The organism is Segatella copri (assembly GCF_026015295.1).
GTDB lineage: Bacteria > Bacteroidota > Bacteroidia > Bacteroidales > Bacteroidaceae > Prevotella > Prevotella copri_C.
Map to the genome: position 1 here is coordinate 2,016,380 of NZ_JAPDUW010000001.1, position 57,671 is coordinate 2,074,050.

The following is a 57,671-nucleotide window of genomic DNA, read 5'->3' on the forward strand; positions in this document are numbered from 1 at the left end:
CTCAGCCAACAGTATCTCCAAATATATGAAATCTCAAGGAGAATCCATTGCTTCGGCAGCTATCACCAATTACATATCCTTCCTTTGTGAAGCCTATATCCTGCACAAGGTGAACCGCTATGACATCCACGGCAAACGTATCTTTGAAACCAACGATAAGTTTTATTTTGAAGACAACGGCATTAGAAATGCCATTGCCGGGGGAACACGTGAAGGAGACATTGAGAAAGTGATAGAGAATATCATCTATCAGAATCTCATACGCTTGGGCTATCAAGTTTATGTAGGACAACTGCAAGCTGGAGAAATCGACTTTGTATGTACCAAACCAGGCGGCGAACGCATCTACGTGCAAGCTTCCTATATCATAGCCGACGATGCAACCAGAGAACGGGAGTTTGGCAATCTCCGTGCCATCAAGGACAACTACCCGAAGTACGTTATCTCCATGACCCCTCTGCTCACCAAAAATGATGATGACGGCATCACGCACCTGCATCTTCGCAAGTTCCTGACTGAAGGAATATAAATAACAGGAATTCCTCAGATTGGGCACACAGTGTATTCCCAATCTGAGGATTCTTTTATTCCTCCCCATTCAGGCATTCGCCGGTTTCATAACTCTTCGTCATATCCTTTAAGATATCAATCATCTCCTGCCTTATCGCCTCCCAAAAAATGAATATGCTTTCATAAAAGAAAAGCAAGCATCAACGAGCCAACCGATACACGAGCCAACTGTAGCTATCCACCAGGCAACAAGATAACCAGTAGTACAATTGGTAGCCTTGAAAAGGACATCACCGTCAAAGAGATGCCTCACCAGATTAGGCAGGAAGAACAATCCATGCGCCAAACCAGCTTGCCATCCATACAATTCCGTACCATTGATGTTGACAAACAGTATCGCTGCCACCAATACAACTATCGGTCGCCAGGGCAAAAAGATGTAGACCATAACTAGATACCCCAAAATTCTATCCATATCTTCTTTTATATTTTATATGTCTAAACACTAACCAACCATAAAAGCCACACATTACAGCCATGACATAGAACAAGAGGGAAACTAAATTCGACCATTTACCTTCCACACCCACAACATAGAATCTATCTTCTATATGTTTGGGTACCACATCTAGTGCTCCTATAGACAAACCCAAGAAACACAAGGCTAAAACTACAGCCAACACCAATCTTATCTTTGCATTCATACCCCTTAGAACAATTGAAATCGTTTATACTCTTTTCTCCAATCTTCAAACTCTTTATCAGTAGGCTTACCAAAAGCTGGATACATCTTATCATATTCAATCTCCGTATGAGTAGGTTTCTCATTGAGATAATCCTTCAAGGAATCCTTCTGCACCTGAAATCGACTTGATTCTACGAAGATTAAACTTTTACAAATTCTCTTCTCAATTCTTTCCTCCATCCATTCTCTGCCATTGGTGAGAAAAGACATATACCAATATCTCATCTCAGCCCAAGCATTCCTTGTAGGGTGCGCTGTGCCATGAATGAAGTCACGATAAACAGAAAGCGAGAGACCGGTTAGCCAACAAACCTTGACAGAATCCCCCTTAGCCATTAGCGTCATGTCCGACAACATCTGTTGCATTGTCATCTTCTCCGACTTCCGCCAAAGCATTTGCTTTTCCATGTATTCATTTTTTTCAGCTTCTTTCTGCTTCTGCCAATAGCCATGAGGGTTCAAGAAGAACCAATAGCCAAATAACACTACCAGCACGGCACTCAATACCAATGCCAACCTACACACTCTTTTCTTGATGTTCTTTTCCATAATTTCTATATTTTATTTGTTATTACTCACAATACACTTACATAACCATTATATTTTTTAAGCGTTCAACTAAAAAGTCCTCCTTTCAAAAGGTTCTTATGCTACCTTTTTCTGGTAACACGTTAATACATAATTAATCAAATCAGCATTCTTCAATTGTTTTTTACCAGCATCTCCACGTACATATAGTTCACAGCCATTCAAAAGAATAATGCCACCCTCCCATTTAGGGATAGAGATTCGGCAGAACAACTTACCTTCAATCGTTTTGTACCAAATCATTTTGATTTGAGATACAAACGAATAATTGTCTATCGCTTGGCTCAGCTGATTCATGAAGTCAGCCTGAAAATCTGCACGATTTTCAAAAGGTGCCTCATTCAATAGTTCATCTTCAACACCACGTATTGTACCATCATTCCCTACTCCAACATACACATCACCCATCTCATGACTATTGCCAAATGCTACAATCTCTTTAAATATCTGCTGATTTTGGAAACTTCGTTCACTACGAAGAGGATTGGCACTGTGCATAAATGAGCTTTTAAATTCACGATGAAAGTTTTCTTGCTTTCCTAAATCTACCGAATTTACCCCCAGCAATGTTCCAAGGTATGCACTTTGCTCCTTTTCTGAGGACTTACTCTTCACATCCATAGCCTGAAGTATTGCATCTACAGTCAGTTCATTTTTTCTCAATTTGTCCGCAAACATGTTCCACAACTCATCAAGGGATACCGATTGATATAATTGAGCATCTTCGTATAAACTCTCTTTGCTCATCTTCTTCGCCTTAGCAGGAACCGATGGTTTTTGCAAAGGATTTGCTCTATGTTGATAGCTTGTACTTGGATAGATTTTTCCATCCTCCATTTCACGTAGTTTCAGAATCGTTCCAACGACTACATGTCCGTCAGAATCTATACACTCATTAGGCAATACCACAAAACTTGTGATACACCATTCAGGAACAATCCCCTCTTCACCATTATTCATATTTACATAACGCAAATATTTACCTGTTGATAAATTCTTAACCTCAATCACTTTAGCTTCAAAGCTTCTTTTTGTTGTTGCCATAATAGTTTTAATTAAATTGTTTAAATAATCAGATTGCTTCCGAAAGGCTCTTGCTTTAGAAAATTTCTGCTTTTGCAAATAGAATCGTGAAAACCGATTATCTTTCAACAAATATTTGCCCAAAGCTCGTAGCACAATCTGATTGTTTTGAATAATAATCTGATTCATAATCCATCATGATTTTACAAAGTAAACCTCAGGTTTATTTCGATGCTTCAGCCAAGACTTCCAATAGCTTGGCTGAAGCTTTTATGACACCTAATCATCTTCTATTCCATCGGGAAACATCATATTCAAAGCATCTTCAATAGAATTATTTGTCACTTCTTCCCAATTTTCAGGATTGTTCTCATAATCCTCGTACTCTTCTTCCGAGAGATCAAAAATCGTTCTGTCTTCAATCATTGCCTTTAAATTTAAACGTTTATACTAAAGTTTTTCCAGATCAGAGATAGCCTTTGCCTTAAGTTTCTTTGACCAAGGTCCTTTCTCGATTTTCCTTCTAATAGTTTCTTTGGTTTCACCATTCTTATAGAGTTTCTTAATTACTGCCTTAAACAAGGCATCAAAGCCAAACTCTGTCAAAGCTGAAGTTACCGCACCAGCCAACAACAAGAAGGCGATTCCACCAAGCATTCCCCCAGGACCAAGCAACGCCAACGCTGCTGTTATTGCTGCTGCACCACTCAATCCAGTCATAGAGATTGCTACCATTAACATTATACCAGGTACTCCAAGACCTGCAATTTTATTCACTATTCTATCCATTTTCTTATATTTTTATGGATTAATAAACTTTGGAAGCAAATTTGCATAAACGCAGGCAGGCTTCCTTGCTACCTTTTGTTCCTTGCTGGTTGTGGAAAGACCTGGGGGAAACAAAAGAATAGCAGGAAGCCTAATATCTTTAGTATTGACTTACAAAACTAATCATCTTCAGTATCCGCCCTTATCAAATTTCCACATTCGCAAGGTGTGAAGAATCAACTTCATAATTGAAATGAGATTTGTTATGTCACCATAATTAATTCAAATTTAATAGTTCATTACTTGAAGTCATTCCAACTGCCTATAGGCTATCATAGAACCACTTCGTTAACTAACTCTGGTGCAAAAGTATAAAAAACAAATAAGCGTAGCAAATTCACTAGAATATTGCCACGCTCATTTTGTTACAATTTTCAACAACTAATTAATTATCAACTACTTACAACTTATTCTTTATTTATTTTTTTAAATTTTGCTTCAAAATCTGCCACTTTTGGAGTGTTCATACACAATTTTATTAACTTGACTTTACTTTCTAATCCATTAGTCTTTAAATTCTCTTCAATTGTTATATCAGTATTGTTTGCTACAGATTTGAGATTAAACAATCTTTCTATATCCTTTACTCTAGTAGCTCTTCCGTTTAGAATTTTACTATATATTTTATAACAAAATAACCTATAACAACTTCTCGGTCCGAATTCCGCCCTATATTTTATTTCCTTATTGACTTCTATTGAAAGTAAGCCACAGACACAGGCATTAGAGATAGCACTTGCTAATTTCTCAATAGTATCAACCTCCATATCTACTTTTTCTTTTATAAGCAGCTTGACTTGTTTCACAAGTGCCGACTTTTGAACTCCAGACAGATACATTGAATCTTGAGAAGTCTTGCAAAAACCTTTAGAACTCAACGATACAGGTATAAGGGACTTCAAATGATTATTATATTTACGTTGCCCTTTATCTTCAATTTGAACTTGGCGATTAGCTTCTGAAACATTGAGCAATTTTATATAAAGGAATGCATCATTCCCTATTGTCTTTGATTTTATTGTATGAAGTCTGCCAGACTCCTTAAGAATTCCAAGATATCTATTATCGTTTTCCTCACTACTTTTCATTATTATCATAGAAAAACCATTCTTATCCAGTTTACCCTCAAAAAGGTGTTTGAAGAAAGCCTCGGAAACAGGATGTTCCTCATCTATATAAACGACAAAGCCTTTCGCCAGCACATTTTCATCGATAAAAGTTTTACTACGTAATCCATCAAAGGAAAGACCAGTAAACGCTAACAAGTCCTTCTCCTCATATTTTTTTAAGGAATAATGAGAACAATCTTGTGGATAAAGACCGACAAGAGGACGCACCTGTATATTAACCTTAGTCTGTAACAGTACATTAGAATATATTATAATGTCATCTTCATTATAATGCAGGATTCCGTAAGGTACTTTCTCCAAGACGGGCGTTATACCTAACTGCTTTTGTATCTGACTAACCAAATAGTTCAACACATCCGAATCCCAAGCAAAACACTCAACAAAATCCAGCATATTCTTCAAATCATCAGAAAGAACTGAAAATTGAGTAAGTAAAGCCAAATCTTCTTCTGTCTTGAACATATTCCATCTAATAAGCCTTAATACAACTTGCTCTGTCGAAAGCTCCCCTATACGTCCATACTTTTGTTCAAAAGTCTTAGTAAATTGAATAATAGCCGTATCTGTCTTCTGCAATTTCTTTTCATTATACACAAATCTGAACATACTCTTGGTTGGAATGCCTAGATCATCAACCAACTGTAGGTTTCTTCCTGTTGGCATTTTTCCTTCCTGAATTTTCCTTAACAGAAGATTCTTTATATCTTTATGCCATACAATTACGAGCTTAGGTTTCAGGTCATGCAGAACATCCAAAAAAGCCTTAAAATCATCATCCTCTTTTTTAGACAACGCCTCTTCTACCCCATACATACTTGTATGAGTAAGGCTCATCTTTGTAAAATGCTGTATGTAATTATAGAAAGCAAGATGGTTCCAATATTTTTTTTGCTCATCTGGTTCCATACAATCTTGTGTTCCTGTAATATAAAGTAGGAATTCCTTGAAAGACTCATAGCCTAAGAAATCCCCAAAATAACAATTAAAAGCTTCATAAGTAGTATAACGTAAATCGTATGGAGTTGAATCATCTACTTCGCTAACCGCCCATCTACATAATTTATCATATTTCTTACTGTTACTATTCAGAACACAATCTTCATAATACTCACAACCTTTTTGTATACACCAATGATTGATACCAACAACCAAAGTTCCCCCTTCTTTCCACTCCTCGGTTATTCTTGGATTGAAAAGATACTTCGGAGTCTTATGACCTTTACCCATACACTTCTTTAACATATCATTATAGAAGCTAGAAGACTGACTATCTATATACGTTCTATCCATTTATCAAATTCTCCTCTATTAGTTTTATCATTGGATACCATTTCTGTATTGCCTGCATCTTACTCACATCATGAAGTGTAGGGGATTCTAATTTCATAATACGTGCATACTCGTACTTAAAAAGAACCACAAAGACTATCTTTTGATAACCACACAATGATGTATCTCGACGAGAAACAGAACCACGTATGATATAATTCTCGGCATAACAAGTCTTGCATATATTGATGAAAGGGCAATGAATACAACATTCTTCTTTATGCTCATTGTCTTCCTTCATCTCTATATGTTCTAATTCACTTGATTTTTTTTCACCACAAACAGACGGAAAACACATATGGCATGGATAATATTTTCTTGTCTGAAAGTCGAAAGCTCGACAATTACCTATGTTACATAGAGCCGTAAAACTTTCGTCTGCCAAAGTCCACGATATGTCATAACTAAAGAACTCGCAAGGTACTATAGCTGGATTATCCAAATAAAACTGAGCCAAATTCAACATTTGGTGATAAAACTCCTTTTCCAAATGGCATTTTTTCCAATCTGTCATTAAAGAAAAACGAGAATATATTTGATTGAACCCTTGCGAATGTAAGTACTTTACATTTTCAGCAACATCTAACAACGTTGCTGGTGTGATAACCATATTAAGCCTAACATCCTTCCAGGTCTGAACAAAAAAATCCAAATCAATCTTATCAAAAGAATTAGAGCGATTTATATTATGAGATTTTCTGTTACCATCTAAGCTCAGTTTCAAAGTTATCTTATCTCGATTCTCATACAACCATCTCTTTATTTCACCATGAATCAGCGTACCATTAGTTGTCACACTAAAATGATAATATTCGGGAAATTGTTTCTTCCAAAGAGTTTCACATAATTGTTTTATCTTAGGGAACACTAAAAAAGGTTCACCTCCATGAAGCTTTATCTTAGTTCCATGTTCAGTTTTCTCCATCAACATTTTTTCCAAGATAGAGACCGCTTCATCTACATCAAATTCTATATCATTCTTATTCTTCTCAAAACAATACACACAATTAAGGTTACAACTAAAATTAGTTGAAACATATATTCTCCTACTATATTCTAATGCCGTATTCATGATCGAATTTTTTATTTAGCTAACACATAGGTCCATAAAATCATTCAACTTTATGGACCTACTATGTTCAAATACAATTAACCATACCATTGACCACAAGCCTTTATAATATTAGGCTTTGTATCATGTGGATTAACTCTTGTCTGGTTCTTCTCCAGCCACAACGTTACAGCATCTTGCTGAATCTCCATTTCATTTTTCATCTTGCTATCGCAAGTTGAAAACATTTTTTTACTACTTTTGTCAAACATAATATTTTAAACTTCTTGAAACATTTTTTCATTCAAACGTATCATCATATCATAAAAATATTCTTTATTTCCTAGACTACATTCCCTATTGGCATTCTCCATCATTTTTAAATTACATTCTTTAAAGCCATCGAAATACTTGACTCGGCAGTCACCTCCACAAATATACTTAAGTTCACATTCTTTACAAGGCATCAAATTATTGACATTAGCTAGTTCACGGGCTTTTTTTGCCAAAGTTAATATTGATGTAAAATCATCGCTCCGAACATTTCCTATAGATTTCATTTGTTGTAAAATTGGACATAATACGACATTGCCATCAGCAGAAATTGCTAAATTTCCATAATCACAATTGTCTTCCAATCCACCATTCTTATGGAAATTCATAAAAGGCTTATCCATAAAATCTCCATAAATGCCATCATAAATTTCAGTTACAATAGCTTGATATTTTTTTTCAGTTCATTAGTAACAACAATGTTCCTCCCTTCCAAAATATCAAAGGTAAACTTTACTAGAAAATTTATATCTCCATATTTTTGATATAAGTTCTTAGCAAACTCAACATATTTAGGATAATCAACTTCCAAGTTCTTATCAAGATACGGAGTTACAGATATTTCTGTATATACATGATATTTCAAAAAAGACTCTACAGTTTGAAGGGCCCTAGAAAAATTACCTTTTCCTCGGACTTTCGAATTCGTCTCTTCCGAATATCCATCAATACTAATCTGAACACGCGAAAGCATTGGAGCTATTTTGCTTATAGTCTCTTCTGTCCAAAGTGTACCATTTGTTAGTATCTCATTTTTAATTCCTAAATTGTATGAATGCTCTATAATTTGCAACAAATCTTTCCTCAAAGCTATTTCACCACCAGAAAAAACAATAACCTTACCACCAGAATTATAAAACTTCTCTAAAACAGAATAAACCTCATCGGTAGAAAGTTCATTGTTTTTCTTGATACCAGCAAACATATAGCAATGAGGACAACGCATATTACATCCATTTGTTAGATAAAACTGCATTGTTCCTGTTTCATGCTTAAAATGTACTTTTTTATTTTCAAATTTTCTTGCGATAATTTGAGTAACTACAGCTTGAGCATTTTGATGAGAACCAGAAAAATGCTGTAAAGCTTCACCTAGCTGGTTATTATGCAAAAGATTAAGGAATGACAATTGTTCTTCATTTTGTAAAACTATCCAATTCGCAGTTTCTGGTGAAACCACTAATATCTTATTAGCATACCTGATATTTACCATTTTTGAAGGTAAAGCAAATATTTTGTCAAGAGGGATACTTTTTCTAACAACAGTTTTAACTTCTTGCTCCATAAGAATATAAGTTTTAAGATAGACGAGACAAGCTCGCCTATCTTTGTTTTTTTTACAACTACTACATTTTTAAGCAGCAGCACTACCTTTTGAAATTGTTGCCCAATTGAAATAGCATCTAGCAAAACAACCCCATGCAACAATTTTCTGTTCTTTAGCCTGTGAGGCTTCTACATAATATTCAATATCCATAATTATAAAATTTAAAGATTATTTTTGTCATTTACCTTTTCTCAATACTTTAGCGGCTCCTGCTACAGCTATAATTGTACCAGCAACAGTTCCTACGAAATGTACACCCTCTTTGATGGCATTCCAAACTTTTGTTTTTGTTTCCTTTTCCATTTTAAATTCTATTTTAAGTTATTGCCCATATAGAAAAAGAATGGTGCGAACTCCTACATTTCACACTTTCTTGTAAGTTAGGCTCTGGTAAAACCCGTAGAAAAGAAAATATGAAAGAGGAATCCACACCATATACTGGTGTAGACTCGCTCAAACAATAACTTCCGTTCATTCTACGTTCAAATTTACCAGATTTCAACTTACTGAACAGTATTGCCTGCACGTGTCCACAAGATCTTCTTGCTTCTTTGCATGGTATCCACTTCATACAAGTATTAAAACTTGCCCTGTCGCATACCGATTGCAAATATAGAAAAAATTCGGATAACATCCAAACATTTCCGAAGTTTTCTTTGCGGATTCCCCTATTTTTCTTCATATCATTCTTTTTTTAGTTCATAAAACAATATATTTCGGGGCAAAAGTATCAAAAATTATTGAATAAAACAAGTCCATAATGGTCCACAAAGTAAAAAAGTTCATTTATGAGATATTACATATCCACGTATCTAAGATAAAAAATCCATAAAATGAGTCCACTTGAAAAAGTCCCGAATCATATTTTTTGTCTTTGTAACTTATTGACAATCAATGGCACGTTTTCGTAAAAATGACTTTTTCAAGTGGACACAAATATAGAAACGAAAATTACAACAAGCATTGAATATCATTGAAATAACACCATCTATAAGTTATAAAAACTAAAATAGATAAGTTTTATCACTTATAAGTGAAACTTTTCGTATATTTGCAGAAAATTTCATTTATAAGTGATAAAATCATCAATTACATTTCCTTCCTTTGTGAAGCCTATATCCTACACAAGGTGAACCGCTATGACATCCACGGCAAACGTATCTTTGAAACCAACGATAAGTTTTATTTTGAAGACAACGGCATTAGAAATGCCATTGCCAGGGGAACACGTGAAGGAGACATTGAGAAAGTGATAGAGAATATCATCTATCAGAACCTCATACGCTCGGGCTATCAAGTTTATGTAGGACTGACGGCATCACGCACCTGCATCTTCGCAAGCTCCTGACAGAAGGAATATAAAAACGAACCTCTTCTTTTTCCATTTGCTTGGCAACTTCCTTTACGTCGTCCGTTGCATTCCAATTCAATTGCGTACACCGTGTATTCGCATTTTGAACCACCAAAAATCCTTAATGACCGAAAATGACCGTGACCTTAATGACCGGAATTCTCGGTAGAACGAAAAAGACCGCTCTCCTCGTATTGAAGTGAGCGGTCGATTTATTTATGGATGAGTCTGCTTATTATAATAAGGTAGACTCCATGTTCTTTATCCCATGCAGCTCGTTACTCCGAGCGTAGTAGCGATAGCGGTCAGTATGCTGATGGCTATATGCAGAATTGTTTTCCAAGTGTTCGCTTTCATTTTTTTGAATGTTGAATGTTGAGTGTTGAATGTTGAATTTTTGGGGCGGATAGGCTGGACTAGGGGCTAGCACCCTAGCCAGTCTATCTTTGGACTATTCAAGGCCGTCGCCAGTATCGTCCTTGCCGGTAGTGCCGCCGCCTGATTCAGAGCCTTGGCCATCGCTGCCGGTCTGACCGGTGTTTGAACCGCCTGGGGTAGAACCGCCTGGCGTATTATCCGGAGTAGTTGGCGCGTTGAGGTCAACGTTGGTCTTACCCTCCTTAATCGCCTTGATAACGGCTGCCTGAGCACTGCGGCTGGCTACGAGGTTAAACTCGGCGTCATCGCGAAGGTTCTTGAACTCCTGACCAGGCTCCCACTGAACCTTCACGCCGGTGATGTTCTGCGAGGTGAACTTGTCGGCATCCTCGGCACCCTTTGAGGTGAGAAGGAGAGAGAAATCACCAAGATCGCCCAGACGGATTTTCTTGCCCTCGAGCAACATCTCACGCATGCAGTCTACGGCGATGTAGAGGATGGCGCTGATGTCAGCTCTCGAATAAACGCTACCATGTGAAGTGATGTGCTTGGCAAACTTCTCGATGGTCATGATGTCAGTGTACTGTGAGATGGCGAAAGCATTCTGCTTCTCAGTCTTCACGAGTTCCAGGTCCTTTGGGTCAGGGGTAGTACCCTCCTTCTTTGCCTGGTTGATGCGTGACTTAGCCTGGTTGATCTCCAGAAGATTTGCGTTCACGCTACGCATTACGATGCTGTAATTAATCATACTATGTTATGCTTTAAAGAGTTTATTTAATCACAATTTCCCAGATGCTTTTTCTTGTCCTTTTCAGAGTCTTCATTGATGACCGGCGCCTGTCATCTTTTGTTCCCTGTCTCGGTCTTCATAGATGACCGCGTTTAGGTACAAAATAGCTTTCTTTCGATTGCTGGTGCAAAGGTACGAAAAAGCGCTGTAGGAAGCAATACTTTTCCGGCCACTTGAATTCAGTTTTCCGGAATCTTGTGAAATGGAGTCTTTCGAGAGTAGGTGAAGAGTGTCATGGCAACGGGCTGCATCCGGTCATTAGTGACCGGTCATTATCGGTCATTAAGAAAAACACTTCCGGTCATTTAGCCTCTATAATATATATTAAATATTTTAATATTATATTATAGCTCTTTTTCGCCCCCGAAAAACCTTAATGACCGATAATGACCGGGCATTAATGACCGGATTTTAAGGTAGAATGAAAAGAGTTGTAGTATGATGGGATATTGTGTAAAAGCTTGATATATCAGTTGTTAGATTCTGCTTGCTGTATCATTTGTTATACTCTTAAAGGTTACTAAAACTAGTATCGTAATCCTATCTATTCTGAAACATACCATATAAAATGTGTCGTGCTTTTTTACTAAATTCTTGAATGTATATATATATATCGCCACTCTTTTTGAGTTGTTATCACTTTACTTTTCTCTCATTTTCTCTTGAAAAATAGCTTTAAAAGAACTCTTAGTCTTATTTTTTTCGCTTTTTCTTCTTTTTTCCGTTAAATAACGTGATAAAATTAGGAGAGTTTCAAAAGATTTATTATCTTTGCCTGAAAGAATATAAAATATTAACGTAGCAATAGTGCAAAAGCTAGATACTACAAAAGATTTGTGATATGATTGAATGCCATAACAAGCTGATACACAGCATTTTAGGGGGGGGTAATTTTGCTCAGGCAAAGTTAACTCAATCTCTTCATGTACTTACTAGCAGGCGAATATTATCTTATTTTTATATGATAATGGTCGCTTTTTTTATGCTTTCTTTCACCGCCTGTTCTAGCGACGAAGAAACGGAAAAAGAGAAGGCTTTTGATTACGAAACCACATTTTTAGTCCATAATTGGCAGATTTCAGCAGTTTATCAGCGCATTGGAAGCCTCTTTATCGACGTAAACGAGGTTCCATTGTTCTGCCGTTTCACCTCAGACGCTATTTATTTCTCCGAAGTGAAGGAAGTGAACCTATTCGATTCAAACGGTAAAATTACCCAAACAACCACCGAAAACGTTGCTTGCGGTCAGTACACCTATTTAATAAAGGAGAACAAAATACAGATAGATAATCAGATATTCACCATTACGGACACTAACGGAACCCTCGTTCTGCAGAATGAGGACTGGAAACTAGTGCTCGTAGAAAAATAAACATATATATTATGGGAACATACAATAAAGAACGAGAAGAACTTCATAAAACGATTTGGAGTATTGCCGAGGAATTGAGAGGTGCTGTTGATGGATGGGAATTCAAGGCTTATGTCTTGGGTGCCATATTCTATCGTTACATCTCAGAAAACCTTACCGACTACATTAATAATTTGCAGGCTGCTGCCGGAATCAAGGATTTTGATTATGCTAAAATGGAAGATGAAGAAGCAAAGGAGGCTCGCGAAATGATGGTGCAGGAAAAGGGCTTCTTTATTCTGCCAAGTCAATTGTTTCAGAGAGTAGCTGCTTCACCTGAAAAGAATGTCAACCTCAATGAAACGCTAGCCCAAGTGTTCCGTTCTATTGAGGCAAGTGCTGCCGGTACAGATAGCGAGGAACAGGTAAAGGGACTTTTCTCTGATTTCATCATCGACAGCTCCCGTATCGGCAACTCTGTAGAAATGCGTAACAAGTGTATTTCCAAGGTGTTGACCAAGGTGCGGGATATGCAGCTCAGCAAGACGTTTACAGACAACAGTATTGATACAGTAGGCGACACCTACGAATACCTGATGCAGATGTATGCATCGAAGGCTGGTAAAAGTGGTGGTGAATACTTTACGCCACAGGAGGTGAGTGAAGTACTTGCCCGCATAGCCTGCTGCAACAATCCTAATATTCAGAAGGTTTATGACCCAGCCTGCGGTTCGGGGTCCTTGCTGATGAAGTTTGTGAAATATGTTGGTGAAAAAGCATCGGAAATAGAGTTTTATGGTCAGGAAATTAACCCTACAACCTATAATCTCTGCCGCATCAATATGTTCCTGCATAATGTGAACTATGCCAAGTTTGATATTCAGTTGGGTAACACGCTTACAACTCCTCATCATCTTGGAATGAAGTTTGATGCTATCGTGAGCAATCCGCCATACTCCAAGAGTTGGGAGGGAAAGAATAACACGATTCTGATTAATGATGTACGATACAGTCCTGCTGGTGTACTGGCTCCTATACAGAGGTCAGACCTTGCCTTTACGATGCACATGCTTTACCATCTTAGTGAGACTGGTACTTGTGCCATTGTTGAGTTCCCTGGAGTACTCTATCGTGGTGGAGCAGAGAAGAAAATCCGCGAATATCTGATTAAGAACAATTTTGTGGATACGGTGATTCAGCTTCCTGCCAATCTCTTCTTTGGCGTAGGAATTGCCACTTGCATCATTGTTATCAAGAAGAACAAGAAAGATAATAATATCTTGTTTGTGGATGCTTCGGAAGAATGTGAGAAGAAGGGCGACAAGAACAAGCTGGAGGATAAGAACCAAAACAAAATAGTAAATGCTTATCAGGAGCGCAAGGAAAAACAATATTTTACCAAGCTCGTTAGCAATGATGAAGTTCTGGCCAATGGTGCCAACCTCTCCGTTTCTTCTTATGTAGAGAAAGAAGATAAAAGGGAGGTGATTGATATTGTGGCGTTGAATGAAGAGATTGAAGCTTTGAGTAAGGATATTGCAAGTAAGTCGTTAAAATTGAGTGAAATAATCAAGGAATTATGAACAAGATTGCTGAATTAATAAGTAGATTATGTCCAGATGGAGTTGAGTTTAAAACGCTTGATTCTTTGGTAAGCTATGTTCAGCCTGGTCCATATATTGTTAGTTCAACAGAGTATGATACTCATTATAGCACTCCTGTTCTGACTGCTGGGCAAAGTTTTATTCTTGGATATACAAATGAGGAAGAAGGAATATACAATGCCTCGTCCCAAAAACCGGTTATCATTTTTGATGATTTTACAACAAGTTTTCATTGGGTAGATTTTGACTTTAAGGTAAAAAGCTCTGCATTGAAAATATTGAAAATAAAAGATAAACAAGAGGCAGATTTTAGGTATATTTATATGGCAATGAAAACCATTCATTTTATACCGACAAATCATATGCGGCATTGGATTTCATTATATAGCAAATTTGAGATTCCACTTCCTCCGCTTAACATTCAAAAGGAGATAGTCTCTATTCTTGATTCCTTCACTTCGCTCATCGACAAGATGAAACAGGAAGTAGAGATGAGAAAGAAACAGATGGTGTATTATATAGATAAGTTTTACGGCGGAGATTTTGATGGCATGATGAGGTTAGCAGACATTCCTGGGAATTCTGTTGCACAATTTTCTGACCTAGGCCCTATAATTCGGGGCAAACGATTTGTTCGTGACGATATTCGCACAGTGGGGCAACCGTGCATTCATTATGGAGATATGTATACATATTATGGAACCATGGCTGTAACTGCTAAGACATTTCTCGAAAGAGATTTTCCTAAAAAGATGCGATATGCGCATAAGGGGGATGTTGTTATAGTTGGTGCTGGTGAAAATGATTATGATATAGGTGTTGGGCTCGTTTGGATGGGAGAAGAACCTGCTGCAGTCCATGATGCATGTTATATACTTAAACATCATCAAATACCTATGTATATTTCATATTATCTGCGTTCGAACATTTATCATCAACAGTTGAAAAAGTATGTTTCAAGCGGTAAGATTTCATCTTTCTCTGCTGAAGGATTGGGGAAAGTTTATATCCCTATTCAACCAGAGGACAAGCAGCGCCAAATCGCTTCCATCCTCGACACATTCGAGACCTACATCTCGAAGCTGGAGAAGATGATAGAGCTACGCCAGAAGCAGTATGAATACTACAGAGAAAAGTTGCTGACATTTGAATAAATTCTTTTATTAATAACGTTATGGCAGAAAGTTATAAAATCATAGCAGAGCAAGATTATTGTACCGTGGTGTCAAAATACGAGTCATCAAGGAAGAATGGTAATGCTTACCAAAGTGAGCAGGATCTGGAACGCTGGCTTATCGAACAACTGCAAAGACAAGGTTACGAATATCCTTCCATCCACAACGAGAAAGAATTGCTGGAGAACCTGCGCATACAGCTGGGCAAGGCAAACGATACAGAATACTCTGACAAAGAGTGGCAAAGCTTACTGGATATTTTAACCAGCGAAACGCTCACTATGGAAGATAAGGCAGGCATGATTCAAAAGGAAAATACCGCAGTAGAAATAGAACGTGACAACGGTATTAATACCAATGTTCATCTTATCCATAAAGATAACGTGTTCAAGAATAATCTGCAGGTTATCAACCAGTACGTGCCCGCTGGCGGAACCCACGCCAACCGCTATGATGTAACCATCCTGGTTAACGGTCTGCCACTCGTTCATATTGAGCTGAAACGCCGAGGTGTAAGCATCAGGGAAGCCTTCAACCAGATAAACCGCTATGCTCGCGAAAGCTTCTGGGCAGGCAAGGGAATGTTTGATTACATCCAGCTGTTTATCATCAGCAATGGCACGGAAACTAAATATTACAGCAATACCACCCGCTATGCTCGTGAGCTGGAAGCTGACAAGCTGAAGGGGAAGAAAAAGAAAATTCAGAGCAACTCGTTTGAGTTTACCAGCTACTGGAGTGATAGGGAAAACAACCTTATCTGCGACCTTGAGGACTTTGCCAAGACCTTCCTCGTAAAACGCACGCTGCTCGAAATTCTTACCAAATATTGTGTGTTCAATGTTGATAAGGAACTGCTGGTGATGCGTCCTTACCAGATAGCTGCTACCGAGAGTATTACCCAGCGTATCAAGATTGCCTTGAATCATCATTGGGAAGGTTCAAGAAAGGCAGGAGGCTACATCTGGCACACTACCGGTTCGGGCAAAACCCTGACCTCGTTCAAGACGGCTCAGCTTGCAAGCGATATAGATGGAGTATATAAGGTAGTATTCATCGTTGACCGACAGGATTTGGACTATCAGACGATGAAGGAATACGATCGATTCTGCCCTAACTGTGCCAATGGTAATGTGAACAGTAAAATATTGCTCGGTCAGCTCAATGTCGGTGGCGATGATTCGAACATCATCATCACCACGATACAGAAGATGTCGAGCCTCTTGAGGAAAAAGCTGATAGAGCAGGAGGTTCTTGACCAGGTTTTCGTCTTCATCTTTGACGAATGCCACCGCTCGCAGTTTGGCGCCATGCAGAAACAGATTAAGCAGAGTTTCAAGAAGTACATCATGTTTGGCTTTACCGGCACCCCGATATTTGGAGTTAATGCCAGTGGTAAAAAGGGAGAAATGATGACCACTGCAGATGTGTTTGGCGGAGAGTTGGACGAAAAGGGCAATCATACTAAGCCGCTCCACACTTATACCATCATCAATGCCATCAACGATAAGAATGTGCTGAAATTCAATGTAGAATACCACACGCAGACGGCTATGGTAGATGGAAAGAAGGTGGAGAACACAAACTATCTCGACTCCAAGCGCATCGCTTTGAATGTGAAATATCTTCTTGATCATTTCGATATGAAAACCAAGCGCTCCGTTCAGTGGACAGCCACGGTTCTGACTAATGTAGAGGAAGTTATAAAGAACTACAAGAAAAAAAAGGAAGATCAGGTAGAAGAAAAGAAAGCGAAGGTAACCACCACGGGATTCAACTCTATACTTGCCTGCGACAGTGTGCCAATGGCTATAGAATACTATAAGGAGCTGGAACGGCAGATGGCTGAGCCCGGTGCCCCCCAGCTAAGGATTGCAACCATCTTTACTTCGGCAGCCAACGAGGCAGAGAACGACAGTAACGGAAATATAGAAGAAGACCCGGAAGGCATTAAGGGACTGGACTCTACGAGTAGGGAGTTTCTTGATTCCTGCATTACCAAGTACAACCATATCTTTGGAACCTCATACAATACGAGTGCTGAATTGTTTCAAAATTACTACAAGGATCTTTCCATGCGCACCAAGAACAAGGAGATAGATCTGCTCATTGTGGTAGGAATGTTCCTGACGGGGTTTGACGCAAAATGTCTCAATACGCTCTGGGTGGACAAGAACTTGCGAATGCATGGATTGCTACAGGCTTTCAGCCGAACCAACCGTATTCTGAATGCCTATAAGAATTGTGGCAACATCGTTTGTTTCCGCAATCTCATAGAAGCCACCAACAGGAGCTTCGGGCTTTTCGGCGATGCTAATGCCAACAGTATTATTCTGATGCGAACATTTGAGGAATATTACAATGGCTACGAGGAATATGGGAAACATCAGGCAGGATATAAGGAACTGGCAGAGAATCTTCTACAGGAATATCCGCTCTGCAAGTTGAATCCTTCCATCCAGCTGGCTCAAAAGATAGGCTTCATCAAGTTGTATGGGCAATTCGTCAAGAAGACTAATATACTGATAAGTTTTGATCAGTTTAATCCGGAAACCCTGGAAGAGCGCAATGCAATCCGCATCATCTGTGAAGGTGACAGGCAGGACTACCAATCTTGGTACCTCAGCTTCTGTGATGATTTGAAAGGCGGAACTACAGGTGGAGGTGGTGGTCATACAGGTGGAGACGGAGCTGGTGGAACGGATGATTTGGAATTTGAGATAGAACTGATTCGCCAGTTTGATATTGATATTCCTTACATCCTGGCTCTTGTGAAAAAATATCATGATAGCAACTGTGAAGATGCAGATCTTATCAAGGATATTATCCGTTGCATAACATCAAGTCCGAAGTTGAGGGATAAGAAAGACCTCATAGAGGGTTACCTTCATGTCATAAAAGAAGGTAAGGATGTTGATGTTTACGAAGAATGGCAGAATTACATCCGTCAGCAGATGGAAAGGGAACTGAAAGCCATTATCTGCGAAGAGAATCTGAAGGAAAAGGCAACCCGTGAATTTATCACCAAGTCGCTGCAGGATGGTTACGTAGAGGAGAGCGGAATGGCAATTACAACAGTACTGCCCCCTATGCCAATCTTCGGTGCCGGCAATAAACGTGAACAGAAAAAGAAAACTGTCATCGAAAAATTCAAACGATTCGTAGAACGATTCATGGATTTATAAACTTTTATAATATAAGGAAAGAAAAGATACTGAAACAGGAGCCTATCCCTATAGGTAGGTGCACGGAAAGCGTTGTCAGCAAGTATGAAATCTTATCGCTCAGAAACGACCAAACTTCAACAGAAGATAAGCTAACTTCAAGGATGACAACAAGCGGCGCTCATGTGTGTAGAAGTAAAAATCTACGACGTGGGCAAGACTTGTATGTATATCTGAAGTTAGGGCTTTGGTCGGCCTCTGAGCGATGATTGCGTATGGGTTTTTGCCCACGCTTTTTTATACGAATAATATGGCAGCAGACAAAACAAGATACTTAAAGGATTTGGAAATGCTCATGCAGGAATATAAAACCTGCTATGGGGATTGTGCTGGCGATAGAACTATTCATAAACTATCGTTACTTATTGCTATGTTTGAAAGTAGCGAAATGTTTGGAAAGATAGGGCAGAACCTTAAAACTAATCTAATCATTGATATTGATAGAGATATTGATTACGCGAAATGGAGTAACCGGGAAACTTGGATAGAAACTAAATCTAAGATTAATCAGTATGCTTCTTCTTTGACCTATGAGTCTCTGAATATGGACAAATCCTTATTTGCCAATAGTATGGCTGATATGTTGCCACCGGTTCCTGAAACCTCATCTGATGACAATAATAAGAATCAATTCGATGGGCTTACCTATATGGAAAGAGATAAGTTCAAGACAACCATCAATAACCTGATGAATAATAATGTATTTAATGATAAGGTTCTTGATTTTGCCATAGATTCTGCACTAAAAAAACTGTGTGCTGCTCTTCTGGATATTGCCAAGATAATAGAAGCTAAGCATGGGGCAAGTCTTTATGAAGACCTCTATAATAAGCAGTTGTTTGCCTATACTAATAAGATTGGTTCCTCTGTGTTGGAATCTCATAAGGAATGGAGAGAAAGTTATTTGGAAGATGAAATTACTGAGGATTCATTAAAAGACCATGTGCAGAAAGTTCTTATTAATCTTTTCAAGGCAGGCGTATTGGATAATATAGAAGTCAATGTCACCAAAAAGCAGAAGGATGACTATAAGGCTGAAATTGATTTTTCCGAGCATGATATTCCCAAGAAGATGAACACCAATAAGTTGTATAACTGCTTCAGAAGCATTTGCGATTTTAAGGGTGGTAAGTATTCTTTGGATAAGGTAAAAGCAGGCAGACTGCTGTTTAAGATAAGAAAGGATGAGGATAAAATTTGTGCTTTCTTTACGTTTGTATTAACGCTTACTCATGTTTATCAGGATATTGATGAGTTGAGAGAAGCCAATAGAGTGCCTAGTAAGATATTTGATTTCGATTTTTCCCAAATAGAATGCAAATTTAGTGAAGAAGAAGGTAAGCGGTCAGGCATTAGCAAGCATGCCCCTATGGTGCTTACCATTATGGATAAGATGAGTGTGAATATGCCTAAGGCTTACTGGGTATGTTTCTTCTGTGTGTTACTGGAAAAAGAATGGATTGAAGACAATGTAAATGCTTTTTGTAAAAAGATGAATTCAATCTTTAGTGCAGGACTAGACAAAAGTGCATTGAGTAAAACTATAAATGAACTAGGAAACAAAATCGAGGAATGGGATAAAGGAGATAGTCGACTGAAAAAGAAAAGAGAGTTTGGCTTGAAGTTCAAGCAATGTATTGAGTTTTATGTTCAATATAAAATGAACTCTTTTATGTAGAGCATGGACATAGATAATACCACAAAAATTACATAGATAATACCACAAATTAAAAAACTTAATACCACAAGCTAAAAAGATAGCACCACTCGTACCACATGGTATGGGCGGTGCTTTTGTTTTTTCCCTACCTTTGCAGCGTCGAAGAAACAAGAAAGCTCGAAATTTCAAAAGAGATCTTGAAACACCTTCGTACATTTATATTATATGTATACTCAGATTATGAGAGTGGTGCAGCAGGGCGAGGCGTTCGCTGTACAGAGTCAGAAAAGTGAGAACGGACAGATGATGAAATGCAACATCGTTCTCCAGGAGATGGGCGGCAAGTATGAGAACCAGTATGCTGCGGCAATGCTGGGTAATATGGCCCAGTGTAAGTATGCTCCGGGCGAACTGGTGGCGGTAACGCTCCGGTTTACGACTCGTGAGTATAATGGTCAGGTTTATCAGGATATCCTGGTTACGGACATTGAGAAACTTGGCAAGTAATTAATCTTGAATTGAAATAGGTGGCGTGAGAATTGTCCCGGGATAATTTGCGCAAACTGAAACTTACGACACTTCTTTCGTTCATCTTCAATTTTAATTTAAGATTTTATGAGTGCAAAGAAAAATAATAAGGTTCAGAACAATGTTCAGAACCAGCAGGTGAATAATAACGGCTGCCAGCATGTGCAGCTCGGTGGAATGGCTTACTATGATGATAAGCAGTATTTCCTCTTCAGTCCTGATTCTGTAAATCAGGGTGTTGTAGAAGCTTTTCGCCGTCATGGCGTGGCTCAGCAAATGCAAGACGGAACATTTGATTTCGTAGCAGTTTCTAAGCCGAAAAGCCAGTCGGAACTGATTAAGAAACTGGCGCATGGTCGTTTGAGCAAGACCAAGGATGGGGCTATTCAGCTCACGCTGAAGGTGTTCTGCCATGAGGGACTCAACATCGCCCAAACGCTGGCTGTTGAGTCAGCAGAAGGGGCTGATGCTTTAGTGGATTATCAATTAAAAAGATAAGTAATAAGATAGATGAGTTGTTATTTAATTAAGGTGGAGAACGGGCACAAGGTTGCCCGCTCCATCACCTCGGAAGAGGAGTATAAGCAGCTGCGTGGAAGCAATGAGCAGAAGGCGAATCTTCGTCTGGCTCGTGCCGGAAACGATGCTGCGAAAAGAAGACTTGTGCAGTTTAATTATTCCGGCCATTATCCGCAAGGCGTGGTGAAGGGAATGAAACTGCCAAGCGGTGCTTTCGGGTTTGATATGGATGAGCCGGAGGCTTTTGCCAAGGCTGCCAAGCTGCTGCTGAAGGAACCGGACAAGTACGGACTTCTGATGCTGGAACGCAGCGCACGACAAGGCGGACATGCGGTGTTTGAGCGCGAAAAGGGCAAGACGGTTCTGGAGAATCAGGTGAGGATTGCTACGATGCTCAAGTGCGAAATGGATACTTCGGCTCACGACATCAATCGTGTTTATTTCACTACTACATCGGATGACGAAGATTTGCTATTCCTTTCGCCACGACTCTTCAAGGATGAATATGATGAGGCTGCCGTGGCAGCTGAAGGGAAAGTTCTGGAAGAGCGTGAAAGATACGGACAGGAGGAACTTCCGGAAGGGGCGCACAAGGCAAACAAGCATTATGAGCCTTGGAAGGAAGAATTCAAGAAGGATTCTCAAGGGGTTTTTAAGGGTCAGGAATTTAAGAATTCGAGAATTTCTACTTCTGCTGCGTCAACTTCTGCTGCGTCAACTTCTGCTGCTTCAACTACTTCTTCTGCTCAGGACAATTATCTCGGGATTCCTTATGGGGAAATCATTAAGAAGTGGTGGCAGATGTATAATGATGGGCAGGAGCCGATGCGCTCCAACCGCAATACGCTGACCTTTGAGCTGGCTGTGAACCTGCGCCACATCTGTGGTTTTGACCGCAATCTGCTGGCTCAGATTATTCCCTGCTACGATGGGTTTCCCGAACAGGAAAAGATGGCTTGCATCAACTCGGCATTGAACGAGAAAATCACGCAAATGCCTAAGCGTCTGAAGGATGTGCTGGCTGCGCTGAGACAGGAGAAACTGAAACAGGGGTCTTCGAACGGGAATGCAGATGAAGACAGCGAGGCGCTGGTGAATGCCTTGGACGAAGCTAACGCCAAGGATGATCTGTTCTATTACGATGCTTTACCCAAGATGCCACAAGGCGTGCGTGATTCCATCAGTGCTGTTGGACCGGCTCTGGCAATGCCAGTGATTACAGCCATCTGTCCTGCCATCGGAATGCTTGCTACCGGCGTGAAGGTTTCCGTTCACGGCAAGATGAACTCGTTGAACCTTATCTCCTACATCGCCGGTGATTTTGCATCAGGCAAGGGAAGCATCGACCCTGTGGTTGATACCTGGACTTCGGAAGTGAAACAGATGGACAAAATGTATCAGCAGCAGGAGGATGAATGGAGAGCCAAGAAGCGTGCGGCCAAGAATAAGAAGGAGCAACCGGAAGAACCAAAGCTGCCTGTAAGATGTCTTACTTTAAATAATACGGTGGCCAACCTTGCAGAACGACTGGCTAATACTGAAGGCAAGCACGCCTTCTCGTTCACTCCGGAAGCTGACACCGTAGCACAGAAGTGGAAATCGGCAATGAGCGATTTTTCTGTCATGTTAAGACAGGCTTACGACGGAACGAGCTATGAGCGCGAGGCAAGAAGTGCAGATGCGGTGAATGTTCATATCGAACATCTTTTGTGGAACGTTGTGATGTGCGGAACGCCAGATGCACTCTATCGAGTAGTGAACAATTATACGGATGGTTTCCAAAGCCGTATTGTCGTGGCGCGAACGCCGGACAACACGTTCACTCCGCTTACAGACAATCTCTTTGTGCTGACTGAAACTCAACGTGAGCACATACGGCAGATAGCTCATCTCTTGCCCCTGATGGAGGGCGAGGTGGTTCTGCCTAAGTTGGAGAATAAGGGCAGGGAGTGGCTGGAACAGATACGATTGGAGACCATGAAAAATGACGACAAGGTGAAAGCCCGCCAGCGTTTCCGTATCTGTCCTACCACGATGAGAATGATGACCTGCATCATGCTCTGTAAGGTGGCTGAGACGCTGATTCAGAAACATGGTTTCCAGGGTGCCGAGAAGCAGCTGAAACAGAATCCGCTGTTATGGAAGGAAATGATCGTAAAGACTCAGACACCAACCATGCTCGAAGCCTTCAATATCCTGGCAGATTATCAGTTGGACAATGCACTCTACTTCTTCCGCAGTCGCATAGAGGATGCATTCTCATCCAAGAGTTATTGCGGTCAGACGACTTATGATCGTTCCCGACGCGGCAAAAATGATTCCATCTTCGAGCGGCTTGACGTTACTTTTTCCTTTGAACAGGCATTACAGCAAAGTATAGCAGTAAAGGGGGCAAACGTAACTCGTGAGGTTGTTAGACAGATGTTGAAAAACTGGAAGCGGCAGGGATTGATAGGTGTGCTGCCCGATATGCGTTACCAGAAGGTTCAACCTGCAGTATAATAGTGGTTTAAAGTAAGTGACCATTAATACATCCGGTCATTAACGGTCACGGTCATTTTCGGTCATTAAGGATTTTCAGTAAGGAAATCCTTGATGACCCTATCAATAAATCAATTTTATTTTTCAATATTTATGGAAATAATCATTTATCGCCGTCGCTTTACCCGATGGGGAGTAGATGGCACATTAGTAATAAAGGGTACAAAAGTTTGTAATACCATAGAACATCCTGAGCATTATTTGCCTGCAGGAGACTATGAGATAGCTTTTGTTTCTGTAGCTAATAAGAGTAGGAAAATGCCTGTTATCCTGAGGAAGGGACAGGCTGTTGGGGAAGTGGGCATCAATTCTCCTTGTCTCAAGCCCGGAAATGGTCCGATGACGCTGAAATATGGATGCATCATTCTGGGTAAGGCTGTAGCCTCTGGGCTGGTGATTCATTCTCAGGAATACTTCGACCGACTTTGTGAACGATTAAGGAAGGCTTCTAAAAAGATGGAGTGTATCAAGTTACATATCATAGATTGGGGTAGTGATGATATCTCGATAGCATTTTAGGATTTCCACCCTAACCATTCATTCATTTAAAATAGCAATATCATGCGTAAGATAAAGGAAATCATCATTCATTGCAGTGCGACCAAGGAAGGTCGCAACTTCACCGTAGCGGATATTGACCGCTGGCACCGCGAGCGCGGAATGCGCTGCATAGGTTATCATTTCGTGATTTATCGTGACGGCAGCATTCATGTAGGCCGTGCGATAGAGGAGGTTGGCGCCCATTGCAAGGGCCATAATTCCATCAGTATAGGCATTTGCTACATCGGCGGCTTATCGAAGAAAGGCAAGCCGAAGGATACAAGAACCCGAGACCAGAAAGCGGCAATGCGCTCGCTCATCGAGCAGCTGAAGGAGGAATATCCATTAGCCACGATTCATGGTCATAATGAGTTTGCCAACAAGGCTTGTCCCTGCTTTGATGTGAAGAAGGAGTGGGGCTAACAGATAGGGAACGCTCTGCGTTCCCTATTTATACTTATTTTACGATGCGCCATATGTAGAACATTACATCAAGTCACACTTCTCCCCAGTGTTCTTCTCAACCTTCTCGCCATCTTTCAGGATGCGAGCCTTATAGCCAAACTTCTCAAAACCTTTCTGGAGCTTCTCTGGGGTTGTCTTGTCGGCATTATACTGTACTGTGACAGTCTGGTCTGGCACAGAAGTCTCAATGCTCTTGATACCCTTCTCAAAGCGAAGGTTGCTCTTGATTTTATTCTCACAAGCCGCACAGTGCATCTGTGGGGTTGTGGTGAACACTACGGTCTTGATGTCCTTGGCAAAGGTTACCATTGCCACCATCATCATTGTGAACATTACTAAAATCTTCTTCATAACTTTTCTATTTGCTTTAATAATTCAACATTCAACATTTAACATTCAACATTCTCCCTTAAAAGTGTACTCTCACTCCTGCGTAGAACATCCTGCCCTCTACAGGTCCCCAAACCAAGGTTGGCTCGAAATCGCTTCCCCATGGGTTGCTGGCACCATAGATAGGAGTTTTCTGCTTGAAACCAGTCAGGTTCTCGCCTCCCACATAGATACTCCAATGGCGGAACCATCTCGTAACCTGCGCACTCACTTGCCCGAAGCTATGGAAACGAGGAGACCATGACTGGCTTCCATCTGCCAACTGGTAAGGCTCAGGATTTCTGCCTCCACCATTCAACTGCACGGTGGCATCAAATTGCCATAGGCCAAGTGGAGTCTTATAGGAAGCCGTGAAGAGCGCCTTATACTTGCTGGTCAATGGCTTTTCTTTCAAGGTTTTGCCATAATCGTAGGTACACTTCACATCGTTCAGACGATAAGCCGCTGTTATCTCCAAGCCCTTCAGCAATGGATAAGAGGCATCTATCTGGAAAGTGTGCGAATAAGACTTGCCCATCAAATTGCAGATGGAGATAAGCCCCTTGTTGGCATCATAATCCACCACCGCTTGATTCTTGAAGTCGGTATAGTAATACTCAGCGTTCAGTTTCAGTGTCTTGCCAAACATCGGGATGTAGAAAGCGGTACTTATACCATAGTTCCAAGCCTCCTCTTGCTTAAGTCCATCACCCGTAATCTGAAACTTCCTGCCGCTCGCCAAGAGATAGTTGTACTCTGCTAAGCCAAATACCGTGCGATAGCCCTTACCTGCTGACAAGCGGATGCTGATGGCATCGACAGGCGAATACTTCACGTGGAAACGAGGGGTGAAGAAATTGCCATAGATAGAGCTATGGTCGAAACGGACACCTGCCATCGCTGTCAACTTCGTGCCTAACGTATAGGTGTATTGGGCGTATGCTCCTGGAGTCGTCTCCTTCTCGTTCATTCTCTGCATCTCCGACAAAAGATAAGGAGAGTCTTCTACCCCTACTGCCGGTCTTGGAGAAACATTCACATTGGCGCGCTGTCCCAGGTAATCATGGTTGACGCTCAAACCTACCGACAAATTGTGCTGATGAGTAAAATTGGTCTCAAAAATCAGTGAGCTATAGAGATTCTTCTCATTGAGGTCGTAGAACTTGTTGCCATACTGGGCATCGAGCTGGTGCATCGAAGCCGAGGACATGAAGGCAATATTGGTGCCATGCTCGTGATTGAGGATGAAGGCATGTTTCATATAACCCTCATAACGGTTGGTATGGAGCTTGATTCGATAAATATCATCACTATGAACATGTTCCTCATCCTGCCCACTGGTACGAATCTCCTTCAAAGCCCCAAGTCCACCATGGAAGATGTAGTGCTTGCCTTTATACAGCCAACGGTTCTGTACATTATATTGTTCTCTGCCTGGCATATCATAGAAACCATCGCCATTGTCATCATGGTTTTTGAGGATATTCTCATGATGCAACAATATCTCCGTTGCCCACTTATCCGACAGATGAACGTTGGCATCAGCGTTTGCTTCGATTCGGCTCTTGGTATCACCAAAGAGGTTTACCTCCACCTGTTGCTCATCCTCTGGCTTCAAGTAATCCACATTGATTTGACCTGTAATCGACTCATAGCCATTCTTCACCGAAGCACTACCCTTGGATACCTGAATGCCTTTCATCCAAGGTCCCGGCACATAGCCCAGGGCGTATGGGATGGCTGCACCACGGAAATTCGGCAGATTCTCGGTGAGCATCTGTACGTAAGTGCCCGAAAGACCGAGGAGTTTGATTTGTCTTGCGCCCGTCGTGGCATCATTATAAGCCACATCCACCGATGGATTGGTCGTGAAACTCTCGCCCAGGTTGCAACAAGCCGCCTTGAAGAGCTCATCCTTGTTCACGGCGATGCCATTCACGGCACCAGCCAATCGGGAAGTGCCCGACTTGCGAGCCACCACCTTCACCTCATGCAAGGTCTCGTCCTTGAAAATGGAATCCTGAGAGGAGGAATCTACAGAGTTATTTTCTACAGAATTATTATATGATGATGACAGAGACACAACCTCTGTCTTATTATTTTTTGCATAAGTCTCAGCACCAATAACCAGCAAGGCACTGAGCAATATATATCTTGAATACATAAATATATTTCCTTTTATCCGAATCTTAAATCTTCGCTTCGGATGATTTTACCATTTTATATATGTATGCAACCCTAAGATTTTACTGATAGGGATAGGCATACGACAATCTTGGCTGCAAAAGTACAAAAAAACTTTTGCAACCTATTTGCAAATATGGAAAAATCAAATAATCAGGAAGTTAAGGAGGGCAAGATAAGCCCTTGGAGGCGAATGCGGAACATTCAGATTCCAATATCTTGCCTTTTGAATGCTACAGATAACAGGACGAGGCAACGTCTGCCAAAGGGCTGGCGCGATGCCTGCAAACACTGGTGCTGCATCGAAATCCAAGTGTTGGATAGAGACCGTAGGCGATAGTTTCACCAGCTCCACTTCCATGCAATGTTTGTTCACCTGTGCGCCCAGCTTACCTCGGCAACAGTCATGGTGCATGCTACGTTTCACGCAACAGTCAGTCACCATACCCACCATCACCTTGTCATAATGAAGGCAGTGCATGACGGTAGTACCCACGCTCAAGTAAACCACCATGAGCGAGAGCATCAAAGCCATCAATATGTTGAGCGAACGTTTCATACCTATTTTTTGCACCTTTCTTTTTCGGGTTGCAAAATTAAGCATTTCCATCAAAACAATAACTTAAAACCCCTATAATTTAATAACCTTTAACAGCTCTTGAATGAGCATGAATGCCCCCACACTTTCTGTTAATCTTTACTATATTCCTGCGAGAAAACTTGCAGGATAAAGGGAATATGAGTAACTTTGCACACGAATTTCTGAAACTATTGTCTTACAAAGACATAAAATAAGAGAGAAACTTTTTTTTAAGGATAATATTGACTCATAAGAACAAATGAAAAAAGGACTATTTGCACTCGCGCTGGGTACCTTTACCTTGGGCATCGCTGAATTCATCATCGAGGGCATCATCACAGACATCGCCCACAACATGAATGTTTCTATCCCAGAAGCAGGACATCTCATCTCCATCTATGCACTCGGCGTCTGCGCCGGAGCTTTCTCGCTGATTCTCATGCATAAATACAGACCCAAGAATATCCTGATGTTCCTGGCTTCGCTCATCACCTTCGGAGCTGTCATCGCCTCAGTAGCACCTAACTACTGGCTCTTGCTCTGCGCCCGCTTTATAGAAGGTCTGCCTCATGGCGCCTACTTCGGAACGGGTACTATCGTGGCGGTAAAGATTGCCAAAGAGGGTAAGGGAACCAATGCCGTGGCTATGATGTGCGCAGGTATGCCGGTAGCCAATCTGGTGGGCGTACCTATCGGCACCTTCCTGAGTCATGCGTTCAGCTGGCGAGTACCCTTTGTCAGTTGCATATTGCTCGGTATCATGACGATGTATATGATTCACAGATGGGTTCCAGACGTGGCTGCGTTGCCGAATAAGGGTATGAAGGCACAGTTCCGTTTCCTCCGCAACAAGGCTCCTTGGCTCATCATCGCCGCCACCTTTCTGGGCAATGGCGGCATCCTCTGCTGGTTCAGTTATATCTCGCCGCTGCTTCAGATGGAGGGCGGATTCAGCGCAGCCAGCATCTCTCTGCTGATGATTCTTGCAGGCGGCGGAATGGTAGTAGGCAATCAGGTGAGTGCCTTGCTTGCCGACCGCATCAAGCCGGGCCGCTTTACCTGTTATCTCCAGTTTCTGGCGGCAGCGGCACTTCTGCTCACCTTCTTCCTCGCCCCTTTCGGCTGGGTATCTGTGGTGCTGATGTTCATCTGCTGCGCCTGTCTTTTCGGCATCGGTTCGCCTGAGCAGTTCCTCATCGTGAAGCATGCCAAGGGTGGCGAAATGCTGGGCGGCTGCTGCATTCAGGGTGCCTTCAATCTGGGTAACGCCATAGGAGCTTTCCTCGGTGGTATTCCTGTTGCGATGGGATTAGGATACAACTTCCCTGCCCTTATCGGTGTGCCGATGGCATTGGCAGGAGCCATCTGTCTGCTGATTTTCCATAAGAAATATGAATAAAAATGCGATAATCCGAAATAAATGATTATCTTTGCAGAAGATAAGCTGCACTCGGCAATTTGAAAGCAAGCTTTCATTGCGCTCGCTGGCACTATCTTTGCAAAAGAATTTCAAATAAACAAAGAAACATGATGAAACTTAACAAGACTTTCCTTACCCTGGGTCTGGCAGCAACACTCTTGCAGATGCCAGCCTCATCGTTCGCACAGACTGCGGGCGGTAACCGTCAGAATCCTCTTTTAACAAAGAGCAGTCTTCCATTCGGTGCTCCTGACTTCAGCAAGATTCAGGAGAGCGACTACCTGCCAGCCATCGAAGCGGCTATCAGGGAGCAGCGTGCCAACATCCAGAAGATTGTAAACAACAAGAAGAAGCCTAACTTCCAGAACACCATCCTCGCCTATGAGGAGAGCGGTGCGCTGCTCGAAAAGGTGACTAACATCTTCTTCGGTCTCACCAGTGCCCACAAGACTCCGGGCATCGCCGAAACCGAAAAGAAGGCTACCCCTTTGCTGACCGAACTCGACAATGAGATTTCGTTCAACAAGAAACTCTTCGAGCGCATCAAGTATGTTTACGATAATGAATATAAGAAACTCAAGGGCGAAGACAAGCGCCTTACTGAGGTTATCTATAAGAGTTTTGTACGCTCAGGTGCCCTCCTTTCTGCCGAGAAGATGGAGCGCATGAAGCAGATCAACTCCCGCATCTCTGAATTGCAGCAGGAATGGGGCAATCTTCTTCCTGCCGCTACCAACAACGCCGTGGTTTGGGTAAACAGCAAGGAAGAGCTCGCCGGATTGAGCGATGCTGACATTGCACAATGCAAGAAAGATGCAGAGAGCCGCGGAGGCAAGGCACCTTACTGTATCGTCATCATCAACACCACCCAGCAGCCTATCCTCACCAATCTCCAGAACCGCGAACTGCGCAAGAAGGTGTATATGGCAAGCATCCACCGAGCCGACGGTACTAACCCAAAATTCAACACCTTCCCTATCGTAACCGAGATTGCCAAGTTGCGTGCCGAGAAGGGCAAGCTGATGGGATATGACAACTATGCCGACTATTCGCTCGAAAAGACGATGGCTAAGAACAGCAAGAATGTGGATGATTTTCTGAAGCAGCTCATCAAGGAATATGCTCCTAAGGCTGATGCTGAAACCAAGGCGATAGAAGCGTATGCACAGAAGACTGAAGGCAAGGACTTCAAGTTGCAGCCATACGACCGCTTCTATTATTCTGCGAAGATGAAGAAGGAGATGCTCAACATTACCGATGATGAGATTAAGCCATACTTCAACATCGACAGCGTACAGGTGAATGGTGTGTTCTATGCCGCCCATCGTGTTTACGGACTGAACTTCAAGCAGCGCAAGGATATTCCAACTTATCACCCTGACATGAAGGTATTCGAGGTAAGCGATAAGAACGGCAAGCCAATCGCCCTTTTCTACAGCGATTACTTCCGCCGTCCTACCAAGCGTGGCGGTGCATGGATGAGCGCCTTTGCCAAGCAGAGCAAGCAGCGCGGCCAGTTGCCTATCATATATAATGTATGCAACAACGCCAAGGCACCGGAGGGTCAGCCATCTCTCATCACATGGGATGAGGTTACTACCCTGTTCCATGAGTTCGGTCATGCGCTTCACGGAATCCTTTCCGACTGCAAGTACAATACCCTTTCAGGAACAGCCGTTGCCCGCGATTTCGTAGAGATGCCATCCCAGTTTAACGAATCGTTTGCTTCTATTCCGGAGATATTCGACCATTACGCCCGTCATACCGAGACCGGTGCAGCGATGCCAGCCGATCTGAAAGAGCGCATGCTGAAGAGCATCAGCTTCCAGACCGCTTATTCACTGGGCGAGAATCTGGCTGCAACCTGTCTTGACCTTGCCTGGCACAAGATTAGCGAAGAAGAGGTTCCTTCACCTTATATGGCAGGTGCCTTCGAGAAGGAAGAACTCCACAACATCGGTTTGCTCAATACCCAGATTCCTCCTCGCTACAGCACATCATACTTCAACCACGTATGGGGCGGCGGTTATGCTGCAGGCTATTACAGCTATCTCTGGACAGAGGTGTTGGCTGTGAACATCGCCGACTACTTTGCAAAGCATGGAGCCTTGGATCCAGCCGTTGGTCAGGCATTCCGCGATAAGATTCTGAGCCGTGGCAACACCAAGGACCAGATGGAAATGTTTACCGACTTTACAGGTATGGAGAAGCCTGATGCTTCCGGATTCCTGAAAGCAAGAGGTTTGTAATGCATAAAATTACAATATGAAACAGACAAACTTTCATTCAGTAAAGTTGAAGATAAAGCGTACGGCACTACTGGTAGTAGGCCTTACGCTTTTTCAGATTAAAGGGTGTGTCATAAGTTAATGACACACCCTCTTTCTTTATCCTTTAATAGCCTGAGGTGTCCAGCTTTTCAGGAATCTGAGCACCTTTTCTTCGTTATATCCCTTACCTTCTTCCAGGAAACTGGAATCCTGGATATGGAGAACCTTTCCGGTTTCATCGAGCACCACAAAGACCGGGAATCCGAAACGCTGAGGATTATTCAGTCGCTTCATCAGCTGCTCAGCCTTCTTCACCGCCGCATCACCGGCAGTTTTTCTGCGATTGTAGTTCACATGAATATATTCGAAATGATCATTCACCATCTTGTTGACCGCAGCATTCTTCTCCACAAAATCGGCAAACTTCAAGCACCATGGGCACCAGTTACCACCTACCTGACAGATAACAAACTTGCCATTCTTCTTGGCTTTAGCCAAAGCCTCATCAATCTGAGCCATCGGATCGATGCTTTCATTATACACCTTCTTGAGAGCAGTCTGCATCTGAGCAGGTTTCAATGCTCCTGCCTGGTCGAGCGAATCCAGTTTCTTCATCATCTCCTCCGCCTTCACGGTAGAGAATGCAACCTTACCTTCCGGATTGATCAGATAAGAGGTAGGAATCCACGAGATGTGATAATCCTTGGAAATCTTTGTTTCCTTCCATTTCTTAAACTCACAGTATTGCAACCAGGTATACTGATTATCGCCCAGATATTTCTTCATCTTAGCCTCATCGGTATCAAAAGAAACACCCACTACCTGGATCTTGGTATTGTATTTGTCATAGATAGCCTTCACCATCGGCATGTCTCTTCTGCAGTCTGGACACCAGGAAGCCCAGAAATCGAGCACAGTCCAGACACCCGGAACCGTCTTTCCGTCTTTATCCTTCTGAGTCTTCTTATCTGAAAGCTGGAAGATTTTCTTACCCGTCTTACTGTCAGTAATCGTGAAGTCGGGAGCCTCGGTGCCTGCTGGCAGTAAGTCAAGCGATGTCTGTGCTCTACCGACGACAGTCGTCATCAGGAGCAAAAAGAATAATAGTTTCTTCATACAATTTTTCTGTTTATGTCTGTTACTTCAAATATATATACTTCAACCTACAAAATTACATCATTTTCCAGTATCAAGTCCATAAAGCAAGATTTTATTACAGAAAATTAACCATAAAAGACTAGAACTGATAATAAATGAACGGCTGTACACTCTCCTGGGAAACCTCAACTACCATCTGCAGACAGATGATGAAAAGCAGCAGTTTAGCCATCCAAGGCAGGAGGATGAACCGCGCCTGAAGACGGTGATACTGGCGCTCGGTAAAGAGATAGCTCAGCATGACACCTATGATGCAAAGCGTCCAGGCAGGACGGGCATGAAAGAAAGGCACCAGATAATCGATACTGAAATCATTTGCCACCTTATCATACATCTTCCCCAACACGCCCAAATCCTTGGCACGGAAGAAAGACCACGCAAAGCATATATATAAATAGGTGATGAGCCAGCTGAGAAAATTGCCTGCCAGCGTACGGGGAATGCTTATGCCCAACTGACGGCTGAAGAACTTATGCACCACAAGTCCGAAACCATGAAGAGCACCCCAGATAACGAACATCCAGGAAGAGCCATGCCATAAGCCTGCCACCAGCATGGTGAGGAAGTTGTTGAAATACATGCGCACCTTTCCCTTCCGATTTCCGCCCAGCGGAATATACACATAATCGCGGAACCAGAAAGAAAGCGAGATGTGCCAGCGACGCCAGAACTCGGTAACCGAGAGTGAACGGTAAGGGAAATAGAAGTTGTCGGGCAGATAGAAACCCAGGATGGCTGCCACACCGATACTCATATCGCTGTATCCCGAGAAATCGAGGAAAATCTGGACAGGATAGCCGAAGAGCGCTGCCAGATTCTCGAAACCCGAGAAGGTTTGCGGCGCATCAAACACCCAGTTGTTGAACTGTGCAATATAATCGCTCAGCATATTCTTCTTGACCAGTCCCAACATGATGAGGAAGAGTCCCGTCCACAACATTCTGCTGGAAGCCTGTTCGTTTCGTTTCAGTCTGGGTATCAGGTTGGCGGCACGGGTGATAGGACCCGCCATCAGCAGCGGAAAGAAGGTGAGATAGAAGCAATATTCCAGGAGCGTTACCTCCATGTCAAACTTGCGCTTATAGGTATCTACCGCATAGCTGATAGCCTGGAAGGTATAGAACGAGATACCTACAGGCAGAGCGATAGACTGCAGCGAGAAGTTGGTGCTGAACATCTCGTTGACTACATCGCCAATGATGAAATTGGTATATTTGAAATAGCACAGCAGAGCCAGATCTACAAGCACCACGAAGGTGAGCAGCGCCTTGCGCGCCTTTCCCTCATGCAGTCTCATTTCCTGGGTTACGGCATAATTGATGCAAGCCGTAAGCGGCAGCATCCACATCACCATTCCGTTCACCTTATAGGCAAAGAAAAGGCTGAAGCAGATGACATACATCATCATAGCTGTGCGCGAATAGCTCTTGAGCAGGATATAAATGGCAAGGAAGAAGATGAAGAGCAGCGCAAACGGAATGCTGCCCATCATCAGCGGAGAATCTGCCTGATAAACAAACAGCCGCTCTATCCAATGCCACAAGGCACTTATTTCGAATGTTGAATAATTCATTTGTCTGTTCTGAAGATATTATTTATTGAACTCTTTCTTATACGGAGTCTTTATGGTTTACATGCTTTACCGCTGGAACCGTCTTGTCAGCAGCAGCCGGAGACGTTTTTCCTGCAGTTGCAGGTTCCTTGGTTGCAGCAGGACTTTCTGTGGTTTCAGGCACAGTTCCCTCAACAGGCCGAGAAAGAGAATCCTTCTTCACAGCCGTACTGTCAGCCCTGTGTTTGGTTCCAGGAGGCAAGATGGTAATCTGTCTGTATCTGCGGTCACGCTTATCCGGCATTTCCAAACGGAACGGATGCACACAATGACCGCTATTCATCCACTCTACAATCTTATCCATCCACATGGCAGATGAAGCCATAGTCGGATGCCGGCCGTCTTTCTGGCGTTCGAAGGTAAGTTTGTAACTAGGATAATAGCCTCGTGGTCCCATCACCTCACGGAGGAGTTTGTTATATCCATTATCCTCACACCAGTTTGGCGGACCGATCCATATCGTCGGAATATTACCTATCTTGCTCAAGATGGCACGGATGCGTTTTTCACATCCCTTCATATCAGACGTATACAGTTCGTTGCTGCCCAGACATACAAAGACATGGGTAGGTTTGATACGTTGGATATAATGCTGCAGGGTATCGGTAGCAGCCCAGTTTCTGGTGCCCGAACTCACCCAGGTAATACAGGTGAGTTTATGACCGTTCTTGTTGGCATAATCAGCCAGTCGCAGACCTAGATATTCCGACATCGAATCACCGAAGATCAGTACTCGCTGCGCCGCCGTATCCACGGGTTCCTTTATCATGCTGTCAGCCTTTTCCTCTTCAGCAAGCTCTGCCTCGCTTTTACTGGTGAGCGCATCCATTCCAATCTGTTTCAGCGGAATGTTTTCAGCCACTTGCTCTGGAATAAAGGCATAAGCCAGCAGTCCTCCAATGGCTATTGCCAGCAGGGCTATCATTTTCCAGGTTTCTTTCATTTTATATTTTTAATGAGTTTTGGTTATTCTTTTTCTTATACATTCGCCCGACATTACAGCTGAAAGGGAGTGAGCACATTGAGCAACTTTCCGAAATCGGCCTTCGAGATGCGCCTTCCTCTCAAGCTGCGCACCTGCGGATAGTCTTCGAAATAGTTCTCCATCGTAGTATACCACTGATGAGAAACCACTTCCCTGACCGTCTTCAGCTGATTTTCGATGCGACGGGCAAAACTCGGATTCACTCTCGAGAGATAATGTCTTCCATCATTCATCTCGATGGCAAGCATCAGATAGATTTGCGGTCCCTTCTTCTCTTTCCTGCTTTTTACGGTTTCGCTTACCTTCCAACCCTTGGTGGATGTCGATACTCTGATATCCCAGCCATACTGGCTGTTGAGCTTATCCATCAGTCCCTTGAACACAACCCCGTGAGCCGAGGTATCTTTCAGTCCCGAATAACCGATGATGTAATGTATCATCTCGTGGAGCAAGACACTCTTTGCCTGCTTGTCGGTCATATCATAATAAGTAGACATGGAGAGTTTGAAATCGTAGAGTTTGGTGCGTCCCCATCTGGAGGCCCGCTTATAGGCAAGTTGCCCCAAGCGAGTCTTGGCATGAGTAAGTCCGAGTTCAGGAACAGGCAGCTTTCCCCCGAAATAATCCTGGTCGAAACGCCTGAACCACTCCTCCATCCATTCTATTGTAACAATCATGTATGTATATTTATTCAATAATTATTCAGTTCTGTATATCAGATACTACAAAACGTTTGCAAAGATACAACTTTTTCTTTGTTTCTTTCAATATTTATCGAAAAATGCGTAACTTTGCACGCAAATTTACAACAAAAATGAACAAGACTGCACAACATATCATAGATATTAAGAATGTGTCGAAAAGATTTGGCGAGAAAACAGCCCTCAACAACATCAATCTCTATGTGAGAAAGGGCGAATTTATGACCATTCTGGGTCCTTCTGGATGCGGAAAAACGACATTATTGAGACTTTTGGCAGGTTTTGAAACCGCCAGCGAAGGCATCATCACCATCGCCGGCAACGATATTACTAACCTTCCTCCTTACAAGCGAAATGTGAACACGGTATTCCAGAAATACGCCCTGTTCCCTCATCTCAACGTTTACGACAATATCGCCTTCGGTCTGAAACTCAAGAACACACCGAAGGAAGAGATTTTGCCGAAGGTAAAACGTGCCCTGAAGATGGTAAACATGAGTGATTATGAATATCGTGATGTCAACTCGCTTTCGGGCGGTCAGCAGCAGCGTATCGCCATCGCCCGTGCCATCGTCAACGAACCGGAAGTTCTTCTCCTGGACGAACCGCTTGCAGCACTCGACCTCAAGATGCGTAAAGACATGCAGCTGGAATTGAAGCAGATGCACGAACGCCTGGGCATTACCTTCGTATACGTTACACACGACCAGGAAGAGGCCCTCACCTTGAGCAATACCATCGTGGTGATGAGCGAGGGAGAGATACAGCAGATAGGTACACCTACCGATATCTACAACGAACCAGCCAATGCTTTCGTTGCAGACTTTATCGGCGAGAGCAATATTCTCTGCGGAACGATGGTCCACGACTGTCTGGTGAATGTGGCAGGTACTGAACTGCCTTGTGTAGACAAGGGCTTCGGCTGCAACCAGGAAGTGGATGTCGTGATACGTCCTGAGGATATAGAAGTTTCCACCGATACCGCCCACGCCCAGTTTGTGGGCAAGATAACCTCTTCCATCTTCAAGGGAGTACACTACGAGATGCTGGCAGAAACCGAGAAGGGCAATGAATTTCTCATCCAGAACTACAAGCATTTCGAAGTAGGTCAGACGATAGGAATGAGCGTGATACCCGACAATATTCACATCATGAAGAAGGAGCGCATCACCAATACCTTCGATGCAAAGGTAAACGGCGACGGAACGATAGAATTCCTGGGCTGCGAATACCAGATGGAGATTCCGGCAGAAATGAAGGACAAGATTCAGACCGATGAAAACGGAAACGAAACCATCCGGGTGAACGTGCCTTTCAACAAGATAGAACTCTTCGACAACGAGAGCGAAGGAACCTTTACAGGCGACATCAGCTTCATTCTCTACAAGGGCGACCACTATCATCTCACCATCGATACCGACTGGGGCGAGAAGCTCTATGTAGATACACAGGATGTATGGGATTTAGGCGATCATGTGGCTATCACCATTCCTCAGGAGAATATTTCGTTTGAATAAAAATTATTAATTCCTAATTATCAATTATAAATTGAACATTATCAAGTTTATCTCTTCGCGACAAAGCCGGTCGATACCTTACGCCATCTTTGCAGCGATATTTGTGGTACTGCCATTGCTTCTCATCGTAGTGTTCGCATTTACCGATGAGAACGGAGCCCTGACGCTCTACAACTTCCAGAAGTTCCTGGCACACCCCGAAGCCATCAACACCTTTGTGTATTCGATAGGCATCGCCTTTCTCAACACCCTGCTCTGCATTCTGCTGGGCTATCCGGCCGCCTATATTCTGACACAAACCAGGATGAAGTATGCCAACACCATCGTCATGCTCTTCATTCTGCCGATGTGGGTAAACATCCTGGTGCGCACACTTGCCACCGTGGCCCTCTTCGATTTTGCCGACCTTCAGCTGGGTGAGGGCGCCCTCCTGTTCGGTATGGTCTACAACTTCATCCCATTCATGATTTACCCTATCTACAACACCCTGCAGAAGATGGACCGCAGCTATATCGAAGCAGCCGAAGACCTGGGCGCATCACCTTGGCAGCAGTTCTATAAGGTCATCCTGCCCCTCTCCATGCCGGGCGTAGCAAGTGGCATTCTGATGGTATTCATGCCAACCATCTCTACCTTCGCTATCTCCGAACTGCTGACGATGAACAACATCAAGCTCTTCGGTACGACCATCCAGGAGAACATCAACAATTCGATGTGGAACTACGGTGCAGCCCTCTCGCTCATCATGCTCTTCCTCATCGGCGCCTCCACCCTCATCGCAGGTGATGGCAGTAAACAGGAAGGAGGTATCAGATGATGCAGTCATTATTCAGTAAGGATATGATGAAGAAAGTGTTCTGTCAGGGCTATCTCTGGTTACTCCTGCTGCTACTCTACTCCCCTATCTTCATCATCATCATCTTCTCGTTTACCGAAGCCAAGGTGATGGGCAACTGGACGGGTTTCTCGCTGCAGCTCTACAAGAATCTCTTTGCAGAAGGCACGCACCATTCGCTCACAGCGGCACTGGTCAATACCGTAACCATCGCCCTGATTACCGCAACCGTATCAACGCTCTTCGGAACCCTGACAGCCATCGGCATCTACAACCTGCGCAACCGCTATGCACGTAATGCCATACAGTTTGTCAACAACATTCCGATACTCAACGGCGACATCATCATCGGTATCTCGCTCTTCCTGCTCTTCATCACGCTGGGCATTCCGCAGGGGTATACTACCGTGGTACTCTCGCATATCACCTTCTGTCTGCCATACGTTATCCTGAGTGTGATGCCAAGACTGAAGCAGATGAATCCGAACCTCTATGAGGCGGCACTCGATCTGGGTGCCTCTCCGATGCAGGCGCTTCGCAAGGTCATCATCCCTGAAATATTGCCAGGCATGATTTCCGGTTTCATGCTTGCCATCACGATGAGTATCGATGACTTCGCCGTCACCATCTTCACGATAGGTAACGAAGGTCTGGAAACCCTCTCCACATTCATCTATGCCGATGCCAGAAAGGGAGGACTGACCCCAGAACTTCGACCGCTGAGTACCATCATCTTCGTACTGGTACTGGTGATGCTGATTATCATCAACAAACGTTCTGAGAAAAATAAGAAGAAATGAGAATGAAGAACAAGATATTTTTAGGAGTCAGTGGAGTAAAAGGAGTTAAGGCCATCGTCTTTCTCTTTCTTTGCCTGCTGATGATTCTGCCGCTCTCTTCCTGTTACAACAAAGAGAACCGCGAGGAGATTCTGAAGGTTTACAACTGGGCTGATTATATAGATGAAGACGTTCTTGCCAACTTCCCGAAATGGTATGAACAACAGACCGGCAAGAAGATCCGGGTCATCTACCAGACCTTCGACATCAATGAGGTGATGCTTACCAAGATAGAACGAGGTCATGAAGACTACGATGTGGTATGCCCGTCAGAATATATCATCGAGCGCATGCTACGCAAAGACCTTCTCCTACCTATCGACACCGCCTTCGGCAAGACGCCCAACTATATCAGCAACGTATCACCATACATTGTTGAGCAGATAGATGCCACCTCCAACAATGGCCGCATCGCCCACCATTATGCCGTGCCTTACATGTGGGGAACCTGTGGCATTCTATATAATAAGGTGCACGTACCTATAAGTGATGCACAGACCTGGGGAACTTTATGGAACAGAAAATATCAGGGCAAACTCCTGATGAAGGATTCCTACCGCGACTCCTATGGCACCGCCCTCATCTGGGCACACCGTAAAGACCTGGAAGCAGGCAAGGTGACCATACCACAGCTGATGAACGACTATTCACCCGCTGCCGTAGCCACAGTAGAGAAAGAACTGAAAGCTCTGAAGCCAAACATAGAAGGATGGGAAGCCGACTTCGGCAAGGAGACCATGACCAAAGGCAAAGCCTATCTCAATATGACCTGGAGCGGTGATGCCGTCTGGGCTATTGAAGAAGCCGGAAAAGTGGGTGTAGAACTGGGATATGAAGTACCGAAAGAAGGAAGCAATGTATGGTTCGACGGTTGGGTAATCCCTAAATATTCCCGCAATCCGAAGGCTGCCGCCTATTTCATCAACTATCTCTGTCAGGAAGACGTGGCACTCGCCAATATGGAGACTACAGGATATGTGAGTAGCGTGGCAGGCAAGAAGGTATTAGAAGCAATGAGCGATACAGAGGTTTATCCCCAACCTGTAAATCTGGCCTACTTCTTTGGCGAGGAAGGCAGGAATGCCCATCTCAACCCTATCATGTATCCAGACAGCAGCATAGTAGCCCGATGCGCCATGATTCATGATGCCGGCGATCATACTCCCGAGGTATTGGATATGTGGTCGAAGGTAAAAGGCGACAATCTGGGCGGCGGCATCGTTATCTTCCTGCTGGCCGTAGTCCTTGCCCTCACGGTATTCGTTGCCATCAAGAAGTATGAACATTACAAGCACAGAAGGCTGTCGAGGAAACACCGCAGAAGACATGTGGTAAAGGTAAAAGGGTAAAAAGGTAAAAAAGTAAAAGGGTAAAAGAGAGGGAGAAAACCTATTTTATAGGGAAAATTGAACTTTTTTGAAGGAAAAGAGAAAAAAGTGCCGAAAAAATTTGGTAATATCAAATAAAAGCATTACCTTTGCACTCGCTTTTGAGACATAAAGCTTTTGGGTAGTTACCAGAGTGGCCAAATGGGGCAGACTGTAAATCTGCTGGCTATGCCTTCGGTGGTTCGAATCCATCACTACCCACTTTTCCCAAAAAATAACTCAAAAATTTAAGAGTCCGACTTTCGAAAGAGAGCCGGACTTTTTTCTTTTCATATAAATCCTGAACAAAAGAAGAAGAGTAATATCACTCTCCTTCTACCTGCGTCTTTGGCCAATTCACCAGATACAGCATTTCTGTGGCTCGTGTAAATGCAGTATAGAGCCAATGGATATAATCGGGAGTAAGCATATCATCCGTCATATAGCCCTGGTCTACATAGACATGCGACCACTGTCCACCCTGCGCTTTATGACAGGTAACGGCATAAGCAAACTTCACTTGCAGAGCATTGAAATATGGGTCTTGCCGGATTGCCTTCATACGGTCTGCCTTCAGCGGTATGTCCTGATAATCCTCCTCTATCTGACGGAAAAGCTGCTCTTGCTGATCATGGGTCAAAGCAGGAGCCTCACTCGTCAATGTGTCCAGTAATACCGTAGCCTCCAGTTCATAATTGTCATAATCGGGGAATTTCAACAGAAGGGTGGCAAAATGAAAGCCGTAGAGGTCGATGCGACGACTCACCTTCATCACCTTCGCCCTATCTCCATTAGCCAGGAAAGCAGGAAGTTCGTTACTTTGAACTTCTTTACTTTGAACTTTGAACTTTGAACTCGGAACTTTATGATTAGTTAAACTATTAAATTGGCTTTCCCTTCGGCCGCCGAACGCAGTTTCTTCACTCTTCACTCTTCTTTCTTCCCTTTCCTTTATCTTCTTTCTTTCTTCCTCCATCCAATAATAATTGTTCTTCACAATCATCAGCATGTCGCCACTCTCGAGTTCCTCTTCCCTATCAAGCACCATGTTGCGGATGCCCTGGTTGAAGATGTTGGCGCGCTTGTTGCTACGAGTCACCACAATGGTATCGTCAAGTCCTACACGATGATAGCTGTCACCAAGTGCCTCGATGAGTTCTGCACCCGGCATTTCCCTGATATCCGAGAAACCGGAGAAACGGATTTTAGGCAGTTGGGTAATGTCATCGTGGGTAATCATCTGGCGGATACGGGTAGCATTAAAGAGAATACCCGACTGCTGACTCTGACGGACTACTTCGTTCAAATCGCACTCATAAACCGACAGTCCATACCCCTGGAGCATCGCAGCAGAAAGAGCTGGTGATTCTTCCTCACCAACAGGAGGCAACTGTGCCTTATCGCCAATCAGCAAAAGCCGGTCGTTACGTCCCTGATACACAAAATGAATCAGATCATCTAGCAGACAACCGCTGCCAAAGGTGGTTCCGCCCAATCCCAGATTGGCAATCATCGAAGCCTCATCTACCATAAAAAGCGTATCAGTATAGAGATTATCATTGAGATTGAACTGTCCATCCACTCCGGCAAACGCCTTTTCGCGATAGATGCGGCGATGAATGGTATAGGCAGGCATCCCGCTGTTCAGAGAGAAGACCTTAGCCGCCCTACCCGTAGGAGCAAGGAGCATCACCTTCTGGCGAACGGCACGGAGCGTACGGACGATAGCACCCGAGAGCGATGTCTTACCGGTACCCGCACTACCCCGGAGAATCATCACAGCATGAGGATTACTATCCGTCATAAACTGCACGAAAACATCGAGCGCCTGAGCCTGTTCTGGGGTTGGCGGAAAGCCAAATTGCTGTAATATCTGATATTTTAACTCTTCAATGTTCATATTTCGAAAACTTTTAGTATCTTTGCAGAAAATTTACTGCACCTATTTGCTGTGCAAAAGTAATAATACTTTTTGAAATGAGAAAAAGAATAAAGAATAATTATATTTTGGGAGCATGCGTCATCATCATGATGCTACTCTGTATTCTGAGTGTGAGCCAGCCCATCCGCTTCCAGAAAGCCATGGCTAGCAGAGAAGCAGAGGTGAAGGAGAAACTGATGCAGATACGTCAGGCTGAAGAGAAATACAAGGCGAAACACGGCGTATATACAGGCGATTTCCAGACACTGGTAAAAGGCAAGTTCTTACAGGAAGATGCCCAATACATTCCCTATGCCGACGGTAAGAAGTTCACACTCGCTGCCACAGTTATCGTAGGAAAAAGCGGTAAGCAGATTCCGGTGATGGAATGTGGGGCAGGTTATGAAACCTTCCTCGACGGACTCGATGAAGGTTCCATCCAGCAGAAGATAGAGGAGGCCAACTATGCCGGCAACTATCCCGGACTCAAGATAGGCGATTTAACGACAGATAATAACAACGCAGGTAATTGGTAACAGATATGCAAATAAAAGGTAACAACATTCAGCAAGCACGCCTCACCATCCGCGTGAGCAGAAACACCCTCAGTTTTTCGGTAGTTGACCGTGAAGCTGAGCATCAGCTCATCTATGAACCTTACACAGTAAAGAGTGGTGTTTCGATGGCAGCCAACTTGCGTCAGGCTTTCAAGGAGAGTACTCTCCTGCAGCGGGGATACCAGAAGGTGCGCGTATATCTCGATTCGCCTATCCTGCTGGTTCCTATCGAAGAATTTCATGAAGAGGATATCGATGTGCTCTATCAGCATGCCTTCAACAGTCATAACAGCGATGCCATTCTCTACAGAGTACAGCCGGAACTGAATGCGGTAGCGGTATTCCCTATCAACAAGGATTTGAAGATGGTGGTAGAAGACAACTTTAAGGATGTCCGCTTCACACCTATCATGCAACCGATGTGGCATTATCTGCATCATCGCAGTTTCACCGGCATTCACCGCAAGCTCTATGTTTATTTTCACGACAAGAAGCTGGACGTTTTCGGTTTCGAGAAGAACCGTTTCAAATTCTTCAACTCGTTCAATGCCGAGCATGCCAAGGATGCCCTCTATTTCATTCTCTATGTATGGAAGCAGTTAGGATTCAACCAGATGCAGGATGAGTTGCATGTATCAGGCAATGTTCCGGATAAGGACTGGTTCCTCTACAACACGAAACTCTATATCAAGAAGACCTTCATTCTGAATCCTGCCGCCGAATTCAACCGTGCGCCCATCACAGAGATTAAAGGTCTGCCATTCGATTTGATGGCGCTGTACTTAAGTAAGTAAGACAAGAGTTGATAGTTAAGAATTCAACAGAATAGCTTATCATAAAGTTCAATGTTCAACATTCAAAGTTCAAAGTAAATATGAGAATCATAACAGGACAATATAAGGGACGCCATTTCGACATTCCACGTTCGTTTAAGGCACGTCCGACAACAGATTTTGCAAAGGAGAACATCTTTAATGTGCTGCAGGGATATATTGATTTCGAAGATACCTCTGCCCTCGACCTTTTTGCCGGCACGGGCAGCATTTCGCTCGAACTGGTATCACGAGGCTGCAGCCGTGTAATCAGCGTAGAGGCCGACCGCGACCATGCCAACTTCATACGCCAATGTTTTCAGAAGTTGGGCGAAGACAAAGATATTCTGATTCGTGGTGATGTATTCCGTTTTCTGAAGACCTGCAAGCAGAAGTTTGACTTTATCTTTGCTGATCCTCCATACGCTCTGAAGGAGTTGCCGCAGATTCCAGACCTCGTTCTGAATGGCGACTATCTCAACGAAGGAGGCATCTTCGTCTTTGAGCATGGCAAAGACTATGATTTCTCCGAGCATCCACGATTTCTGGAGCACAGAAGTTACGGAAGCGTAAACTTCTCAATATTCAGATAGAAAAAATCCCCGTTTGCACCAGACAAGATGCAAACGGGGATTTTTTCGTTACAACAGCGGCGAGAGTAATCTTACCGTACTCTCGAAAAGACGCTGCAGGAACGGACGTTTTACGAAATAAGATACATCATCTACCAGGATGCTCTTCGCCTCATCCCGCAGATAGACAGCCTTCACGCGCTGCGCCATCCCCTCATCAAAGAAGAACGCATTCGCTTCGAAATTATTCTCAAAACTTCGGAAGTCGATATTCGTACTGCCTATCGTACAGAGATTATCATCACTCACCAGCAATTTACTATGATTAAAGCCTGCCGTATAGAGATAAACCTTTACGCCAGCCTCTATCGCCTCCATCACATACGAACGTGATGCCCACTCTACCAGTTTGGCATCAGCATGACGGGGCAACATCAGACGGATATCCACACCCGCCAGAGCTGCTGTTCGCATGGCAAACAATACGGGTTCAGTTGGCAGGAAATAAGGCGTTTCCATATACACATACTTCTGGGCCTGAAGCAGGATGCGGACATAGCCCTGCATAATGTCAGGCCAAGGACTGATAGGACTGCTCGTAACTATCTGTACGAGACAATTGTTGCGGATATGCGCACTGACCGGCGGATAATACTGGCGATTGGTAACCAATGTACGGTCTACGAAATACCAGTCTACCAGAAAGGCTCTCTGAATGGCGTAAACGCCACCGCCCTCAATACGGAGATGCGTATCGCGCCAAGCCTGTTTCTTATCACCCTTCACATAGCGCAGAGCTATATTCATGCCGCCGATAAAGCCCACCTTACCATCTATGACACAGAGTTTGCGGTGGTTACGATAGTTTACCTTACTCGTAAAAGCCGGAAAGCGGACTGGCATGAACGAATGTATATCAATGCCTGCATCACGCATACGTTCAAAGAATTCATTCTTCACCTTCCAGCAGCCTACATCATCATAAATCAGTCGCACTTCCACTCCCTGCTCCGCCTTATCGATCAAGGCATCAGCTATCAGATATCCCAAGGCATCGGCTTCGAAGATATAGGTATCGAGATGAATATGATGCTTTGCCTGTCCTATATTATATAATAAGGTAAGGAAGAAATCGTAGCCATCGGTATAAATATCCACCTGATTATCTTTAAAAGGCAGCGCCCAACTCTGGTTGGCAAAGAGATTCATCAGCGGTTTATTGCTGTCTGGCAGGTGAAGATTCTCCTGCTCTACGAACTCGAGCATGGAGCGCTTGGTGAGCTGGTCCATGCTGCGGTCGCTGATAAGCCGTTCCTTGCGGGTATTCTGTCCGAAGAAGAAATAGAAGATGATACCCACAAAGGGGATGAAGAAGAAGACCAATATCCATGCCATCGTCTTGGCGGGTTGACGATTGTCCATCAAGACGGTAATGATAGCCGGAACGGTTATCACGACATAAAGCAACAGATATATCCAGTGAAAATAAATCATATAGCATTTCTCCTTTTAAATCTCTAATACTTCTTTACAGAGTTTCTCCCCACAGGACAGAAGTTCCGGTTAATTGAAGATATTGTTTGCCTGACTCGCCAGAAGCGTGTTCATCTGCTTGAGTTTCATAAACTCCTGCAGCAGTTCACGATTGGTCGGATTCTTGGCAAACTCCTGCTGAACCTCAATAATACGCTGAGCAATATAATGAGTACGGAAGCTCAAGATGTCTTTAAAGACAAACTGACGGAGCTTATCGGCGCTCATCTTCATCTGCAGACTAGCCGTAGATACCTCCTGGTCACCTGTAGGCAAACCTGCCAACCTGCTGATTTCCGGATTCGGATGATTGGCAAAATAAGTTTCGGCGACAAAATCATCTTCTTTTTCGAGATGCTCCACAGCCTCCTGCATAATCTGATTATATAAATCATTATGAAACTTAAAGCCATCTCCACCCAAATCAAGACTGATATACTGGGCCACAGCTACCTCCACATCATTTCCGTCTACATCCTGTACCGTGATGAGTTGGTCGCCATGATGAATAATCAACTGTACCAGAAGTCCTTCTACCTCCAGGAGTTTATCCAGTGGGGTAACCGCTCTCATCACCGATTGCGCCTGCTGCGCTGCCGCTACAGTCGAATCTTTCAATCCCGCAGCACGTCGCTCTGCCTTTACCTGCTCACTCATACCGTTTCGCACAAAATTATTCAAGGCATTCACGATAATTGCCTCGTTCACGCCCAAACGGTGAGAACAGTCGGTGATATAAGAAGCGCGCGTTATCTGATTCTTGATTTTCGAGATGCTCTCTACAATCGAATTGATAGCCTGGCTTCGCTTTACAGGGTCTGTCACGCCGCGTAGCAGAATATCGGTCTTAAACTGTATGAAGTCGGTCTGATTCTCCTGAATATATCTTCTGAATTCCTCTGCCGAATGACTGCGGGCGAAACTGTCAGGGTCATTACCATCAGGGAGGAAGAGAACCTTTACGTTCATCTCTTCTTCAAGCAGCATATCGGTACCTCGCAGCGCAGCATGAATACCCGCATTATCGCCGTCATAGAGAAGAACGATGTTACTGGTAAAGCGGTGCAGCAATCTAATCTGATGCACGCTCAGCGCTGTACCCGAGTTGGCCACTACATTTTCGATGCCACACTGATGCATCGAGATAACATCGGTGTATCCTTCCACCATAAAGACACAATCCTCCTTGGCTATCGCCTTCTTGGCCTGATAGAGTCCATAGAGTTCGCGCTCCTTATGATAGATAACGCTATCAGGCGAGTTGACATATTTCTGGCTGATGCCTTTGGTTCTGCTGTCGAGAACTCGTCCGCCAAAAGCCACCACCTTGCCGCTCACGCTGAACCAGGGGAAGATGGCTCTGCCCGAGAAACGGTCAAGAATCTTATCCTCCCCCGACTTATTGCCGGCTTCGTCCTTATCCACCTTGAAGCAGAGTCCCGTATCAACCAGATACTTCGGATTATAGCCAGCCGCCTTAGCCGCCTCAGCAAGAGCAGTACGCTTAGGGAGCGCAAAACCCAACTGGAATTTTCTGATGATATCATCCCTGAAACCTCTTCCTCGGAAATAAGCCATACCGATAGCGATGCCATCCACATCATGCAAGAGAATATCCTGGAAATATTTCGCCGCCCAATCGTTGACGATAAACATGGATTCTCTTTCGCTCTCGCGCTGTTTTTCTTCGTTGGTCAGTTCCCGTTCCTGAATCTCTATTTTATATTTCTTGGCGAGCCAGCGAAGGGCATCGGGATAGGTCATCTGTTCCAGTTCCATCAGAAAGTTGATTGCATTGCCTCCCTTTCCACAGGTAAAGCAATGACAGATACCTCTTGTTGGAGATACAGAGAAAGATGGATTGGAATCGTTATGAAAAGGACACAAGCCGACATAATTGATGCCACGCTTCTTGAGCGTAACAAATTCAGATACCACCTCTTCTATCTTGGTGGCATCCATAATTTTTGCTATCGTCGGTCTGTCTATCATTATATATATTCTTTTTTCTGTTTTTACTATGCAAAATTACTATTTTTCTTTGAAAACACAAAGAGAAACGGACAGAAAAGTAAAAATGAAACATATTAAAAACTAAAGTTTACATAAAAAAAGGTACATTCGGATAGTTTTGGCTATCTTTGCAACCGGCAAAAACACATTGCTGACAATCGGAAAATAACAACAAAATAAATAAACATGAAACTAAACAACATCAAGCGAACATTCCTAGCTGGCGCTGCCCTGCTCTCAACTATCAGCATGAGCGCAGCCGACAGATTTGTGAATTTCAAGCAAGGAGACTTGCTACTGAATGCCAATAACCGAGTAGAAATCTACATGGATACCAACGACTGCAAGGGAGTGAGCTATGCTGCTCATGCCCTGCTAAAAGATATAAAAAGTGTGAGTGGAGCCACAGCCACCCTCACCTCGGATGCCGGTTTTCTGAAAAAAGCCGACACAGCCCGACCAGCTATCCTCGTAGGTACCATCGGCCATTCTGCAGCCATCGACCAACTGGTAAAACAGAAGCGCATCAACGGAAATCTACTGAAGGGCAAACGGGAAAAGTTTATCATCACGCTCACAGATGGTCAGCTCGTCATCGCAGGCAGTGACCGCCGAGGCACCATCTACGGCATCTACGAACTCTCGCAGCAGATGGGCGTATCGCCTTGGTATGACTGGGCAGACGTGCCTGTAGAGCACCACGATTCCATTTTCGTAAACAAGGGAATCTATACAGATGGAGAACCTGCCGTACGTTATCGCGGCATCTTCCTCAACGACGAGGCACCTTGCCTAACGTCATGGGTAAAGAACACCTACGGCACCGGATATGGCGACCACCGTTTCTATCAGCGCGTTTTCGAACTGGTATTGCGACTGAGAGGTAACATGATGTGGCCTGCCATGGGGGGCTGGGCTTTCTACGCCGATGACCCTGAAAACGAGAAGACGGCAGATGAGATGGGCGTAGTGATGAGTACTTCCCATCATGAGCCGATGGCACGCAACCATCAGGAATACGCCCGCAACCGAAAGGGATGGGGACCTTGGAACTATCAGAAGAACAAGGCTAACCTGCAGAAGTTCTTCCGTGAGGGAATAGAGCGCATGAAAGGAACCGAACAGATTGTAACCATCGGAATGCGTGGCGACGGCGATGAAGCGATGAGCGAAGAGGCAGATACGAAGCTGATGACCAACATCATCAACGACCAGCGTAAGATTATCGCGGACGTAACCGGAAAGAAGGTAAGCGAAACCCCACAGGTTTGGGCACTATATAAAGAGGTATTGGATTACTACGACAAGGGCATGAAGGTGCCTGATGACGTAACCCTCCTGCTCTGCGATGACAACTGGGGTAACGTGCGCCGTGTGCCGAATGCCAAGGAACGCAAGCACAAAGGCGGTTGGGGCTTATACTATCACGTAGATTACGTAGGTGCTCCAAGAAACTCAAAGATGCTCAACGTTACTCCTGTGCAGAATCCTTGGGAGCAGTTGACGCTTGCTTACGAGAATGGCATTGACCGTCTCTGGATTTTCAATGTTGGCGACCTCAAGCCGATGGAATATCCTATCAGCCAGTTTATGGACATGGCTTGGAATCCACGTAAATACGATGTAAACAACATCACCCACCATACCCGCGACTGGTGCGCACAGCAGTTTGGTGAATCGCAGGCCGATGAAGCAGCCCGCATTCTTAACCTCATCTGCAAGTACAACGGCCGCTGCACCCCAGAGATGCTCGACAAGAACACCTACAGTCTGGAAAACGGTGAATGGCAGGAGGTGGTAAATCAGTATCTCCAGCTCGAAGCCGATGCGCTGCGCCAGTACAACTGTCTGCCGGCATCCTATCACGATGCCTATCGCCAGATCATCCTCTTCCCTATCGAGCTGATGAGCAATCTGCACCAGATGTACTTTGCCCAGGCACAGAACCACGCCCTCTACAAGCAGGGCAATCCGAAGGCGAATGTATGGGCTGATGAATGCGAACGCCTCTTCAAGCGCGATTCACTCATCTGCGACTATTACAATCATAAGATGGCTGGCGGCAAGTGGAACGGCATGATGACCCAGAAGCATATCGGCTATAAGAGTTGGAATGATGATTTCGAGAAAGATACCTGTCCAGAACTCTTCCGGGTAACCTCCAAGGATGGAGTGATTATCAGCGAAAACAACGGCGTGGTAGAAATCGAAGCTCCTTACTATAGCAGCAAGACGGATGCTGCCGAGGCAAAATGGACAGAGATTCCATTCATGGGCAAGAGCGTATCGGCAATGACTCTGATGCCATATACTAAGAGTGTAAAGGGAGCCAGCATCACTTACAAGTTTAAGATGCAAGTTAGCAAAACTTCGGATGGCAAGGCATTTAATGGCAAGCAGAAGATTCGCATTCATGTGATTACCAAATCAACCTTGGATTATCTCAACAAGGGCGGCTTAACCTATGGTGTAAGTTTAGATGGCGCTTCTCCTGTAGAGGTTAACTTCAACAAAGATTTGAACGAGAAGCCGGAGAACATCTACAATATTTATTATCCAACGATAGCCACTCGCATCGTGGACAAGGTGATAGAGCTAGAGCTGCCAGCCTCATCCGATGGCATCCACACCCTCACCCTCACTCCTAACGACCCAGCCATCGTCTTCGAGAAAATCGTGATTGATGGAAGAGGAGGGAAAAAGAGAGTCAAGGTGATTTAAAGGTAGCATATAATAAAAGGTATAGGCACGCACCCACGAAAGGATGCGTGCCTATTCTTTTTACGCAAACTATCACTATCTTCTTATGTTCCATACTTCGTAGCATTCATTTTTACATAAACAATCACAATAGTAACAAATAAATGAAAAAAAAGAGTATTTTTTAAATCTTTTTTGAGAAATATACGTTTATATGAGTAAAGTTAGAAACATAAAAACAAGAAACGAATGAATATAGACAACCCAAAACTCATAAAACAACTGGAGAGTCTTGTCGACAATCGGCAAGACTGGCTATTTCGTTTTGCCTATATTCGAATCGGGCAACGTGAGGATGCAGAAGATATTGTGCAAGAGGTGCTGCTTGCAGCTTTCAAGAAACTGAAAGAAGGGCAACAAGTGGAAGAGTTGGACCGCTACATCATTCGCTCTGTTAGCAACGCATGCCGAGACTACTTGCGCAAAAAACGTCCGCAAATCATTGCTATCAATGAAGCGGCAAGCATACCTAACAGCAATGGTGACAAACAAATACACGAGGAATTTCTCAGAATATCAAAACTGCTGGAAGATATTCCACAGGAGCAAGCGGAAATCGTAAGAATGAAATGTTACGACAACTTGACGTTCCGAGAGATAGCCGAACTGGAGGAGATACCAGAAGCTACCGTGAAATCTCGCTATCGCTATGCCATCCAACATATCCAACAACGACTCAGAAAGGAGAAAAGTATATGAAAGATCAAATGAACATCCATAATGACAAAGGATTTGAGGATATAGAGCAACTGCTCCAACCTCAATGTGATTTCCATGCCTCCTCCCAAACCAAGCAACAAGTAATAGAGAAGGCAAGGAAGAGCTTGGTCAGCCATCGCACCTTGCGTATCTTTCCATGGATTTGCGCAGCATGCGTGGCTGGCATCATCGCTATCATCCTGCAACCACCCAAGGATACCACTTCTGCGTCGGGCAATGCGACAATGGCTGTGAGAAAGGCTACACAGCCGATGCAAAAAGCTATGATGCAAGAAAAGAATTTGACGGCAGAAAAGGAAAATACAGCAGAAAAAGCCATCACAGAAGAGAGCAGGACATACGAGAAGAAAAAGACTTTCGCCAAGCTCAATGCTCCCAAAAGGGAGGCTAAACCTAAAGCTGAGTTTGGAGATGACATGCCAGACACCGAAGAAAAAGGTCTGGTACTCTTCCCTATGTCAACCTTGCCCGAAGAGCATCTTTTCAAAATGCAGACAGCAGAAGCTCAAGCCACTACAAGCAATGCCGTGCAAAGTGAGGATGACCGCCAACAAATACGGCGAATCACCGTAAAACTCTAAAGAATATATATATAATAAGGTATAAACATTAAAGAACAAAGAACATGAAAAAGTATATCATATATTTATTACTCATGATGTTCTCATCAATGGGAGCACAGGCACAAAAGTCTTATTTCAAAGAGGCTTTGGAGAAATTGGTAAGCAACAAGGCGTTCACCATGAATCAATCAGGAGCAAAAAATGAGGTTGGTGACACAGCACAATGGAGTTGGAAAAAATATCGCTTTAAAACTCTCAAGAAAGACAAGTTTCTCAAGGAACTGGACAGAATCAACAAGGCTTTTCAAAAAGATTGCAATCAGCCTGTAACTGACTTTTACTATATGGTAGATGGAAACAACAACCCACTGGAGAGATGGATGAACTTTGACATATCTGTAGGCAACGACCTTATTATGGTTGGAAATTTCTCGGCATATAGCGTCCTTATCAATCGCCAACAAATGGGTCACTCTGGCATGCGCAGAGTCTGTGCCATAGAATGGGGCCATATCATAGAGAATGGTTTGGTTAACGAAAAAGGCTATGAAGGAAACATCTGCATCGTAGAAGGAAAAGCTCCTTTAAACAAGCACCGCGTAGCTGACGAAATAAAACAGCAACCATATAATGCCGTCCACTATACAGGTGTTCTTACCCCAATAGACACCCAAGAAGAAAAGGCTGCTCCAAAAGAAGAGACTAAAGAAGAAAAAGAAGTGCCTAATGAGCAATTGACCAAGATGCTAAAAGATGCTCAGACCAACCTGAAAGGCAACTTTGAGATTATTGGCAAGCGTGACCCTGAACTTTGGGACCGTGGCTATTTTATCTGTTACAAAGACGAAACAGATATGTATGTAGAACCCATCCTTGTGGCTACCAACGGCACTAACTTCTCATACAAGCACGACCTGAAGGACATTACCATGGGAAGAGTGAGAGCACTGATGAAAGATGGAACCATCTGCTCGGAATGGATAGACATTCCTTTTGTACCAGGAGAGATAGCAGAGCTAAGCGTACACAATGGTTACTACAGCCTCACAGGATCAAGTTTCTATAAGCAGTGGGTGGAAGAGGAAAGCAAGAACCATGATGGCTGGGACGAGCGCAAGTATACGGCTTACGCACTCAGCAATATCCATTCTCCTGGCATCATCTGCTATCTGTTCTATCAGCATTTGATAAAAGGTTCTTCGAATCAAAAGAAAATATTCAAAGCCCTCCCAACAACTCTACAAGAGAATCATGTGGGTCGCTTTATCAAAAAGTATATGAACAATAAATTATAAAAATCTCAACTTTCAGTCACATTCATTTAATACATATGTGATGTAAGAAAGGACATACTGCATAGAACCCAATGCCACCTCTATCAGTTTTGATGGAGATGGCATTTTTGCTTCAAATTAGCGCATCCCCAATAGAGGTAAATTTCAATGCCGACATGAATGAGAAGCCAGAGAACATCTACAGCATTTACTATCCTACGATAACCACTCGATGAGTAATTTCTATCATTTTTACTCATTCAGAATGAGTAATTCTGAGCAAAAACACTCATTTCGAATGAGTATTTCTTGAAATTGGAAAGGATGAGATGGATGGTAATAATGTTGCGACTTATATGATGCAAGGAAGCAACCATAACGGTGCAAGGAAGCAACCATAACGGTGCAAGGAAGCAATTATAACGATGCAAGAAAGCAATTATAACAATTGCGTGACATTTGTCATGCGATTATACGACACTTATCATATGGTCGGATGACAAATGCCGTATAATCACATGACATATACCAATGTTTAAATAAACCTAATAGTTTACACCAAAAGATACAAGTTATCACATTATTATATATATTTGCATCATCTTTCATAGAAGACAAAGAATATAGAAAACAACGAACCATCAAACAACAAGAAATATGGAACTGAAATACGACATTTACATGCTCAACAATGCCCAGGGCACAGGAGAAAAGCGCCAATACATTCGTATCGTGCAGCATGAACCTATGACCGAGAAGCAACTGCAAGAGAAAATCCAGAGCCGTTGCTCACTCACCAAGGGAGATGTGGCTGCGGTGTTGGCAGAGCTTCATGACCTTTTGGTGGAAGAATTCTCCATGGGACGCCGCTTTTACATCCCAGAAATAGGCTACTTCTCCATGTCGGCTAGCCTAGAGATGCCAGAGGAGAATCCAGACAAGAAGATTACGGGCAAGGAAGTACGCATCACCGGCATCAACTTCCGACCAGAAGGTAAGCTAATGGAGGAAGTACAGCGCAACGTCCATTTCGTCCGCTCCCGCTATTCCAACCAATCTACAAAATACTCCGAGGAAAAGATGTTAGAGAATATCAAGGAGTATCTTCAAAAGAATCGTTACATCACCACTCGCATCATGCGCATCCACTTCGGCTTGACTCCTTACATGGCACAGAAGTGGCTCACTCATTTCTGCGAGAAGGGTATCATGGTGAAGGAAGGAACACCCCATGCGCCTATCTATTTTCTAAAGTAACAAAGGCAGCTTTTTCCATTCTCCTTTCACCATAAACAAAAGAAATAAGAATGAAATTAGGATTCATAAACTTCAGCACAGAGGAACAACTTAAAATGCACCAAGTAATGCAAGCCATCCAAGAGCATCAAGCAATTGACGAACTTGGACTGGGGCGCATTCGCGATGCCTTTTCCAACAAGTTGTTTCCTGGAATCTCTACTTTACATAATAGAGCAAAATACTATGCCATACTCCCTTCTCTTTTTTTGGAAGCAGAGAAAGGAACATACAAAAGTGCAAACGAAGTAAGAGCCAAGGTATTGAATCTGGAGATAGAATTGACTCGTCAACTATTGCGAGGTACAGAACCAGCCAACAACTGGGGAATAACAGGAAGTAGTGTAATCGATGCGGCAGAAGCCGAGAATAGTTTCTCTATAAAAGTGCCGATAGTGGTGCCAAAAGTCGTTTTTTAAAGCACTTTTGGCACCACTATCGGCACTTTTTCCATTGATTTTATCCAATCAATTGGACAAAAAGAGAATCAACCTCTCTGATACTAACAATGGAATCATGAAATAAAAGGGGAAAGTGCCAAATCACTTTCCCTCTTTCTCCTCCATCCATTCTTCCAACACCTTGCAATATTCATCGTTTTGCTCGGCAAATGGCATGTGTCGGGCTCCTACGAAGAGATGCCACTTGGAATCTTGGATACCATCATAAAGTGTCTTTGCTACCAATGGAGTACAGAGGTCGTTGGTGCCACTCATCACCAAGCAAGGCACTTGGATATCGCCCAGACAGTCGGTGTAATCATAATCACGGAGCGTACCAGTAGGGGTGTATTCATTTGGTCCCCATCCATAGAGATAAGCCTCAGCACCTGCACGCTTCTTTCGGCGAAGGCACTCTGGGCTGTCTTCCGTTACCTCTCCTGCACAATGCAAGAGCATGAAGTGCTCATTCGCCTTGGCATACGCCTCGCTCGAAAAGTCATCCTTCGCCTCAGCCTCAGCGATGGCACGCTGGTCTTCCTCCGACATAAACTTAATCATGCGATGTTGCTCACTTGCCCAAAGCTTGCTGCTCGAAAGAGTGCTGCTGAGGATGGCTGACTTCACGCCCTTTGCTTGCTTCTCTATCAGATAAATGATGGCGAGCATGCCACCCCACGACTGTCCCAAGAGATGAAAATGGTCGATGTGGAGATAGTCGATGAGCACACAGAGTTCGTTGAGCCAAGTCTCAGGAGTCCAGAGTTCGGGATGTCCCTCCACAAATGAGTTGCCACAGCCCAACTGGTCGTACATGATGACAGCTCTACCTGATTCCGCTACCCTATCCAATAGCTCGAAATAGTTGTGGGTACTGCCTGGTCCACCATGCAAGAGGATGATAGGGCTCTTGCCCTCCTCTGTTTTACCTACGATACGATAATATGTTTGATAGCCCATGAAGGGCATATATCCTTCCTTGATTTCCATTGTCTTCAAATGTTTATATATTATAATGTGCAAAAATATAAAAAATATGGCAATTAAACAAATATATCTTGCTTATTTTATCAAAAGAACTTAAATAATTTGGCTGTTTCTAGCTAATGCAATATCTTTGCATTCTAAATAATAATGAAACCAAATAAAAATAGAATATATGTTTAGTGGAATCGTAGAAGAAATGGCTACCGTCGTAGCTATCAGACATGATAAGGAGAACATCGACTTTACCCTGAAATGTTCGTTCGTAGATGAACTCGGCATCGACCAGAGCGTGGCGCACAATGGCGTCTGCCTCACCGTAGTGGAAATAAAAGATGGCACGTATACCGTTACCGCCATGAAGGAAACCCTGGACCGCAGTAATCTGGGTCTGCTCAAGGTAGGCGACAAGGTGAACGTAGAGCGTTCGATGGTGATGAACGGCCGTCTGGATGGTCATATCGTACAGGGACACGTGGACGAGACTGCCAAATGTATCGCAATGAAAGACGCTGATGGCTCTACTTATTTTACTTTCGAATATGAGCTCAATAAGGAAATGGCAAGAAAAGGCTATTTCACGGTCGACAAGGGCAGCGTTACCGTTAACGGCGTTTCGCTCACCGTATGTGATCCTACAGACAACACATTTACCGTTGCCATCATTCCTTATACCAGAGAGAATACCAACTTCTGCGACATCGAAGTGGGAACGGTAGTGAATATCGAATTCGACATTCTGGGCAAATATATCGCTCGACTCAAGAGCTTTGAATAAGCCAGCAAAGTTAAGTACGGACGTTCTAAAAAACATGCACAATTCTTGCGTTTTGCGCACAAAGCAAGACTAAATGGGCATTTTTTTTATAAAATATTTGCGTAAGCCATAAAAAAGTGTTACTTTTGCCCCCGTGTTTTGTCCCAAATTGAACATTGGACAGTAACTTATTAGACGATAGCAAGTCTGACAATCGCACTAGACGACGTACAACTTGAGTACTGAGCACTAACAAACTTAGGGAATTATAACAATAACCATTTTTAAAAATATGAGTTTAAAAATCGTAGTACTTGCCAAGCAAGTACCTGACACAAGAAATGTGGGTAAGGATGCGATGACCGCCGAAGGCACAGTAAATCGCGCTGCCCTTCCTGCAATCTTCAATCCTGAAGATTTGAACGCATTGGAGCAAGCTCTCCGATTGAAAGAGCAGAATCCAGGTTCTACAGTTGGTATTTTGACTATGGGTCCTCCACGTGCTGGAGAAATCATCCGCCAGGGTCTTTATCGTGGTGCAGATACAGGTTGGTTGCTTACCGACCGTCTCTTTGCCGGTGCTGATACATTGGCTACTTCCTATGCCCTTGCTACCGGTATCCAGAAGATTGGTGACGTTGA

General features: G+C 43.4%; 54 protein-coding genes and 1 tRNA gene (2 of these 55 running past the window's edge). 30 read left to right on the forward strand and 25 right to left on the reverse strand.

Going from position 1 to position 57,671, the window contains the following annotated elements:
- Positions 1-529: the 3' portion of an ATP-binding protein gene (locus ONT18_RS17330; protein WP_264906837.1), read on the forward strand. It extends 485 nt beyond the left edge of the window; only the last 529 of its 1,014 coding nucleotides appear in the window; the start codon falls outside the window, past its left edge; it ends in the stop codon at positions 527-529.
- Between the two features lie 132 nt (positions 530-661).
- Here ONT18_RS17330 and ONT18_RS08605 read toward each other — a convergent pair whose 3' ends face one another.
- The 12 genes from ONT18_RS08605 to ONT18_RS08660 all read right to left on the reverse strand — a co-directional run bounded on the left by ONT18_RS08605 (position 662) and on the right by ONT18_RS08660 (position 9,167).
- Positions 662-958, reverse strand: a complete 297-nt coding sequence (locus ONT18_RS08605; RefSeq protein ID WP_147329609.1) for a hypothetical protein — start codon at positions 956-958, stop codon at positions 662-664.
- 19 nt (positions 959-977) lie between these two features.
- Complete coding sequence (locus ONT18_RS08610) at positions 978-1,214, reverse strand: hypothetical protein (protein ID WP_147329611.1); 237 nt, start codon at positions 1,212-1,214, stop codon at positions 978-980.
- Between the two features lie 5 nt (positions 1,215-1,219).
- The gene (locus tag ONT18_RS08615) at positions 1,220-1,804 is read right to left on the reverse strand and encodes a hypothetical protein (protein WP_264904964.1); all 585 of its coding nucleotides are present in this window, start codon (positions 1,802-1,804) and stop codon (positions 1,220-1,222) included.
- Positions 1,805-1,900: 96 nt separating this feature from the next.
- Positions 1,901-3,055 (reverse strand): AlbA family DNA-binding domain-containing protein, encoded by a 1,155-nt coding sequence (locus ONT18_RS08620; protein ID WP_264904966.1) that lies wholly within the window; start codon positions 3,053-3,055, stop codon positions 1,901-1,903.
- Positions 3,056-3,145: 90 nt separating this feature from the next.
- On the reverse strand, positions 3,146-3,292 hold the full coding sequence (locus ONT18_RS08625) for a hypothetical protein (protein ID WP_264904968.1): 147 nt from the start codon (positions 3,290-3,292) through the stop codon (positions 3,146-3,148).
- Between the two features lie 24 nt (positions 3,293-3,316).
- Entirely contained in the window at positions 3,317-3,655 is a 339-nt protein-coding gene (locus tag ONT18_RS08630; RefSeq protein ID WP_215652779.1) for a hypothetical protein, read from the reverse strand.
- Positions 3,656-4,101: 446 nt separating this feature from the next.
- Positions 4,102-6,114, reverse strand: a complete 2,013-nt coding sequence (locus ONT18_RS08635) for a hypothetical protein (protein ID WP_264904970.1) — start codon at positions 6,112-6,114, stop codon at positions 4,102-4,104.
- Positions 6,107-7,225, reverse strand: a complete 1,119-nt coding sequence (locus ONT18_RS08640; protein WP_264904971.1) for a radical SAM protein — start codon at positions 7,223-7,225, stop codon at positions 6,107-6,109. Before ONT18_RS08640 ends, ONT18_RS08635 begins: the two co-directional genes overlap by 8 nt.
- Positions 7,226-7,482: 257 nt before the next feature.
- Positions 7,483-7,881: an SPASM domain-containing protein gene (locus ONT18_RS08645; RefSeq protein ID WP_264904973.1), complete on the reverse strand. Its 399-nt coding sequence runs from the start codon at positions 7,879-7,881 to the stop codon at positions 7,483-7,485.
- 32 nt (positions 7,882-7,913) lie between these two features.
- Positions 7,914-8,822: a radical SAM protein gene (locus tag ONT18_RS08650; protein WP_264904975.1), complete on the reverse strand. Its 909-nt coding sequence runs from the start codon at positions 8,820-8,822 to the stop codon at positions 7,914-7,916.
- A gap of 69 nt (positions 8,823-8,891) precedes the next feature.
- Positions 8,892-9,014, reverse strand: a complete 123-nt coding sequence (locus tag ONT18_RS08655) for a hypothetical protein (RefSeq protein ID WP_264904976.1) — start codon at positions 9,012-9,014, stop codon at positions 8,892-8,894.
- 27 nt (positions 9,015-9,041) lie between these two features.
- Entirely contained in the window at positions 9,042-9,167 is a 126-nt protein-coding gene (locus ONT18_RS08660) for a hypothetical protein (protein WP_264904978.1), read from the reverse strand.
- A 748-nt stretch (positions 9,168-9,915) separates the two neighbouring features.
- On the opposite strand from ONT18_RS08660, the gene ONT18_RS08665 reads away from it, so the two are divergent.
- Positions 9,916-10,212 (forward strand): DUF4143 domain-containing protein, encoded by a 297-nt coding sequence (locus tag ONT18_RS08665; RefSeq protein WP_264904980.1) that lies wholly within the window; start codon positions 9,916-9,918, stop codon positions 10,210-10,212.
- A 264-nt stretch (positions 10,213-10,476) separates the two neighbouring features.
- On the opposite strand, the gene ONT18_RS08670 is transcribed toward ONT18_RS08665, so the two are convergent.
- Positions 10,477-10,572, reverse strand: coding sequence for a smalltalk protein (locus tag ONT18_RS08670; protein ID WP_264904982.1), 96 nt, complete (start codon positions 10,570-10,572; stop codon positions 10,477-10,479).
- A 94-nt stretch (positions 10,573-10,666) separates the two neighbouring features.
- Positions 10,667-11,341, reverse strand: coding sequence for a DNA-binding protein (locus ONT18_RS08675; protein WP_218435473.1), 675 nt, complete (start codon positions 11,339-11,341; stop codon positions 10,667-10,669).
- Positions 11,342-12,350: 1,009 nt separating this feature from the next.
- Between ONT18_RS08675 and ONT18_RS08680 the strand changes: the two genes are divergently transcribed.
- The 10 genes from ONT18_RS08680 to ONT18_RS08725 all read left to right on the forward strand — a co-directional run bounded on the left by ONT18_RS08680 (position 12,351) and on the right by ONT18_RS08725 (position 24,948).
- A complete protein-coding gene (locus ONT18_RS08680; RefSeq protein ID WP_264904984.1) occupies positions 12,351-12,755 on the forward strand; it encodes a hypothetical protein in 405 nt (134 codons plus the stop codon).
- 11 nt (positions 12,756-12,766) lie between these two features.
- Positions 12,767-14,317, forward strand: a complete 1,551-nt coding sequence (locus tag ONT18_RS08685; protein ID WP_218459047.1) for a type I restriction-modification system subunit M — start codon at positions 12,767-12,769, stop codon at positions 14,315-14,317.
- The gene (locus ONT18_RS08690; protein ID WP_218459046.1) at positions 14,314-15,492 is read left to right on the forward strand and encodes a restriction endonuclease subunit S; all 1,179 of its coding nucleotides are present in this window, start codon (positions 14,314-14,316) and stop codon (positions 15,490-15,492) included. The genes ONT18_RS08685 and ONT18_RS08690 overlap by 4 nt, the downstream gene beginning before the upstream one ends.
- 20 nt (positions 15,493-15,512) lie before the next feature.
- Positions 15,513-18,698 carry a type I restriction endonuclease subunit R gene (locus tag ONT18_RS08695; protein WP_264904987.1) on the forward strand — a complete coding sequence of 1,062 codons (3,186 nt, stop codon included), beginning with the start codon at positions 15,513-15,515 and terminating at the stop codon, positions 18,696-18,698.
- 289 nt (positions 18,699-18,987) lie between these two features.
- Positions 18,988-20,415, forward strand: coding sequence for a hypothetical protein (locus ONT18_RS08700; RefSeq protein WP_264904989.1), 1,428 nt, complete (start codon positions 18,988-18,990; stop codon positions 20,413-20,415).
- 207 nt (positions 20,416-20,622) lie between these two features.
- Entirely contained in the window at positions 20,623-20,904 is a 282-nt protein-coding gene (locus ONT18_RS08705; protein WP_218459042.1) for a DUF3127 domain-containing protein, read from the forward strand.
- A 108-nt stretch (positions 20,905-21,012) separates the two neighbouring features.
- A complete protein-coding gene (locus tag ONT18_RS08710) occupies positions 21,013-21,423 on the forward strand; it encodes a hypothetical protein (protein WP_118155264.1) in 411 nt (136 codons plus the stop codon).
- 12 nt (positions 21,424-21,435) lie between these two features.
- Complete coding sequence (locus ONT18_RS08715) at positions 21,436-23,946, forward strand: YfjI family protein (protein WP_264904992.1); 2,511 nt, start codon at positions 21,436-21,438, stop codon at positions 23,944-23,946.
- Positions 23,947-24,078: 132 nt separating this feature from the next.
- Entirely contained in the window at positions 24,079-24,504 is a 426-nt protein-coding gene (locus ONT18_RS08720) for a DUF5675 family protein (protein ID WP_118064063.1), read from the forward strand.
- A 42-nt stretch (positions 24,505-24,546) separates the two neighbouring features.
- Positions 24,547-24,948, forward strand: a complete 402-nt coding sequence (locus ONT18_RS08725; protein ID WP_118064062.1) for an N-acetylmuramoyl-L-alanine amidase — start codon at positions 24,547-24,549, stop codon at positions 24,946-24,948.
- A 63-nt stretch (positions 24,949-25,011) separates the two neighbouring features.
- Here ONT18_RS08725 and ONT18_RS08730 read toward each other — a convergent pair whose 3' ends face one another.
- The 3 genes from ONT18_RS08730 to ONT18_RS08740 form a co-directional block, all read right to left on the reverse strand.
- Positions 25,012-25,341: a heavy-metal-associated domain-containing protein gene (locus tag ONT18_RS08730; protein ID WP_022120729.1), complete on the reverse strand. Its 330-nt coding sequence runs from the start codon at positions 25,339-25,341 to the stop codon at positions 25,012-25,014.
- Between the two features lie 58 nt (positions 25,342-25,399).
- Positions 25,400-27,523 (reverse strand): TonB-dependent receptor plug domain-containing protein, encoded by a 2,124-nt coding sequence (locus ONT18_RS08735; RefSeq protein ID WP_264904994.1) that lies wholly within the window; start codon positions 27,521-27,523, stop codon positions 25,400-25,402.
- 165 nt (positions 27,524-27,688) lie between these two features.
- The gene (locus ONT18_RS08740; RefSeq protein WP_220452223.1) at positions 27,689-28,117 is read right to left on the reverse strand and encodes a hypothetical protein; all 429 of its coding nucleotides are present in this window, start codon (positions 28,115-28,117) and stop codon (positions 27,689-27,691) included.
- Between the two features lie 265 nt (positions 28,118-28,382).
- On the opposite strand from ONT18_RS08740, the gene ONT18_RS08745 reads away from it, so the two are divergent.
- Positions 28,383-29,522, forward strand: coding sequence for an MFS transporter (locus tag ONT18_RS08745; RefSeq protein ID WP_264904997.1), 1,140 nt, complete (start codon positions 28,383-28,385; stop codon positions 29,520-29,522).
- Positions 29,523-29,650: 128 nt separating this feature from the next.
- Positions 29,651-31,792 (forward strand): M3 family metallopeptidase, encoded by a 2,142-nt coding sequence (locus ONT18_RS08750; protein ID WP_411197774.1) that lies wholly within the window; start codon positions 29,651-29,653, stop codon positions 31,790-31,792.
- Positions 31,793-31,930: 138 nt separating this feature from the next.
- On the opposite strand, the gene ONT18_RS08755 is transcribed toward ONT18_RS08750, so the two are convergent.
- The 4 genes from ONT18_RS08755 to ONT18_RS08770 form a co-directional block, all read right to left on the reverse strand.
- On the reverse strand, positions 31,931-32,929 hold the full coding sequence (locus ONT18_RS08755) for a thioredoxin-like domain-containing protein (protein WP_264904999.1): 999 nt from the start codon (positions 32,927-32,929) through the stop codon (positions 31,931-31,933).
- A 121-nt stretch (positions 32,930-33,050) separates the two neighbouring features.
- Positions 33,051-34,544: an MBOAT family O-acyltransferase gene (locus ONT18_RS08760; RefSeq protein WP_264905000.1), complete on the reverse strand. Its 1,494-nt coding sequence runs from the start codon at positions 34,542-34,544 to the stop codon at positions 33,051-33,053.
- A 37-nt stretch (positions 34,545-34,581) separates the two neighbouring features.
- Positions 34,582-35,526 carry a hypothetical protein gene (locus ONT18_RS08765; RefSeq protein ID WP_118078765.1) on the reverse strand — a complete coding sequence of 315 codons (945 nt, stop codon included), beginning with the start codon at positions 35,524-35,526 and terminating at the stop codon, positions 34,582-34,584.
- A 53-nt stretch (positions 35,527-35,579) separates the two neighbouring features.
- Positions 35,580-36,245, reverse strand: a complete 666-nt coding sequence (locus tag ONT18_RS08770; RefSeq protein WP_264905004.1) for a SprT-like domain-containing protein — start codon at positions 36,243-36,245, stop codon at positions 35,580-35,582.
- Positions 36,246-36,382: 137 nt separating this feature from the next.
- Between ONT18_RS08770 and potA the strand changes: the two genes are divergently transcribed.
- From potA to ONT18_RS08795, 5 genes are all read left to right on the forward strand, one after another.
- Positions 36,383-37,786, forward strand: coding sequence for a polyamine ABC transporter ATP-binding protein (gene potA, locus ONT18_RS08775; RefSeq protein ID WP_118141555.1), 1,404 nt, complete (start codon positions 36,383-36,385; stop codon positions 37,784-37,786).
- A 31-nt stretch (positions 37,787-37,817) separates the two neighbouring features.
- Positions 37,818-38,603 (forward strand): ABC transporter permease, encoded by a 786-nt coding sequence (locus ONT18_RS08780; protein ID WP_264905007.1) that lies wholly within the window; start codon positions 37,818-37,820, stop codon positions 38,601-38,603.
- 23 nt (positions 38,604-38,626) lie between these two features.
- Positions 38,627-39,421: an ABC transporter permease gene (locus ONT18_RS08785; protein ID WP_118201306.1), complete on the forward strand. Its 795-nt coding sequence runs from the start codon at positions 38,627-38,629 to the stop codon at positions 39,419-39,421.
- 80 nt (positions 39,422-39,501) lie between these two features.
- Positions 39,502-40,809, forward strand: a complete 1,308-nt coding sequence (locus ONT18_RS08790; protein WP_264906840.1) for an ABC transporter substrate-binding protein — start codon at positions 39,502-39,504, stop codon at positions 40,807-40,809.
- A gap of 158 nt (positions 40,810-40,967) precedes the next feature.
- Positions 40,968-41,049 (forward strand) — tRNA-Tyr (locus ONT18_RS08795).
- Between the two features lie 103 nt (positions 41,050-41,152).
- Here ONT18_RS08795 and ONT18_RS08800 read toward each other — a convergent pair.
- A complete protein-coding gene (locus ONT18_RS08800; protein WP_264905009.1) occupies positions 41,153-42,727 on the reverse strand; it encodes an ATP-dependent DNA helicase in 1,575 nt (524 codons plus the stop codon).
- Positions 42,728-42,804: 77 nt separating this feature from the next.
- Here ONT18_RS08800 and ONT18_RS08805 point away from each other — a divergent pair, with 77 nt between their 5' ends.
- From ONT18_RS08805 to rsmD, 3 genes are read left to right on the forward strand one after another with little or no spacing between them, the layout of a single operon-like run.
- Positions 42,805-43,284 carry a hypothetical protein gene (locus ONT18_RS08805; RefSeq protein ID WP_118141561.1) on the forward strand — a complete coding sequence of 160 codons (480 nt, stop codon included), beginning with the start codon at positions 42,805-42,807 and terminating at the stop codon, positions 43,282-43,284.
- Positions 43,285-43,289: 5 nt separating this feature from the next.
- Positions 43,290-44,099, forward strand: coding sequence for a DUF3822 family protein (locus ONT18_RS08810; RefSeq protein WP_006847081.1), 810 nt, complete (start codon positions 43,290-43,292; stop codon positions 44,097-44,099).
- 41 nt (positions 44,100-44,140) lie between these two features.
- Entirely contained in the window at positions 44,141-44,710 is a 570-nt protein-coding gene (gene rsmD / locus ONT18_RS08815) for a 16S rRNA (guanine(966)-N(2))-methyltransferase RsmD (RefSeq protein ID WP_254949396.1), read from the forward strand.
- A 48-nt stretch (positions 44,711-44,758) separates the two neighbouring features.
- Here rsmD and cls read toward each other — a convergent pair whose 3' ends face one another.
- Together cls and dnaG are read right to left on the reverse strand one after the other, a co-directional pair.
- On the reverse strand, positions 44,759-46,183 hold the full coding sequence (gene cls / locus ONT18_RS08820; RefSeq protein ID WP_264905012.1) for a cardiolipin synthase: 1,425 nt from the start codon (positions 46,181-46,183) through the stop codon (positions 44,759-44,761).
- A 69-nt stretch (positions 46,184-46,252) separates the two neighbouring features.
- Positions 46,253-48,214: a DNA primase gene (gene dnaG, locus ONT18_RS08825; RefSeq protein WP_153092889.1), complete on the reverse strand. Its 1,962-nt coding sequence runs from the start codon at positions 48,212-48,214 to the stop codon at positions 46,253-46,255.
- A 207-nt stretch (positions 48,215-48,421) separates the two neighbouring features.
- Between dnaG and ONT18_RS08830 the strand changes: the two genes are divergently transcribed.
- The 6 genes from ONT18_RS08830 to ONT18_RS08855 all read left to right on the forward strand — a co-directional run bounded on the left by ONT18_RS08830 (position 48,422) and on the right by ONT18_RS08855 (position 55,267).
- Complete coding sequence (locus tag ONT18_RS08830; protein ID WP_264905015.1) at positions 48,422-50,956, forward strand: glycosyl hydrolase 115 family protein; 2,535 nt, start codon at positions 48,422-48,424, stop codon at positions 50,954-50,956.
- A 228-nt stretch (positions 50,957-51,184) separates the two neighbouring features.
- Positions 51,185-51,694 carry an RNA polymerase sigma factor gene (locus ONT18_RS08835; protein WP_233400923.1) on the forward strand — a complete coding sequence of 170 codons (510 nt, stop codon included), beginning with the start codon at positions 51,185-51,187 and terminating at the stop codon, positions 51,692-51,694.
- Complete coding sequence (locus tag ONT18_RS08840; RefSeq protein WP_264905018.1) at positions 51,691-52,296, forward strand: hypothetical protein; 606 nt, start codon at positions 51,691-51,693, stop codon at positions 52,294-52,296. Before ONT18_RS08835 ends, ONT18_RS08840 begins: the two co-directional genes overlap by 4 nt.
- 44 nt (positions 52,297-52,340) lie before the next feature.
- On the forward strand, positions 52,341-53,573 hold the full coding sequence (locus tag ONT18_RS08845; protein ID WP_264905020.1) for a hypothetical protein: 1,233 nt from the start codon (positions 52,341-52,343) through the stop codon (positions 53,571-53,573).
- 636 nt (positions 53,574-54,209) lie between these two features.
- Positions 54,210-54,809 carry an HU family DNA-binding protein gene (locus ONT18_RS08850; RefSeq protein WP_264905022.1) on the forward strand — a complete coding sequence of 200 codons (600 nt, stop codon included), beginning with the start codon at positions 54,210-54,212 and terminating at the stop codon, positions 54,807-54,809.
- A 50-nt stretch (positions 54,810-54,859) separates the two neighbouring features.
- Positions 54,860-55,267, forward strand: a complete 408-nt coding sequence (locus ONT18_RS08855) for a DUF6361 family protein (RefSeq protein ID WP_264905024.1) — start codon at positions 54,860-54,862, stop codon at positions 55,265-55,267.
- A 123-nt stretch (positions 55,268-55,390) separates the two neighbouring features.
- On the opposite strand, the gene pepI is transcribed toward ONT18_RS08855, so the two are convergent.
- The gene (gene pepI / locus ONT18_RS08860; protein ID WP_264905026.1) at positions 55,391-56,278 is read right to left on the reverse strand and encodes a proline iminopeptidase; all 888 of its coding nucleotides are present in this window, start codon (positions 56,276-56,278) and stop codon (positions 55,391-55,393) included.
- A 169-nt stretch (positions 56,279-56,447) separates the two neighbouring features.
- On the opposite strand from pepI, the gene ONT18_RS08865 reads away from it, so the two are divergent.
- Together ONT18_RS08865 and ONT18_RS08870 are read left to right on the forward strand one after the other, a co-directional pair.
- A complete protein-coding gene (locus tag ONT18_RS08865) occupies positions 56,448-57,050 on the forward strand; it encodes a riboflavin synthase (protein WP_022120073.1) in 603 nt (200 codons plus the stop codon).
- Between the two features lie 271 nt (positions 57,051-57,321).
- Positions 57,322-57,671, forward strand: partial view of an electron transfer flavoprotein subunit beta/FixA family protein gene (locus ONT18_RS08870; RefSeq protein WP_006847063.1) — the beginning only. 520 nt of this gene lie beyond the right edge of the window; 350 of the gene's 870 nt are visible here — the first part of the coding sequence; it begins with the start codon at positions 57,322-57,324; the stop codon falls past the right edge of the window.

Coding starts and splice junctions, on each gene's coding strand:
- ONT18_RS08735 (WP_264904994.1), bottom strand. CDS start 27,523: ATGTATTCAAGATATATATTGCTCAGTGCCTTGCTGGTTATTGGTGCT.
- ONT18_RS08690 (WP_218459046.1), top strand. CDS start 14,314: ATGAACAAGATTGCTGAATTAATAAGTAGATTATGTCCAGATGGAGTT.
- ONT18_RS08635 (WP_264904970.1), bottom strand. CDS start 6,114: ATGGATAGAACGTATATAGATAGTCAGTCTTCTAGCTTCTATAATGAT.
- ONT18_RS08620 (WP_264904966.1), bottom strand. CDS start 3,055: ATGAATCAGATTATTATTCAAAACAATCAGATTGTGCTACGAGCTTTG.
- ONT18_RS08770 (WP_264905004.1), bottom strand. CDS start 36,245: ATGATTGTTACAATAGAATGGATGGAGGAGTGGTTCAGGCGTTTCGAC.
- ONT18_RS08605 (WP_147329609.1), bottom strand. CDS start 958: ATGGTCTACATCTTTTTGCCCTGGCGACCGATAGTTGTATTGGTGGCA.
- ONT18_RS08695 (WP_264904987.1), top strand. CDS start 15,513: ATGGCAGAAAGTTATAAAATCATAGCAGAGCAAGATTATTGTACCGTG.
- ONT18_RS08830 (WP_264905015.1), top strand. CDS start 48,422: ATGAAACTAAACAACATCAAGCGAACATTCCTAGCTGGCGCTGCCCTG.
- ONT18_RS08805 (WP_118141561.1), top strand. CDS start 42,805: ATGAGAAAAAGAATAAAGAATAATTATATTTTGGGAGCATGCGTCATC.
- ONT18_RS08685 (WP_218459047.1), top strand. CDS start 12,767: ATGGGAACATACAATAAAGAACGAGAAGAACTTCATAAAACGATTTGG.
- ONT18_RS08705 (WP_218459042.1), top strand. CDS start 20,623: ATGTATACTCAGATTATGAGAGTGGTGCAGCAGGGCGAGGCGTTCGCT.
- ONT18_RS08660 (WP_264904978.1), bottom strand. CDS start 9,167: ATGGAAAAGGAAACAAAAACAAAAGTTTGGAATGCCATCAAAGAGGGT.
- ONT18_RS08865 (WP_022120073.1), top strand. CDS start 56,448: ATGTTTAGTGGAATCGTAGAAGAAATGGCTACCGTCGTAGCTATCAGA.
- ONT18_RS08730 (WP_022120729.1), bottom strand. CDS start 25,341: ATGAAGAAGATTTTAGTAATGTTCACAATGATGATGGTGGCAATGGTA.
- ONT18_RS08765 (WP_118078765.1), bottom strand. CDS start 35,526: ATGAAAGAAACCTGGAAAATGATAGCCCTGCTGGCAATAGCCATTGGA.
- ONT18_RS08645 (WP_264904973.1), bottom strand. CDS start 7,881: ATGGATAAGCCTTTTATGAATTTCCATAAGAATGGTGGATTGGAAGAC.
- ONT18_RS08675 (WP_218435473.1), bottom strand. CDS start 11,341: ATGATTAATTACAGCATCGTAATGCGTAGCGTGAACGCAAATCTTCTG.
- pepI (WP_264905026.1), bottom strand. CDS start 56,278: ATGGAAATCAAGGAAGGATATATGCCCTTCATGGGCTATCAAACATAT.
- ONT18_RS08710 (WP_118155264.1), top strand. CDS start 21,013: ATGAGTGCAAAGAAAAATAATAAGGTTCAGAACAATGTTCAGAACCAG.
- ONT18_RS08835 (WP_233400923.1), top strand. CDS start 51,185: ATGAATATAGACAACCCAAAACTCATAAAACAACTGGAGAGTCTTGTC.
- ONT18_RS08680 (WP_264904984.1), top strand. CDS start 12,351: ATGGTCGCTTTTTTTATGCTTTCTTTCACCGCCTGTTCTAGCGACGAA.
- potA (WP_118141555.1), top strand. CDS start 36,383: ATGAACAAGACTGCACAACATATCATAGATATTAAGAATGTGTCGAAA.
- ONT18_RS08650 (WP_264904975.1), bottom strand. CDS start 8,822: ATGGAGCAAGAAGTTAAAACTGTTGTTAGAAAAAGTATCCCTCTTGAC.
- ONT18_RS08785 (WP_118201306.1), top strand. CDS start 38,627: ATGATGAAGAAAGTGTTCTGTCAGGGCTATCTCTGGTTACTCCTGCTG.
- ONT18_RS08790 (WP_264906840.1), top strand. CDS start 39,502: ATGATTCTGCCGCTCTCTTCCTGTTACAACAAAGAGAACCGCGAGGAG.
- ONT18_RS08800 (WP_264905009.1), bottom strand. CDS start 42,727: ATGAACATTGAAGAGTTAAAATATCAGATATTACAGCAATTTGGCTTT.
- ONT18_RS08700 (WP_264904989.1), top strand. CDS start 18,988: ATGGCAGCAGACAAAACAAGATACTTAAAGGATTTGGAAATGCTCATG.
- ONT18_RS08655 (WP_264904976.1), bottom strand. CDS start 9,014: ATGGATATTGAATATTATGTAGAAGCCTCACAGGCTAAAGAACAGAAA.
- ONT18_RS08840 (WP_264905018.1), top strand. CDS start 51,691: ATGAAAGATCAAATGAACATCCATAATGACAAAGGATTTGAGGATATA.
- ONT18_RS08850 (WP_264905022.1), top strand. CDS start 54,210: ATGGAACTGAAATACGACATTTACATGCTCAACAATGCCCAGGGCACA.
- ONT18_RS08670 (WP_264904982.1), bottom strand. CDS start 10,572: ATGAAAGCGAACACTTGGAAAACAATTCTGCATATAGCCATCAGCATA.
- ONT18_RS08625 (WP_264904968.1), bottom strand. CDS start 3,292: ATGATTGAAGACAGAACGATTTTTGATCTCTCGGAAGAAGAGTACGAG.
- ONT18_RS08760 (WP_264905000.1), bottom strand. CDS start 34,544: ATGAATTATTCAACATTCGAAATAAGTGCCTTGTGGCATTGGATAGAG.
- ONT18_RS08715 (WP_264904992.1), top strand. CDS start 21,436: ATGAGTTGTTATTTAATTAAGGTGGAGAACGGGCACAAGGTTGCCCGC.
- ONT18_RS08810 (WP_006847081.1), top strand. CDS start 43,290: ATGCAAATAAAAGGTAACAACATTCAGCAAGCACGCCTCACCATCCGC.
- ONT18_RS08750 (WP_411197774.1), top strand. CDS start 29,651: ATGATGAAACTTAACAAGACTTTCCTTACCCTGGGTCTGGCAGCAACA.
- ONT18_RS08725 (WP_118064062.1), top strand. CDS start 24,547: ATGCGTAAGATAAAGGAAATCATCATTCATTGCAGTGCGACCAAGGAA.
- ONT18_RS08615 (WP_264904964.1), bottom strand. CDS start 1,804: ATGGAAAAGAACATCAAGAAAAGAGTGTGTAGGTTGGCATTGGTATTG.
- ONT18_RS08755 (WP_264904999.1), bottom strand. CDS start 32,929: ATGAAGAAACTATTATTCTTTTTGCTCCTGATGACGACTGTCGTCGGT.
- dnaG (WP_153092889.1), bottom strand. CDS start 48,214: ATGATAGACAGACCGACGATAGCAAAAATTATGGATGCCACCAAGATA.
- ONT18_RS08845 (WP_264905020.1), top strand. CDS start 52,341: ATGAAAAAGTATATCATATATTTATTACTCATGATGTTCTCATCAATG.
- ONT18_RS08745 (WP_264904997.1), top strand. CDS start 28,383: ATGAAAAAAGGACTATTTGCACTCGCGCTGGGTACCTTTACCTTGGGC.
- ONT18_RS08610 (WP_147329611.1), bottom strand. CDS start 1,214: ATGAATGCAAAGATAAGATTGGTGTTGGCTGTAGTTTTAGCCTTGTGT.
- ONT18_RS08855 (WP_264905024.1), top strand. CDS start 54,860: ATGAAATTAGGATTCATAAACTTCAGCACAGAGGAACAACTTAAAATG.
- ONT18_RS08630 (WP_215652779.1), bottom strand. CDS start 3,655: ATGGATAGAATAGTGAATAAAATTGCAGGTCTTGGAGTACCTGGTATA.
- ONT18_RS08640 (WP_264904971.1), bottom strand. CDS start 7,225: ATGAATACGGCATTAGAATATAGTAGGAGAATATATGTTTCAACTAAT.
- cls (WP_264905012.1), bottom strand. CDS start 46,183: ATGATTTATTTTCACTGGATATATCTGTTGCTTTATGTCGTGATAACC.
- ONT18_RS08720 (WP_118064063.1), top strand. CDS start 24,079: ATGGAAATAATCATTTATCGCCGTCGCTTTACCCGATGGGGAGTAGAT.